This is a genomic window from Cupriavidus sp. 8B, assembly GCF_054589115.1.
The window spans coordinates 1-44,863 of the sequence record NZ_BAAILO010000245.1 but is presented as its reverse complement, the minus strand read 5'-3'; the positions used below and the strand labels follow the sequence as shown (position 1 = coordinate 44,863).

38 protein-coding genes and 4 pseudogenes are annotated in these 44,863 nt (G+C 62.6%); 23 read left to right on the top strand and 19 right to left on the bottom strand.

The genetic code is table 11. The features are described from left to right. Positions 1–386 precede the first annotated feature (386 nt). From ACYP5B_RS23660 to ACYP5B_RS23650, 3 genes and pseudogenes are all read right to left on the bottom strand, one after another. A pseudogene (locus ACYP5B_RS23660) lies at positions 387–875 on the bottom strand (tripartite tricarboxylate transporter substrate-binding protein); the annotation flags it as partial. Next, a pseudogene (locus ACYP5B_RS23655) lies at positions 876–1,220 on the bottom strand (ATP-binding cassette domain-containing protein); the annotation flags it as partial. Between the two features lie 196 nt (positions 1,221–1,416). Beyond that, entirely contained in the window at positions 1,417–2,484 is a 1,068-nt protein-coding gene (locus ACYP5B_RS23650; RefSeq protein ID WP_459571293.1) for an alkene reductase, read from the bottom strand. 365 nt (positions 2,485–2,849) lie between these two features. On the opposite strand from ACYP5B_RS23650, the gene ACYP5B_RS23645 reads away from it, so the two are divergent. From ACYP5B_RS23645 to ACYP5B_RS23635, 3 genes are all read left to right on the top strand, one after another. After that, entirely contained in the window at positions 2,850–3,299 is a 450-nt protein-coding gene (locus tag ACYP5B_RS23645; RefSeq protein WP_459571292.1) for an Rrf2 family transcriptional regulator, read from the top strand. A 593-nt stretch (positions 3,300–3,892) separates the two neighbouring features. Further along, a complete protein-coding gene (locus ACYP5B_RS23640; protein ID WP_459571291.1) occupies positions 3,893–4,378 on the top strand; it encodes a hypothetical protein in 486 nt (161 codons plus the stop codon). A gap of 13 nt (positions 4,379–4,391) precedes the next feature. Next, positions 4,392–4,802 (top strand): glycine zipper family protein, encoded by a 411-nt coding sequence (locus ACYP5B_RS23635; protein WP_459571290.1) that lies wholly within the window; start codon positions 4,392–4,394, stop codon positions 4,800–4,802. Positions 4,803–5,006: 204 nt separating this feature from the next. Here the strand turns inward: ACYP5B_RS23635 and ACYP5B_RS23630 are convergent, their stop codons facing one another. From ACYP5B_RS23630 to ACYP5B_RS23595, 8 genes are all read right to left on the bottom strand, one after another. Beyond that, entirely contained in the window at positions 5,007–6,407 is a 1,401-nt protein-coding gene (locus ACYP5B_RS23630; RefSeq protein ID WP_459571289.1) for an efflux transporter outer membrane subunit, read from the bottom strand. Continuing rightward, a complete protein-coding gene (locus tag ACYP5B_RS23625) occupies positions 6,404–7,426 on the bottom strand; it encodes an efflux RND transporter periplasmic adaptor subunit (protein ID WP_459571288.1) in 1,023 nt (340 codons plus the stop codon). The genes ACYP5B_RS23630 and ACYP5B_RS23625 overlap by 4 nt, the downstream gene beginning before the upstream one ends. Positions 7,427–7,437: 11 nt before the next feature. Beyond that, a complete protein-coding gene (locus tag ACYP5B_RS23620; protein WP_459571287.1) occupies positions 7,438–8,187 on the bottom strand; it encodes an ABC transporter ATP-binding protein in 750 nt (249 codons plus the stop codon). Positions 8,188–8,190: 3 nt separating this feature from the next. Next, positions 8,191–9,327 carry an ABC transporter permease gene (locus ACYP5B_RS23615; RefSeq protein WP_459571286.1) on the bottom strand — a complete coding sequence of 379 codons (1,137 nt, stop codon included), beginning with the start codon at positions 9,325–9,327 and terminating at the stop codon, positions 8,191–8,193. Between the two features lie 68 nt (positions 9,328–9,395). Beyond that, entirely contained in the window at positions 9,396–9,992 is a 597-nt protein-coding gene (locus tag ACYP5B_RS23610; protein WP_459571285.1) for a TetR/AcrR family transcriptional regulator, read from the bottom strand. 525 nt (positions 9,993–10,517) lie between these two features. Then, complete coding sequence (locus tag ACYP5B_RS23605; RefSeq protein WP_459571284.1) at positions 10,518–11,465, bottom strand: VOC family protein; 948 nt, start codon at positions 11,463–11,465, stop codon at positions 10,518–10,520. A 205-nt stretch (positions 11,466–11,670) separates the two neighbouring features. Further along, entirely contained in the window at positions 11,671–12,525 is an 855-nt protein-coding gene (locus ACYP5B_RS23600) for a fumarylacetoacetate hydrolase family protein (protein ID WP_459571283.1), read from the bottom strand. Between the two features lie 102 nt (positions 12,526–12,627). Beyond that, complete coding sequence (locus ACYP5B_RS23595) at positions 12,628–14,133, bottom strand: CoA-acylating methylmalonate-semialdehyde dehydrogenase (protein WP_459571282.1); 1,506 nt, start codon at positions 14,131–14,133, stop codon at positions 12,628–12,630. Positions 14,134–14,364: 231 nt separating this feature from the next. Here ACYP5B_RS23595 and ACYP5B_RS23590 point away from each other — a divergent pair, with 231 nt between their 5' ends. Beyond that, the gene (locus ACYP5B_RS23590) at positions 14,365–15,291 is read left to right on the top strand and encodes a LysR family transcriptional regulator (protein WP_459571281.1); all 927 of its coding nucleotides are present in this window, start codon (positions 14,365–14,367) and stop codon (positions 15,289–15,291) included. Positions 15,292–15,396: 105 nt separating this feature from the next. Here the strand turns inward: ACYP5B_RS23590 and ACYP5B_RS23585 are convergent, their stop codons facing one another. Continuing rightward, positions 15,397–15,540, bottom strand: coding sequence for a hypothetical protein (locus tag ACYP5B_RS23585; protein ID WP_459571280.1), 144 nt, complete (start codon positions 15,538–15,540; stop codon positions 15,397–15,399). Between the two features lie 1,454 nt (positions 15,541–16,994). On the opposite strand from ACYP5B_RS23585, the gene ACYP5B_RS23580 reads away from it, so the two are divergent. The 5 genes from ACYP5B_RS23580 to ACYP5B_RS23560 all read left to right on the top strand — a co-directional run bounded on the left by ACYP5B_RS23580 (position 16,995) and on the right by ACYP5B_RS23560 (position 21,774). Continuing rightward, the gene (locus ACYP5B_RS23580; RefSeq protein WP_459571279.1) at positions 16,995–17,510 is read left to right on the top strand and encodes a superoxide dismutase; all 516 of its coding nucleotides are present in this window, start codon (positions 16,995–16,997) and stop codon (positions 17,508–17,510) included. Positions 17,511–17,606: 96 nt separating this feature from the next. Further along, positions 17,607–18,233, top strand: coding sequence for a hypothetical protein (locus ACYP5B_RS23575; RefSeq protein WP_459571278.1), 627 nt, complete (start codon positions 17,607–17,609; stop codon positions 18,231–18,233). 39 nt (positions 18,234–18,272) lie between these two features. Further along, positions 18,273–19,529 carry an MFS transporter gene (locus tag ACYP5B_RS23570; protein WP_459571277.1) on the top strand — a complete coding sequence of 419 codons (1,257 nt, stop codon included), beginning with the start codon at positions 18,273–18,275 and terminating at the stop codon, positions 19,527–19,529. Between the two features lie 231 nt (positions 19,530–19,760). Then, positions 19,761–20,735: a quinone oxidoreductase family protein gene (locus tag ACYP5B_RS23565; protein ID WP_459571276.1), complete on the top strand. Its 975-nt coding sequence runs from the start codon at positions 19,761–19,763 to the stop codon at positions 20,733–20,735. Between the two features lie 100 nt (positions 20,736–20,835). Beyond that, positions 20,836–21,774 (top strand): LysR family transcriptional regulator, encoded by a 939-nt coding sequence (locus ACYP5B_RS23560; RefSeq protein ID WP_459571275.1) that lies wholly within the window; start codon positions 20,836–20,838, stop codon positions 21,772–21,774. A gap of 12 nt (positions 21,775–21,786) precedes the next feature. Here ACYP5B_RS23560 and ACYP5B_RS23555 read toward each other — a convergent pair whose 3' ends face one another. Continuing rightward, positions 21,787–23,094, bottom strand: coding sequence for an MFS transporter (locus ACYP5B_RS23555; protein WP_459571313.1), 1,308 nt, complete (start codon positions 23,092–23,094; stop codon positions 21,787–21,789). Positions 23,095–23,199: 105 nt separating this feature from the next. Beyond that, the gene (locus ACYP5B_RS23550; RefSeq protein WP_459571274.1) at positions 23,200–23,997 is read right to left on the bottom strand and encodes an IclR family transcriptional regulator; all 798 of its coding nucleotides are present in this window, start codon (positions 23,995–23,997) and stop codon (positions 23,200–23,202) included. A 169-nt stretch (positions 23,998–24,166) separates the two neighbouring features. Here ACYP5B_RS23550 and ACYP5B_RS23545 point away from each other — a divergent pair, with 169 nt between their 5' ends. The 14 genes and pseudogenes from ACYP5B_RS23545 (at position 24,167) to ACYP5B_RS23480 (ending at position 38,733) form a co-directional block, all read left to right on the top strand. Continuing rightward, a complete protein-coding gene (locus ACYP5B_RS23545) occupies positions 24,167–25,933 on the top strand; it encodes an FAD-dependent oxidoreductase (protein ID WP_459571273.1) in 1,767 nt (588 codons plus the stop codon). A 92-nt stretch (positions 25,934–26,025) separates the two neighbouring features. Next, positions 26,026–26,784, top strand: coding sequence for an SDR family NAD(P)-dependent oxidoreductase (locus ACYP5B_RS23540; RefSeq protein WP_459571312.1), 759 nt, complete (start codon positions 26,026–26,028; stop codon positions 26,782–26,784). Positions 26,785–26,839: 55 nt separating this feature from the next. Next, on the top strand, positions 26,840–28,195 hold the full coding sequence (locus ACYP5B_RS23535) for an MFS transporter (RefSeq protein WP_459571272.1): 1,356 nt from the start codon (positions 26,840–26,842) through the stop codon (positions 28,193–28,195). Then, a complete protein-coding gene (locus ACYP5B_RS23530; RefSeq protein ID WP_459571270.1) occupies positions 28,192–29,343 on the top strand; it encodes an MFS transporter in 1,152 nt (383 codons plus the stop codon). Before ACYP5B_RS23535 ends, ACYP5B_RS23530 begins: the two co-directional genes overlap by 4 nt. Positions 29,344–30,089: 746 nt before the next feature. Further along, positions 30,090–31,145 carry an SGNH/GDSL hydrolase family protein gene (locus ACYP5B_RS23525; protein WP_459571269.1) on the top strand — a complete coding sequence of 352 codons (1,056 nt, stop codon included), beginning with the start codon at positions 30,090–30,092 and terminating at the stop codon, positions 31,143–31,145. 535 nt (positions 31,146–31,680) lie between these two features. After that, positions 31,681–32,238, top strand: coding sequence for a PstS family phosphate ABC transporter substrate-binding protein (locus ACYP5B_RS23520; RefSeq protein WP_459571268.1), 558 nt, complete (start codon positions 31,681–31,683; stop codon positions 32,236–32,238). Positions 32,239–32,401: 163 nt separating this feature from the next. Further along, positions 32,402–33,121, top strand: a complete 720-nt coding sequence (locus ACYP5B_RS23515) for a FadR/GntR family transcriptional regulator (RefSeq protein WP_459571267.1) — start codon at positions 32,402–32,404, stop codon at positions 33,119–33,121. A 113-nt stretch (positions 33,122–33,234) separates the two neighbouring features. Then, a complete protein-coding gene (locus tag ACYP5B_RS23510) occupies positions 33,235–34,002 on the top strand; it encodes an SDR family oxidoreductase (RefSeq protein WP_459571266.1) in 768 nt (255 codons plus the stop codon). A gap of 82 nt (positions 34,003–34,084) precedes the next feature. Continuing rightward, positions 34,085–35,377 carry an MFS transporter gene (locus tag ACYP5B_RS23505; RefSeq protein ID WP_459571265.1) on the top strand — a complete coding sequence of 431 codons (1,293 nt, stop codon included), beginning with the start codon at positions 34,085–34,087 and terminating at the stop codon, positions 35,375–35,377. A gap of 124 nt (positions 35,378–35,501) precedes the next feature. Next, entirely contained in the window at positions 35,502–36,749 is a 1,248-nt protein-coding gene (locus ACYP5B_RS23500) for an enolase C-terminal domain-like protein (RefSeq protein WP_459571264.1), read from the top strand. A gap of 472 nt (positions 36,750–37,221) precedes the next feature. Continuing rightward, positions 37,222–37,473, top strand: coding sequence for an antitoxin (locus ACYP5B_RS23495; protein WP_459571263.1), 252 nt, complete (start codon positions 37,222–37,224; stop codon positions 37,471–37,473). An 8-nt stretch (positions 37,474–37,481) separates the two neighbouring features. Beyond that, entirely contained in the window at positions 37,482–37,892 is a 411-nt protein-coding gene (locus ACYP5B_RS23490) for a PIN domain-containing protein (RefSeq protein ID WP_459571262.1), read from the top strand. Positions 37,893–37,974: 82 nt separating this feature from the next. Continuing rightward, positions 37,975–38,157: pseudogene (locus tag ACYP5B_RS23485) on the top strand (DUF3622 domain-containing protein); the annotation flags it as partial. A gap of 84 nt (positions 38,158–38,241) precedes the next feature. Continuing rightward, positions 38,242–38,733 (top strand): hypothetical protein, encoded by a 492-nt coding sequence (locus ACYP5B_RS23480; RefSeq protein ID WP_459571315.1) that lies wholly within the window; start codon positions 38,242–38,244, stop codon positions 38,731–38,733. A 200-nt stretch (positions 38,734–38,933) separates the two neighbouring features. Here ACYP5B_RS23480 and ACYP5B_RS23475 read toward each other — a convergent pair. From ACYP5B_RS23475 to ACYP5B_RS23455, 5 genes and pseudogenes are all read right to left on the bottom strand, one after another. Further along, positions 38,934–39,131, bottom strand: a pseudogene (locus ACYP5B_RS23475) (IS91 family transposase); the annotation flags it as partial. A 418-nt stretch (positions 39,132–39,549) separates the two neighbouring features. Continuing rightward, positions 39,550–39,741, bottom strand: coding sequence for a hypothetical protein (locus tag ACYP5B_RS23470; RefSeq protein ID WP_459571261.1), 192 nt, complete (start codon positions 39,739–39,741; stop codon positions 39,550–39,552). A gap of 104 nt (positions 39,742–39,845) precedes the next feature. Beyond that, complete coding sequence (locus ACYP5B_RS23465; RefSeq protein ID WP_459571260.1) at positions 39,846–41,231, bottom strand: FAD-binding oxidoreductase; 1,386 nt, start codon at positions 41,229–41,231, stop codon at positions 39,846–39,848. A 121-nt stretch (positions 41,232–41,352) separates the two neighbouring features. After that, on the bottom strand, positions 41,353–44,520 hold the full coding sequence (locus ACYP5B_RS23460; protein ID WP_459571259.1) for an ATP-binding protein: 3,168 nt from the start codon (positions 44,518–44,520) through the stop codon (positions 41,353–41,355). 110 nt (positions 44,521–44,630) lie between these two features. Beyond that, positions 44,631–44,863, bottom strand: a 233-nt coding sequence (locus ACYP5B_RS23455; protein ID WP_459571258.1) for a hypothetical protein, incomplete at its 5' end; no start/stop codon positions are given.

The following is a 44,863-nucleotide window of genomic DNA, read 5'->3' as shown; positions in this document are numbered from 1 at the left end:
CGCTGCTAGGGTAAAGCCAAGTCATTGCGCTTGAAGTCTGGTCTGCACGCAATTGAAAATGCTTCAACCCTGAAACACCCCGCGCGTCCTGGCCAATTGCTGAATGGCCGCATCGAAATGCTGTCGTTGGGTCGTCCTAGACTGACCGACCGAGACTGGCCGGGAAGAGCCGTCCACCGCCGTGCCGGCCAACGGCGGCTCATCGGCCAAAGCAGTCGATGACGAGTAAAAGTCCGCTTCACTTGCAGGGCCGTGCATCTTCCTGGCACCAGATGCAAGAATGAACTCACCCGCCGCTCTGCTTGCTCGATTGCTGATCTGACGAAAAATGGCGCTTTGCCAACCAGCCACCCCACTGATCGGCAATCCTTGGGCTATTCCTTGGGCTATTCCTTGAGCTTGAGAACCGGCACCAACTTCTTGAAGTTATCGCTCTGCCTGACAATCGCCGCCGAGAACTCCGGCATATCCGCGTAGGCCATGGTGAGATTCTGTTTCTGAACCGTTGCCCGGAACGCCGGCGTATCAGCAATCTTGTGCGCCGTTTCACGTAGCCGCTGCACAACTTCAGGTGGCGCAGACTTGGGGAGGGCGATCCCACGCCATACGCTGTACTGCTGATCGTAGCCTCGCTCCTTGAACGTCGGAACTGTGTCCAGGCCAGCCACACGCTTCTCCGACATGACCGCCAGGGTCCGCAGCTTTCCCGCCTCGACATGTTGGCGCAATTCGGCATAGGCCACCGTGGTAGCGTCTACGTCGCCAGCCAGTAGGCCCATGATTGCGGGGGCAGAGCCCTGATAGGGAAGGTGATTGAAGGTGGTTCCGAGCTTCTCCCCGAGTGCTGCCGCGGCCATGTGAGGGATCGTGCCACTGCCGGCCTTGGCGCGCACGTGGCGGCCCACCATGACGTTTTCGAGCGCTCTTATGTCGCCGAACAGGCGGATGTTCTGGAAGGTGCGGGCGATGCCGGCCTTGGCTACCTCATGGACCGCGGTCGGCTGATATGGCTCGCCGCCCAGCTTGAAGTCGCCCGTGTCGGGTGTGTAGAGCCCGGTGACCACGTTGAAGAAGGTGGTCTTGCCAGCACTGTTCGGGCCAATCAGCCCGTAGATTTCGCCCGGCTTGATCTGCAAGTTCACATCGGACAGCGCTTGCAGGCCACCAAACCGCTTGTTGACCCCAGCGCTCGCTTTCTTCGTGTCGCCGGTTGATCGCAGTCTTGCGCTACGCGATTGTCAAACAGTCGGCGTGAGACTGGCGCGTCCGGAGTCGACGGCAGCGGAAGTCGCGCTACTCTCGCCGCACTGCGCTTCAGACTCGACCTGATCCGGGCTCTGGATCGGGCATCCTCCGAAACCCACGAGCAGCCGGATCCCTATCCGGTTGCTGCGGCGCCGGCAGCGCGCGTCGGCCTCAGACAGCTTCGTCGAGCAACGGATAGTCGTTGTAGCCGGTGTCATCGTCCGCGTAGATCGTTTCCGGATTGACCGCATTGAGCGGCGCACCGCGTCGAAAGCGCTCCACCAGGTCAGGATTGGCGATAAAAGGACGCCCAAACGCCGCCGCGTCCGCCTCGCCGCGTTCGATGGCCACCTCCGCGCTCTCCCTCGTCAGCCCTTCGTTGAGGATGTAGGCCCCTTTGAAGATGCGCCGCACGTCACGACCGATGCGATCGTCGCCGCGATCCAGCGCCTCGCGCGCAAAAATAAAAGCGATGTTGCGCGCGTTGAGTTGCTCGGCGACATACGTGAACAGCGCGCGCGGATTCGAATCGCGCATCGAGTATGAACTCGACATCAGGTTCAGATGCACGCCAATGCGGCCCGCCGGCCAAACCGTGAGCAACGCGTCGACTGCCTCCAGCAGGAAGCGCGCGCGATTCTCGATCGAACCGCCATAACGGTCGGTCCGCTGGTTGGATCCGTCGTGCAGAAACTGATCAAACAAGTAGCCATTTGCCGCGTGAAGCTCGACGCCATCAAAACCAGCGCGTTTTGCGTTTGCGGCGCCGACCCGGAAATCCTCGACGATGCCTGGAAGCTCTTCGGTCTCCAGCGCACGCGGTACGGTGTAGGGGCGCTGAGGCCGCACACGCGTGACATGGCCTGCCGGCGCAATGGCGCTGGGGGCGACCGGAAGCTGGCCGTCATGGTAGACCGGATCGGAAACTCGGCCGACGTGCCACAACTGGGAGACGATCAGGCCGCCCGCGTCGTGTACCGCGGAAGTCACCTCTTTCCAGCCGGCAATCTGCTTCTCGGTCCAGATGCCCGGCGTGTTGGGATAGCCAACGCCCTGAGGCGTGACCGAAGTGGCTTCGGTAATGACGAGTCCTGCGCTCGCACGCAGCACATAGTGCCGCGCGTTGAGAGGGCCCGGACTGCGCTCAGCGAACGCGCGCATGCGCGTGAGCGGTGCCATGACAATGCGGTTCGGCAACTTCAGCGCGCCGATCTGGATAGGATCGAAGAGTGTGGACATCTGCAGGCTTCTCGTTTCGGTATTGAAGATGAAAGGAACGGCTGCACCGTTTCCGCTGACTATGGAGCGTCGTAAAGCTTACGTGTATCGCCATAGCACCTACGATGTAACCATTGTGGTTACAACATAAATCATCCGGGCCATCAGCACAAGTCTCTCGTCATGAACGCTCGACGTCGACGAGACGAGAAGGGTATGAGCGGAGCGGGTTTGGCACGTCAACAGGACCCAGGCGTGTAGCCTGAAATCGCCCGTCTTGCGAGGCTGCGAACGCGTGAGGTCACCGGATTCATCAAGCCCGTCAGGTTGACAACCCATACTGTAATGAATATGGTTACAACTAAACTGACTATTAGAGGCTTTCCATGAGCGCCAACAGCCGCTTGACCGTGGCGACCCACATCCTTGCGTGGATGGCGCTCGTCACGCGGGAAAATCCTGACCCAGTCACGTCCGACAGGATCGCTGCGAGCGTCAACACCAATCCGGTGGTGATTCGTCGTACGCTCGGGTTGCTTGCAAAAGGCGGCCTTGTCGAAAGTTATCGCGGCGTCAACGCGGGATGGCGTCTGACCAGGAGTGCGGACGCCATCAGCCTGCTCGACGTCTTTGATGCACTTGAAGAGGGTGCGCACTTTGCGCTGCACCCTTCGAAGCCCAGCCAGGCGTGCCCCATCGGGCGTGGCATCGGATCGACGCTGAGCCACGTCTATGAGTCGATCGACGATGGCGTTCGAAAGACGCTTGCCGCCACGACGATCGAAGCGGTACTTGCAGACACCCTTGCATCGCGATCGTCGAAAAAACGCGGCTGAATCCGGGTCGGTTGTATCGGGGACATCGGTCCAAAAAATGATCGAACGAATCGTCGCTAAAGAAGCAACGGTGCGGGTTGTCGTCCAATTGAGCCAGCCGTCACCAGATCAAGCTGAGCGGGGCGAGGATAGTCGTAAGCCGCTGAATATGCGCCGGGTCTCCACGGCGAACCAAGCTCGATTGCCTTTGAGGCTCAGTTGTCGACCGGATTGGAGCGGCATCACGGCCGGAAACAAGCGTTCCGGAAGGATCGTTCGAGATACTTCTTCATCCGATGATATTTCATGAAAGCATGATAGGAAGTCGGGGGGGGGCAGATTGATGGAATAAATCCGACCCGTCAGCCGTTTACACGATAACGCGGCGCGGCGCCCCCTCAGGCCAGGCGCGGCCGGGTGTCGTGCCGGTAATAGCAGTGACGACGCCACATATTCCGGGGCTCCATGGCCGGCGCCGGATGCGTCAATTTGGTATTCAATATAAGCGGAGATACGTGCACGGGGTATCTAAGCAAACTAAACGATACAGAGGGGACGGTCCGGCGCGGGTCCCGAGTGACCCGGCCGTCGGGCAGCAAAGCAGGGGACACATCATGAACGGGCGCAGGCTTTGCAAGATCGCCCTGGCATTAGTGGCAGGGGTGGCGATGGCCGCCGGCGGTCCGACGCTGGCCGGCGGTCGCGGCGGCGGTCGTGGTGGCGGCGGTGGCGGCGGTGGCATGCACGGCGGCGGCATGCACGGCGGCGGCTTTCACGGCGGCGGCTTTCACGGTCACGATGGCTTCCACCATGACGGTTTTCGCCATGACGGTTTTCGCCACGGGCACGGGCACGTGGCCTTCGTGGTAGGCGGCGGCTGGCCGGGCTGGTGGGGATATCCATACGACCGCTGGCCATACCCCAATGCCTACCCCGGTTACTACGCGCCCGCGGCGCAATACATCGAGCAAGGCGATGGGTCGGACGGTGCGTCGGCGAACGCGTGGTGGTACCGCTGCGAGCAGCCCAGTGGCTATTACCCGTACATCAAGAACTGTCCGGGCGGCTGGCAAACGGTGCCGGCCCAGCCGTCGCCGTAATGCCGAGGCGTCAATGAAGCCGCGTTCCGTTCCCCTCCTGATGGCGGCCGCGCTCGTTGTGGGCGCCTGTACGGCAATACCGTCGGGCCCCAGCGTGATGGTGCTCCCGGGCAGTAACAAGACGCTCGACCAGTTTCTCGGTGATGACCACAACTGCCGCCAGTTCGCGCTGGGCCAGGTCGGCGGCGTGAGCTCGCATCAAGCCTCCAGCACGGCGGCGGTGAGCAGTTCGGCGGTCGGTGCCAGCAATGCAAGCGGCTCAGGATACGGTGGGCAGGACCAATACGACGCTGCCTACATTCAGTGCATGTACGCCAGCGGACACCGGGTCCCGGTCTACGGCCAGATGCTTGCGGCGCCGCCCGCGACGCCACCTGCCAACTACAAGCCCTACTCCCCGCCGCCGGCACCGCAAGCCCCCTGAGCGTTCTGGCAAATCTTCAAAGCCATTGACGCAGGGGACCGTTGCAAGATCGGCGCAACGGCGACTGCAGGGTTGGTCAGGCGGCAAACGGCAGATCCTCCTGATCTGTTGCCGCGTCGCACGCGCGTAATCTGAACCAAACGCGCCTACGCTTGCTTCGCTCTCTCTATTGTCACCAGAGTCACCAGAGCCTCGTTTTGCATTTCAGGGGGTGTCCTGCCAGCTACCGCCGAGCGCCCGGTAGAGCGAAACCGCGCTTACTGCGGCATCGGTCTGGGCCTGCACCAGCTCACTTTGTGTGTCCAGGACCTGGGTGTGGGCGTCGAGCACCGAGAGGAAATCAGCCTCGCCGGCGTTGTACAGCTCCTGCGCCAGAGTCGACGAGCGCTGCGCCGAATCAACCGCCAGGCTTAGGCGCGCGCCGCGCTCCCGCTGCGCGCGCACATCGGTGTACGCTACCTCGACATCCTGCAGCGCATTGAGCAAGGTCTGGTCAAATGCGTATCCCACCTGCTGCAGCGCTGCATCTTGGGCGTCGATGTTGGCGTGAATGCGGCCGGCATTGAACAGAGGCCAGAATATGCCCAGCCCGAGGGTAAACAGATTGTCAGTCACGGCCGGCATGCCGCGGTAGGCCAGGCGATCAATCGCGTCGCCGAAAGATAGCGTGAACTTCGGCAGCAAGTCTGTTTTCGCCACACCGAGGTTGGCCACGGCCACGTCGATGCGGCGTGCGGCCTGGCGCAGATCGGGGCGCCTCTCGAGCAACTCCGCCGGCGCCTGCCGAGGCAACGACGGCGGTGCTGGCGGGATCGGCGCGGCCGACAACAGCGCCCGGTCGATCGATTCGGGCGGGTCGCCGGTGAGCACGGCCAAGGTTCCCAATTCATTGTCGATCCGCCGCTGAACGTCGGGTACTGAAGCTTGGGCCCGCTGCAACTGCGTTTGCGCACGAGCCACGTCCAGGTCCGTGGCCAATCCGGCCTGGTACCGCACTTGCGTCAGATGGACCGTATCGGCCCGCACGGCAATGTTCTCCTCCACAATCGCGCGCTGGCGCTGGAGTCCCCGCAGTTGCATATAGGCAGTGGCGACGCTGGCAGTCAGCGCCACTTCGAAATCCCGGCGCGCCTCGTCCGTCGCCTGTGCCTGCGCGGCCGCGGCCAGTGCTGCAAGTTGGTTGCCGCCAAAAATGTCGATGACCCAGCTGCCGCTCACGCCAATCCCAGCATCGCTGGCGAGGTCGACCGGGGGCGGCACGTGTGACCGCTGCCGGGTCGCGCTCGCATTGAGGTTGAGTTCCGGAAACAGGCTGCTGCGTGCCACGGCGCTCTGCGCGCGCGCCTGGCGAGTGCGCTCGACCGCCGCTTTCAGGTCGTAGTTGCGCGCCAGCGCCTTGTCGATGAGCCCGCGCAACTGAGCATCAGCAAAACCATTCCACCATTGCGCCAGTTCAGCAGTTTCGTCGATGCCGCCGTTCGATGCGCGCCACGCGGACGGCAAATTCGATGCCGCTGCGGCAACGGTCTCGTTGCGCGGCAGGCTGACGCAGCCGCCCAGCATCGCGAGCGCAACCAGGAGGGCGATAGGCCTGAGGCCGGTCATGGCGCGCTCGCTTGTCGATTGTCCGCGGGGTTTGCGGCGACTGATGTGGACAGCCTGGCATTGGTCGACGAAACGGCCAGCGCCGGCGCCTCGATGAACACGTCCATCAGTTCGCCATCGTAGACCTGTTCACTTCCGGCCATGCGGTAGATCACCTGCAGCACGCGCGTGTCGACGCGTTCCGCGGTATCGCCAGACAGGTTGCGTTTGGGGATCAGCCGTGGCTCCACCCGCACGAACTCCAGCGGTATACGGCGGCTGGTGTCGCCACGCGGCGAGGCGTAGGCCTTGCGCTCGGGTACAAGGCGTGGCGCGTCTTCTTCGGACACATCCACGCGTACGTGCATGGCCGACGTATCGCCCATCACCACTAGCGGTGACTTCGCCGGAACCGTGGCGTATTCTCCGGGACGGACATCAACCTTGAGGATCTGGCCGTCGATCGGTGCGACCACAACGAGCCGGGACAGGTTGGTCCGGGTCTCCTGCAGTGCCGCCACGGCACGTGCCAGCGAGGCCCGATATGTCGCCAGCTGCGCCTTGGCGGTGTTGACCGCAATGCGGCGCCGCTGCAGGTCTTCGTCGCGGATGGCGCGGCGGTCGGTGACCTGTTCGATCATCGTCAACTGCACCTGGGCGTCCGCCAGCGCAGCCTCGCCGACCGCCATCGAGGCGCGGGCGGCTGACACGTCGGCCTCACGGACCGGGAGTTGTGCCGTGAGTTCGCGGCTGTCCTGCTCCCAAAGTACGTCGCCGGCGCGCACTTGCTGTTGTGCCTTGACCCGCACCGCGGTCACCAGTCCGGGCACGACCGGCGCCACTCCGATATCCTCCGACTTCGGCTCGACCAGACCGACGGCGCCGATGGAGCGGGCGAAGCCGCTCGCGGGTGGTGCGACAGGCGGCGCCTCGTGCTGCTCGGTGTGCGTGTTCTTTGCCACCAGGAACGTGCCGCCGATGAACGACACTACTGCAATCCCGGAGAGGAGAAGCTTAAGGCTCGGTTTACGTACGGACATGGCAGGTACCCTCAGGACGTCCGATGCGCTGGGTCGGGCACCGGCGCCGGCAGGGTGTCGGCGAAGCCGTTGCCATTGGCGCGGCGCACGATGTGACCGTCCTCCATGTAGGTGATCGAGTGGGCAAACTCGAAAATCCGGTTGTCGTGAGTGACGATCACCACGGCTCGATCGGGCGAGACGGCCACAGCGCGGAAGAGCTCCATGACGGCATGGCCGGATTCGGCGTCCAGGTTCGCGGTCGGTTCGTCGCACACGATCAGGCGCGGCTGGTTGATCAAGGCCCGTGCGATGGCGACCCGCTGCTGCTGGCCGCCCGACAGCTCCACCGGCCGTGCGTCCGCGCGTAGGCCAAGCCCAAGCTTTTGCAGCAACTCGCGTCCGCGCTCGGTGGCGGCACGGCGCGGCATGTTGGCGGCCAACAGGGGTACAGCCGCATTTTCGGCGGCCGTCAGCGCCGGCAGCAGGTTGAACTGCTGGAAAATGAAGCCAATGTTCTGCAGCCGGAAGCGGTTGGCACGTTCGCCGCGCAGGTCATGCAGCGCTTGACCCAGAATCTCCACGGTACCGCCGCTGGCCTCCAGCAGTCCGGTGATGACCGACAGCAGCGTAGTCTTGCCGCAGCCGCTCTGTCCCACCAGCATGCTGATCTCGCCAAGCGGCACATCCCAGTCCACGCCGCGCAGGGCCCGCACCGCGGTATCCCCGGCGCCAAACACTTTCTCAACCGTGCGACAACGCACCGCGTATTCTGTGCTCATGGCTTACCTGAACACGATGGCAGGCTCGAGCTGCAGCACTTTGCGGATGCTGAGCAGGCTAGCCAGGATGACGACCGCAAAAATGATCACGCCGACGCCTACTGCGCTCTGCCACATGAGGATGATTCCGCGCGTCGCGATCTGGTGCAGTGTCACTTCGAAAAACCCCGCGACCAGGCCAAGCCCCAGTGCGTACCCTATGGCCGCCACAATCAGCGCCTGCAATACGATCAGTCCGACCAGGCGCCGATTGGAAACGCCGATGGCCTTGAGCGCCCCGAACTGGCGCAAGTTTTCAATAGTGAAGATGTAGAACGTCTGGCCAGCGACGACCGTGCCCACGATTAACGCGATGCCAATCGTGATGCCGAAGTTGACCGGGATGCCGGTGTTCTTCAGGTAGTAGCGCATCGTCTGCCAGAAGAAGCCGTCTTGTGTCATCGCCCGCAGGCCCGTTGCCTGGCTGATGCGCTTGGCTAGCTGATCGGGCGTGACGCCCGGCTTGGGTGCGGCCAACACCACGGACAGTTGTCGGCTTTCGTGTCCGATCAACTGAATGGCCAGGCTGTAGCGCGCGTAAATGACCGGAAATGTGGTGAAGGGCGCCCCTGCGTCCGAAATTGCGCCTATTACAACGCGATGGTCATTCATCTCAAGCGTGCGCCCGAGCTGCAGCGGCTGCCCGGGAAAGAAGAAGCCATAGCCTGCCTTGTCCAGCACAATGGTGTCTGGCTGGCGCAGTGCTTCCATTGAGCCGAGCACGATCTTGCGCACGGCCCCGGTCAGGGTGGCGTCGTCCACACCCATCAGCACGCACTGCCGGAAAGTGCCGTCGACGGCCTTGGCTCGCCCAGAACCTTTGTAAAGCGGCACCGCCCAGCTCACGGCGTCGACGCCGCGTACACGGAACAGCTGGTTGTCGGTCATCGGCGCAATCTCGTCGGCGTAGGGTGTCTTCGGGTCCATCACCCAGACCGGTGCGTCTATGACGTCCAGGATCTGGCTGCCGGTGCGCGACATGATGCCGGCGAAGATCGAAGTCTGGTTCATCAGGAGGAACGAGGCGAAGGCGAGCGAAAAGATCAGGCCGAACAACTTGGCGCGGTCTCCGAACAGCATCTGAATGGCGACATATTTCACGACGCTTCATCCTCCTACAATATGACCAATGTAATAATCTGGCACCGCGAAAATTGATGTTCCCTGGGTCAGGCCTGGCAGAAATTCGCGCGGTAGAACTCGCGGGCCTTCGCGAGCAGCATGTCGCTCATGGCGCGATCGGCAAGGACGCGCGAAACCATCAGCACGCCGGCCATCGACGCGAGCATCAGCCCCGCCTTCTGCCGTCGCTCAACCGGGTTCTCGCCTGCAAGGTGGGGCGCAATACGGTCGAGCATGGCGAGGGCGCCGGCGGTGAACTCCTTGCGCAACTTCCGGTCACTGCGCGCGACGTCGCCCGCCAGGGCTGCCATCATGCAACCCGACTCCGGATGATCGCGATGGCGGGCGCTGAGGTAGGCGTCAATGAAGGCCGCTAGTTGCCTCTCGGAAGGAGAGGTGCCCGGATGGTCTAGCAGCCACTCGACGCTCCTCTCGAATCCTTCCACACTGGCCTCCCGGAACAGGGCGGCCTTGTCGGCAAAGTGGAAGTAGAACCCACCTTGCGTCAGGCCGGCGCGCATCATGATGTCGCGCACCCCGACCCCATCGATGCCACGCTCACGATAGGCAGCTGCCGCCGCCCTGACAATCTTGCGGCGTGTCCTTTGGCTTTTGGGGGCTTCGGCTTGGCGGGGGGGCTTCACGATAACCACAATGGGCAGGTGGATGCCTTCATACTAGAGCACGCGAAAAATATTACAAGTGACCGAATTTTGGTTGACCGGATCGGCTAACGGGCCGTCCGACGCGATCCCGGCAACCCCGCGCTTCCTTTACGTTGGGAGCGAATGGGACGAGCTCGCGCCGGCCGCAGAATGGACCGGAATGCGCGACCCGTTCATCGAAGCGATGACCGCGGAATCGCCTTGTGAGCCGCAGATCATGGTGACGGCAGGGGGACGGACTCTATGGAGACGGCCATTGATCGGACTGCCCGAACTCGGGGCTATCGCTGCGGCTTAAAGATGTCCGGGCAATCCGAATACGTCTACAGCTCGCAATGGATACTTGCGAACTGGCGATCGTCGATCTTGCCCTGGACAGCAAACTGCGCGGTTGCGGCCTTGTCAACCTGGTTCTGGCCGTTCAATTTTCCCTTGTCGGCTCTACGCAGCCTGCGCCGTGATTGACAGCTAACCACGAAGTGCCGGCCTTGGTGATGCCGCAGCCTAAGCCTCCCGGGTCTGCTGGAAGAACGCGCGAGGCACTTCCGGGCCCCATATCCACAACTGATCTTCCGTTCCCTCGACTGTCGTTGCCGGAACTGTGTTGTCGTAGAGGTCACCGTCGGCGTAATGCTCGACGCGGAACCCATCCGGATCCCACCAGTAATCGAATACCTGGCTGCCAAGGACATGGCGACCGACGCCCCAGTGGGCCTTGTAGCTCTTCGCCTTCAACCACTCATGACCCATATGAACCGCATCGAAATCCTGTACCTCGAAGGAGACATGATGGACGTTCGTAGCTTCCGCTTTTGCGATCAGAAGCGTGTGGTGATCGGTAGGCGTCGCGCCCTGATCACAACGCATGAAGAATCCGAGGTATTCGTATGCGGAGCCGGGTTGCAGCATCGAATCTGAAACAATCATGCCCAGGTTGCGAACAGCCCAGTCCCTTGCAGCCACGGGATCAGGTACGCCCAAGGCGATATGCCCCAATCGAAGCACCTGGCACGGTCCGCGACGGGGCCGTTGTGGTACGTTGAAGCGTGTCTTCCGGATGCCCTCATTAAGCACAGACGGCGGATGCACCGGCAACTCAGCGACGTCCTCGATGCCGTGAACCAATTCGAGCCTTACCCCGCCCGGCAATTCGACGTCAACACACAGGCCACCACCGGGACGGTCAAGTTCACGAATTCGCGACGCCCCCTCGAAACGCATCGCATGCGTTAGATCGGCCACACTGTCCACTTCGAGGCCGATCGCCTTGAGCGACGGCTCGGCGGACTGTTCCGCCACATAAAGATAAGGACTGGATAAAGCCCCTCTGAAATAGGAGGCGCTCCCAGACCAATCCACGGGAACAAGGCCAAAGTCAACCATGAAACTCCGGGTCTTAGCGAGGTCGCTAACCCCATAGACCACATACTTTCCACCACGAATCTTGATCACAACGTCTCCTTCCGGATGTTTTTGCTTTGGCCACGGCGGGCTGGAAATCGGGACAATCTCGTTCGGGCATTTGCGGGCTGTCCCCGGTCAGTCAACAAGCCAGGGGAACAGCTATCTGCGTATGGCAGATGCCTCTGTCGAACTCGGCAAGCCCGCGGCCGGGATGTTGTTCCCAGTTGCCAGCTTGCTGCCTTGGCTGTGTTCGCTAGTTCCTTGCAACGATGGGAGTTGTCACCGCTACGATACCCTGCGCAGCCACCTCGACGACCGATCCGGGTTTGGCGTAGATGCGCGGATTCCGGCCAAATCCGACACCCGCCGGCGTACCGGTGGCGATCAGGTCTCCGGGCTGCAAGCTGATTGTCCGCGTGATGAATTCGATGATCTGGGAGACAGAAAACACCATGTCCGCCGTAGTGCCGTCCTGCATGACCTCGCCGTCCACTCTGGTTGTCAACCGCGTGTTCGAGAGATCCACCGAGTCCGCGGTAGCGATGATCGAACCGACGGGGCCGCTGCTGTCGAGATTCTTGCCAAGACCCCACTGGCCCGTGCTGAGCGTCATGCTCTGAAGCTGGGAGGCCCGTCCGCTCAGATCATTGAAGACCGTGTAGCCCAGTACCCCGTCTAGCGCTTGCTCCTCATCCGCTTCAAGCAGCGGTTTCCCAATGATCGCCGCCAGTTCGACCTCCCAATCGACGCCGTCCGGCTCTGTCGATGGCACTGGTACAGCGGTGCCCGACGTCACCAGCGTCGAAGCCCAGCGCGCAAACAGATTTGGGAAAGGCGGTGTCGGCAGCCCGCCCTCCTTACCATGCTCAACATAGTTGATTGCCACACAGATGATCTTCGCGCTGGGCGGAACGGGTACCGCCAAGGTGACGTCAGTCAATGGCAGAGAGCCCTTGCGAAGTGTCCGTGCCTGCGTCAGCCAGCGATCCGTGTCCTTGTAGAAGCTGTCCAAGGACGTCAAGGGGGCAATGAGGCCATCGGCCAGGACACCGATGTTGGCCTCGAGTTCGACGCCGGCATTGGAGGGGCGATAGGCAATCAGGTGCATGTGAATTCTCCAAGGATTTTGGAATTGCCCTACTGCAATTCAGCAGGGGGTCACCGCAGGAGCGCGGCATCCGCCAATGGATGGCGGGATAAGCAAGGAGCCTCAGGCGCTGCCGCTGAAGGCAAGTGATACGGGCGACGCCTTCTGGTCGGGCTCGGGCCATCGCTGCGATACAGTCTTGAGCTTGGTGTAGAAACGCGCGGCGTCTGGCCCATAGAGATGGGATTCACCGAACTTCGAGCGGCGCAGGCCGCCGAAGTTGAAGTAGCCCACGGGGAGCGGCACCGGAACGTTAACCCCGACCATGCCGGACTCGATTTCGTTCGTGAAGCGATGCGCCGACTTTCCGTCGCGGGTGAAGATGACTGAGCCGTTCCCGTAGGCGTGCCGGTTGGTGATGGCGATGGCTTCGTCGAGTGTTGCCGCGCGCGTGATGCCGCGCGCCGGTCCGAATACCTCTTCCTTGTAGAACTCCATGTCCCACGTTACGTGGTCGATCAGGGTGGGGCCGAGGTAGTAGCCGCCTGCAAGGCCCGGTACGCTCAGTTCGCGCCCGTCTATGACGAGCTCTCCTCCCGCGTCCACGCAATCGCCAATGGCCCGCTCCACCGCCAGCTTAGACTGCGCCGAAATCACAGCCCCGAAATCGGCGGCGGGATCGTCATAGGCGCCCACCTTGAGCACCTGGATCTTTGGCACGACGAGTTCGCGCAGACGCTCCGCAGTTCCTGTCCCGACGGGAAGCAGCAACGACACGGCCATGCAGCGCTGGCTCGCCGAGCCATAGCCGGCGGAGACGAACGCATTGGCCGCGGCCTCAAGATCAGCGTCGGGCATCACCACCATGTGATTCTTGCCGCCGGCAAAGGCGGCCACGCGCTTGTTATGCGAGGTGCCCTTCTGATAGATATACTCGCCCACGGCCGTAGAACCCACGAAGCTGACGCCTGCAATCCCGGGATGTTCGAGCATCCCGTCGACCACCTCCTTGTCGCCCTGGACCACGTTGAAAACGCCATCGGGCAACCCCGCTTCCTGCCACAGGCGCGCAAACTCTAGCGCAGCGCTGGGCACCTTCTCCGATGGTTTCCAGACCACGCCATTGCCAACCGCCACGGCCATCGCAGTCATCACGGCAGGTACCATGATGGGGAAGTTGAATGGCGTTATGCAGCCGACCACGCCGATTGGCACGCGCATCGAGAACACGTCGATGTCGCCGCCGACATTGGTGGCGTACTCTCCTTTAGTCAGGTGCGGTGCATTGGTCGCGAACTCGATGGCCTCGATCGCGCGACCGATCTCTCCCTTTGCGTCGGCGATGGTCTTGCCGTGCTCGCGACCGATGGTCTCGGCGAGCAGGTCGATGTTGGCGATCATCAACTCGCGAAGCTTGAAGATGACGGCCTGGCGCGTCGCATGCGAGGCCCGGCCCCAGCGCCGGCCTGCCTCGGTGGCCGCCGTGACCGCGCGATCAAGCGTGGCTCGGTCCGCATAGGCGCAGCGCGCGATCTCCGCCCCCGTCGAGGGGTTGAAGACCGGGCCAGTCTGATCGCCACTGCCGGTCTCGTGCTTCCCCGCAATAAAGTGCCCGATGTGTTCTGCCATGATTTGTATGCCTCCGTGAGCCATGAGCCCGACTTGAATGGTTTGTATCGTTTGTATCGTTCAATGCACCTCGGGTGCTTGCTACTCTGCGACTTCGAGCGCACACCCTGTTGCCGCCAGATAGCGGCTTTGCTAGTGACACCGTAGGGCCGATGCTACATCGCCATTTATGCATTCTGTATGGCAAAATTCGCAATGTAGCTATGCGTTTTTGCATATTGGGGGGGCGCCTTGAATCAGTTCAATTGGGACAACTTGCGGGTATTTCTCGGTGTGGCGCGGGCACAATCCGCCCTGGAGGCGGCGCATGCACTCGACATGAATCAGTCCACCATTTCACGTCGACTGCAGCGGCTGGAAGAAGACATCGGATCGAAACTGTTTGACCGGAGCTCGCAAGGCCATCGCCTCACGAGCGCGGGTCACCGCCTGCTGGAGCATGTCGAGAAGCTGGAGAGCACACTCGCGACCGTCGAATCCGAAGTCTTTGGCGATACCCTGGCGCTGACTGGCGAGATCAGGTTGGGTGCCACGGAGGGGTTCGGCAGCTATTTTCTGGCGCCGCATCTGGCGCACTTCTGCACACGTCATCCCGGGATCACTGTCGACTTGCTCCCGATGCCGAGGAACGTAAATTTGTCCAAGCGCGAAGCCGATGCTTCCGTTACCGTCGATCGGCCTACCACTGACACCTTTGTCACCAGCAAGCTTGCTCAGTACCGCCTGCTTCCGTATGCCACAGAGGAGTATCTACGCCGCCACCTGCCGATCTGTGGCCTGGCAGATCTTCCCGGACATCGATGGATCGACTACGTTGACGATCTGGTCTTCGCAGAGCAGCAGTTCAGCCTGCGCAAGTGGCTGCCCGCGGCAAAGCCGTTCATGCGTAGCACTAGCGTTATTGCTCAACTCCAGGCCGTCCGCTCCGGGCTCGGCGTGGCCGTCTTGCCGTGTTTCCTAGGGTCCGTTACCGAAGGGCTCGTTCCCATCCTTCCTGCCGAAGTTGACATCACTAGAACCTTTTGGCTCGTCGCACCGCAGGAACGAAGAGAGCTCGCACGAATCAAGGCGTTGTGGGACTACCTCCGGCGAGTTGCCGACGCAAACGCCGATTTCCTCATGGGCAAGTCCGCAAGCATTGAATGGCTGCCACGCTAAGCGCTCAGGCCCGGTTTTTTGAAATGGGTTCTAAAGCGGATATCCGGAGCTCCAGCAGATATCGTCGGGAACACAGGCCGCAGCCTGTCGGCCGTTCCGGCTGCATCAGTCGAAGTGCCAGTCGATCGCTTGAAAATCGATTGACACCAGGAGCGGGTCGCTAATCGTTTGACCCGCATCGTCGTATGCAAAGACCCGCCGCGACATCGGGACAAGGATGCCGCCGACATTTTCGATAGTCGGATGCATAGTTGGCACCGGGTGTTCCGCCCATCACATCCACGGTGTAGTCGTGGCGACGCAGCAGCCCGTCGTCGCCGAAGTACGACACCTGTTCCCGGCTATGGCCGACGTGTCAAAACGAATGGCCGTTGCGGCCAGATAACTGCCATCGAAGCGTCAGTGGGGCGAGTGGCAGTTTTGGGTCAGAGGGGTTCGGCGTTCTTCAAAGCGGACACTCCCGATGGACCCAAAGCCAACTGCCCGCCGGCGGCTATGGCCGAGGAACGGTCATCCGGCCTCTGCCCGCCGAACGGCCGGTAAGAGGCGACGAGCGGTCATCCGAGCCGAGGGCGGTGATCATCTCTTCATCGGCGCCGAATCTCTGGCAGGGAAAAGGACGGCGTCCTAGAGTATTTGCATGATGCGGGGCTGCGCCGGGACATGCAGTCCCGATGGCGAACAGATGTGCAGTGGGATGCAGGCGCCGGGCGATAGCGGGAGGCTGACATCATGGTCAGGGCAATGGGAAAGGTGGCGGCGATATGCGCCAGCCTAGGCCTGGGCGCGAGCGTGGCCGCGCAGACCATGGCCAGCCGGACTTGGGCCACTGGAATGCCATGCGACCAGGTGGCTGTGCAGGCTGTGATCGACAACGTGCCACAGCAGGTGATCGGCATAGCATGCAGGCAGCCGGACGGTAGTTGGCAGTTCATGGACAGTGTGGGCGGAGTGGCCGATTTCTACCCCCAGTCGGCCTATTACGCCGAGCCCTGGAACGCAGAGTTGGCGGGGTTCGGGCTTGGCACAGTCTTCGTCGACCAGTTTCCTTGTGTGCATCCGATGCATGGTGTCTTTGTCCGCTGTGGCGGCATGAGCGGATTCCGGGGGGACGGGCGCGGACGCGGCTTTCGTGCCGTACCTCCGGGTGGCTTCCGCGCCGGCCCTTACCGAGACTCTCATGGCGCAGGGATGCATCATCCGTGAGGGAGGCGGAAGTCCGCCGACATGGGCCGGTATGGAATTTTGTGTGAAGGGCATATCGGTCGCCCCTCGCCATCGGGGGCAATTTGGCGCGTGGCACCCGTCGAAAATCGCCGGGCGGTGCGTTGTACGCGCTCAGGAACAACCGAGTGCGCCTGCTCGAAGACCACGAACATGCACGCCTGATCATCCCTGACCACGCCAAGGGGCTTCCCGTGTTGCGTGCGCTTTCCTTGTGTGCATGCTGTCGCCACTACCCCGGCGCAGCGGCTGGGCGTCCTGCCTGCTCATTCGCCCAACCGTATCAGCCTTCCCCGACATCGGACTCGGGTCGGCCTGCGCATCGCCCTTTTCGAGGCTTACTCAGCGTTCACTCGCGTTACGGCCTGCACGCTCGCGCTGTCACCAATTCGTGACACGCATCACCGAAGGCTTCGACCCCTTCATTACCTCCACGATTGCTCCGGTTGCTTCCGGCTGGAGCGGTTGCCGGGTGGGGCTTGCACCCACTGGAAAAGCGCCGCGCGGTAAAGCGATCGAACGCCATCACGGCGGAACTTGCCGCGCTGGATCTGGCGACCGCGCCCGTCTTTGTGCTCAATGGCCTGAAGCGTGAAGAACTGATCGCCACCAATTCGATGATCCTGCACGAGGTGTACTTCGACGGGCTCGGTGATGGCGGCAGCTTGGGCGGCGAGCTGGAGTTGGCGCTTGTTCGTGACTTCGGCAGCGTGGCGCGCTGGCAGGCCGAGTTCATCGCAATGGGCAAGGCGCTAGGCGGCGGCTCGGGATGGGTGCTGCTGACCTACTCGCCGCGCGACAAGCGGCTCGTCAACCAGTGGGCGCCCGATCACACACATACCCTCGCCGGGGCTACCCCGATCCTGGCGCTTGACATGTATGAGCATTCGTACCACATGGACTTCGGCGCAAAAGCTGCGGCTTATGTGGATGCCTTCATGCAGAACATCCATTGGGCCCAGGCAGCCGAGCGCTTCGCCGTGGCCCAAAAATAATTCTGGATACCAGATCATGCCCACCGCCATCTCTCCTCGCGAACTTGCCGAAGCTATCCGAACTTTCAGTCACATCATCGCCCCGGGAGGTGCCCCGTGAAGCCGATCCTGCTCATGGTATGGATGCTGCTGACAGCCATGCCGGCAACTGGAGAGACGATCATGTTCAACCAGGACAAACGAGGTGCACTGCCCGCGGGATGGGTGGCGGGTGTCACTGGCCGCGGCGCGCCGAAATGGACCGTCGAGGCAGACCCGACTGCGCAGACCGGCGCCAACGTGCTCAAGCAATCGGGCTTCGGAGACTTCCCCTGGTGTGTGAAGCCAGCCGTCTCCATCGCCGATGGCTTCGTTGAGGCGAAATTCAAGCCCATTTCCGGTCGCGAAGACCAGGCTGGCGGTGTCGTCTGGCGCTGGAAGGACGGCGACAACTACTACGTCGCGCGTGCGAACGCACTGGAGAACAATGTCTCGCTGTACCACACGACAGGCGGCCGCAGGCACACGATCCAGTATCAGGAGGCCCCTGTCGCTGCCCGGGTCTGGCACACGCTGCGCGTGGAATTCGTTGGGAACCATATCCAGGTCACGCTGGACGGCAGGCGCTACATCGATGTGGTGGACGATCACATCAGCGGCGCCGGCGCGGTGGGCGTATGGACCAAGGCGGACAGCGTTACCTTGTTCGACACCTTCTCATTTGGAACCGGCGTTACGAAATAGCACCGAGAATAGATGTGAAACCAATGATCGCGTACTGCAATGCAAACGCTTGAGGATCCGGCTGTGACTGCCGGCCAAGCTCGGCTCGCTCGCCTGGTACTGCCTGCAGGCGTCGATGCCAGCGCCTTGCCACTTCTCGTCGGCCGCGCGCTACGCGGCTTCTGTGACGGGTTCATTGCTGTCCTGCTGCCAGCGTACCTGCTAGCGCTCGGTTTCGCGCAACTGGCAGTGGGATTGATCAGCAGTGCCACCCTGATCGGCTCAGCACTGGCGACGATACTGGTGGGCATCCTCGGTCATCGCTACCCGCAGCGCCGCCTGCTGGTGTTGGCGGCTGCGTTGATGGCCGCGACCGGCATCGGATTTGCCGGACTCTCCTCACTATGGCCGCTGTTGCTCGTCGCCTTCGTCGGTACGCTCAACCCGAGCTCCGGAGACGTCAGCGTGTTCCTGCCACTGGAGCAGGCTCGTCTTGCCGACTCGGCTACCTCCGATGCCCGCACGGCACTATTTGCCCGCTACAGTCTGACGGGGGCCCTCTGCGCCGCCGTTGGCGCACTGGCTGCGGCGCTGCCGGCTTGGCTCGCCTCGCAACTTGGGATAGCGTTCCTCAGCGCCATGCGCGCGATGTTCGTCCTCTACGCCTTGACCGGTGTCGCGCTCTGGTTCCTCTATGCACGCATGCCCGAGCCACGGCCGCACATGGCAGCGGTAAGAGCGCCGCTTGGACCGTCTCGAATTATCGTGACTCGCCTTGCCCTGCTGTTCAGCGTGGACGCCTTTGCCGGCGGGCTGGTGGTGAACTCGCTGCTGGCACTGTGGCTGATGCAGCGATTCGGTATCTCACCCGCGGCTGCCGGCCAGTTCTTCTTCTTGTCGGGGTTGCTCTCCGCGGGCTCCCAGCTTGTTGCCGTGCCGCTGGCTCGCAGGTTCGGCTTGCTCAACACCATGGTGTTCACCCATATTCCGTCCAGCCTCTGCCTGATCGGGGCGGCATTTTCCCCTTCCCTGGTAGCGACCCTGGCTCTCTTGCTCGCGCGCAGCGCGCTGTCGCAGATGGACGTACCGACCAGGACCGCCTATGTGATGGCCGTCGTGACGCCGCCCGAGCGCCCGGCTGCCGCCAGCCTGACCGCGGTACCCAGGAGCCTGGCTTCCGCGCTGGGTCCGACCTTGGCGGGCGGCATGTTGGCGATGGGTTGGGTCGGCGCACCACTGGTCGCTTGCGGCCTGCTCAAGATTGCCTATGACCTCGCGCTGCTTGGTGCATTTCGGCGCATTAAACCAGTCGATTGACGTACCACGAGAGTTTCGTTCATGGGCCTGACACCGGGACCCGCTCTAGGCCGTCCATCCGTCGGCCTGCCGTCCGGCTCATGATGGCGTTCTCGCATGGCCAATCCAATTGCTGCACGACATGCAGCAATGTCGTGCAAAATGGCTGTATTGTTCGAAAATTATTGGAGACCGATAATTTCTGCTTGGCGTGCAGGATGGCTGCGCGCGGAATCAGCATAGGAGCAAGCCATGGTCTCTATCGTTCGCTTTAGCCAAACAGGTAGTCCTGACGTGATGAAGATCGAAGCGACGAACGAGCGCGAACCTGGGCCGGGCGAAGTGTGGCTCGACCAGGAAGCGATTGGCGTTAACTTCCTCGACGTGACGCAACGAAATGGCGCAGTGCCAGTTCCGATGCCATCCGGTCTCGGTCTTGAAGGGGCGGGTCGCGTGGCTGCCGTCGGGGCAGGCGTAGACAATGTCCGTGTAGGTGAGCGGGTGGCGTACGCGACTGGCCCCATCGGAGCGTACGCGAGCAGCCGGCTTTACCCTGCCAACAGACTCATTCACCTCCCCGAACGTTTGACCGCAGACGATGCCGCGGCCGTGCTTTTCAAAGGTATCACTGCCCAGTATCTTCTCAAGTCCACGTATTCGGTTGGTCCGGGTACGACCATGATTCTCTATGGCGCGGCTGGTGCCGTCGGACAAATCATGGTGCCTTGGGCCAAGCATCTTGGCGCGTTTGTAATCGGCATCGTGTCGAAGCCCGAGAGCGTTGCACCTGCCGAAGCGCAGGGCTGCGATGCAGTTCTGGTTTTCAATGCCGGCACCCTCGCAGCGGACATCACTGAAATCACCAAGGGCAAAAAGGCGGATGTCGTCTACGATCCGATCGGTGGTGCATCTTTCGAAGCGTCTCTTGATAGCCTGCGGCCACGAGGCCTGCTCGTATCGTTCGGGGCATCTTCGGGCGCACCGCCCGCGGTCGAAGTTGGCATGCTCAACGCGAAGGGATCTTTGTTCTTGACCCGTCCCTCACTGGGCGCGCACACCGCGGACATCAATGAGTATCACCAACGTGCCGATGATGTGCTGGCGGCTGTAGCGACCGGCATAATCAAGCCCAGGATCTGGGGAAAATACGCGCTGACGGACGTGGCCAGAGCGCATGCTGACCTCGAAGGAGGCAAGTCTGCCGGAGCAATCATCCTTAACCCGTGATGATTCCGCGGGGGCGGAGATGAGCAGCGCTCTGCCGGAAAATTGAAGACAGGCTCTGCTACCACAGCTCGTCGTGCGCACTTACCGTGAGCCTCTCACCATGAGTCAATTGGACAGCCGGCATATCGACGAAATTGCAGCACTCCTTGCTGTCGCGACGGAACGTTCTTTCGTGGCTGCTGGCAGGACACTGCAACGTCATCCGACTGTGGTCTCCAAGCGGCTTGCCGCCATGGAACGACGGCTTGGCATTCGGCTTATCGAGCGAACCACCCGCCAGGTGAGATTGACAGATGCGGGAGCGCGTCTCGTGGAGCGTCTCAGTTCGGCTGCGGGGTTGATCACCGAGGCAGAGCAGGAGGCATCGATGGGCGCTGCCGAGATTCGGGGCGTCCTTCGCCTGGCGCTTCCTGCGTCGCTGGGGCGGCTCTGGCTAGGTCCAATGTTGCCCGAGTTTCTTGCCGCCCATCCGCTGGTGAACATCGAAGCAGACTACAGCGAGCGCTTCGTCGACATTGTTGCCGAGGGCTTTGATGCCGTGATTCGCGTGGGGGAACTGGCTGACAGTAGGTTGATCGCAAAGAAACTGAGTGATCATCGTCGAATCTTGTGTGCCTCTCCGGTATATATAAATGAACATGGTGCACCAAAGAATCCTCGCGATCTTGCGTCGCACAATTGCCTCGGTTTCACTGGCCTTGCATCGTACCCGGAATGGCGACTATCGAAGGGAGAGCGTAGGGAGACCATCGTTACGAAGGGAACATTGACCGCCAACGATAGCGAAACACTGCTCGCTGCGGCGCGAGCGGGCGTGGGTATCCTAGGCGCAGGCGACTGGCTGATGAGTCGAGACATTGTCGCGGGTAGACTTGTCCGCGTCCTGCCGGACTGGGAGCTCGATGCAAAGGGAGGCGTCTATCTAGTGCGGCCCTCCGCAAAGTTTACGCCAGCGAAGACGATGGCGTTCAAAGCATGGATCGAAGCCAAGTTCGAGGACGGTGCGCCGTGGGGGCTCTCGCGCCGAACCCGTGCCTAGGTCCCACGAGCTTCAGGTTTCGAAGTGCTGTTCCTTGAACAGCATCAGCGCACAAAAACTCACCGCGCAGGCCGGCGCCACATACCAGGCAACAGACATTGGATCGCCGGTCCATCTGATCAATCCCGTCACGATGAATTGAGCGGTGCCGCCAAACAAGGCAACATGCAGCGCATGCGAAATCGCGATGCCGCTGGCGCGCACCCGCGCAGGAAGCGCTTCAAGTACAAGCAGGGCGACTACGCCGGCGCCGAGCGCCACCAGTGCACTGATGAGCCCGACGCCAACCAGAATAGGCAGTGCGCTTTTCGCATGGGTGATCATGAGAAAGACCGGATACACCAGAAGCGCCGTGCATCCCGAAGTGACGAGGACGAGTGGCTTGCGGCGAGGCCGACGGTCTGTGATGAGGCCGGAAAGCGGCGGAATGGCTACCATCAACAGCGCAGACAACGCAGATGCCAGATATCCGGTGACGGCAGGCATGTGCATCACTCGAGTCACATAGCTCGGCATGTAGTAGACGATGGCGTACACCGGTATGGTCTGCCCCATCATCATCAACATCGCCAGCAGGATCGTCTTGCCGTGCTCGCGAGACAGTTCGGCGAGGGGCGTGCGGGCACCACTGCCGGTAGTGGCGGGGATCGGGTTCTCGCGGAGTCCACGCCTAACGTAGAGGCCGACTGGCAAGATCAGCAGACCGACCAGAAACGGAATGCGCCAGCCCCACGAAGCAAGAGCGGCCGATGGCAACGCGTGGCTGAGCAGCACGCCCAGGGATGCGCCGAGCAATGCGGCCGCGCCCTGGCTGGCGACCTGCCAACTGACCAGATAGCCGCGACGTGACACAGGCCCCGCTTCCATGACGAAGGTCGCGGCAGTGCCGATGTCACCGCCAAGAGCAAAACCTTGCAGCGATCGAGCGGCGACGATTACGATCGGCGCACTTACGCCGATCGTGGCAAACGACGGGCAAAGGCCGATCGCCGCCGTCCCGAGCCCCATCATCCAGGTTGTCCTCGTCATCGCTGCGCGGCGTCCCACGCGGTCCGCGTAAGCGCCGATCGTCATCGCGCCAAGAGGACGCATGAGAAAGCCGACACCGAATGTGCCGACTGCCAGCAGTAACGAAGTCAGCGGATCTTTCGATGGGAAGAACTGGTCTCCGATCATCACCGCGAAGAATCCGAAAACGGTGAAATCGAACATTTCGAGGCCAGTGACGAGCGATGTTGCGACAATGATTTTTAGAAGCGCACCGTGATCTTCTTGATTGCCGGCAGGCCGGGCGCATGTCCCGGTCGCAGGCGTGCACATTCTTTGTATGGTCATCAATAGTGGCGTATGAGCTTCAAGTTGAAGACGCAACCCTCACTGCAACGGCACATGGCAATGCCGAGCGAGCTCACCACACGACGGCTGCTACGCGCCCCGGTGGCCCAGGCGTTTCGAAACTGCCTGCGCACAACTACGCAGTGCTTGCGCGACCGGGCCGTCCCATTCGGTGTCCACCGTGCCGGTCGGCCCCATGATGGTGACCGCCAGCGCAATATTTCCCGAATAGTCGAAGACAGGCGCCGAGAAGGCGACGATACCGGGCGTCGGATGGTTGATGCTGCGGGACATGTGGCGGGTCCGCGTTTCCTCGATCATGTCTTCCACCACGGCCGCTTCGAGCGGGTGCGCGATGTCGGAGCCGAGCCGGATGCGGTCGTCGAGCAACAGCTTGTCGGTGAACTGGCGCGGCAGAAAAGCCGAGAAGACCCTGCCGGTCGCCGTATTGGCGAGTGACATGACTGTCCCGGTACGGATGTTCGTGTGGATCGGATAGGACGCATCGATGAGCCGCACGATGACCGGGCCCAAGTTTCCCCATACGGCGAGCGCGACAGCATGCGATGTCTCTTCGGACAGCGCTTCCGCGAATGGCGTGGCCTCACGGATCGGGTTCAGCGTCTGCAGGCTGGTCAGCCCCAATTGGATCGCCATCGGGCCGAGCAGGTAGTGGCCGGTGACCGGGTCCTGGGCGACCAGGCCAATCTTTCCGAAGCTCACCAGATACGGGTGAATCTTGCCAGACGGCATGTTGGCCGCCTTCACGAGATCGCGTAGCGCCATCGGCCTGGCCTCGGATGCCAGCACCTTGAGGATTTCTCCCCCGACTTCAATCGACTGTATGCCACGGCGCTCCCGTGCGGGTGCCGGCTCGGTGTGATCCACGTATGTCCCTGCCATGAGATGGATGGTGCGCGCAGTATAGCATTAGGCATTATCTAATGAACAAGCGTAGGGTTAACAGGTAGATAACTTCAAGCGCGTTAGTACTAATCTAGTGTTTATGGCGGAGCCGCCCGCATCGGCCGCCGCCCGCACTTGAACGGAGAAGTCGATGTCTACACTGCAAGAGGAAAAATGTGACGTCCTGATCATTGGATCGGGCGTTGCCGGCATGTCGGCGGCTATTACCGCCGCCAGCCGCGGATTGAAGGTGCTCGTGGCCGAGAAGGCGAGCTACTACGGCGGGACGACCGCACGCTCGGGTGGCTGGCTATGGGTTCCCAACACCCATCTGGCCAAGGCCTACGGCCACCACGAGCTGCCGGATCAGGCCCTCACCTACATTCGAAACCAGGCCGGCGCCGCGTTCGACGAAGCGCGTGTGGGTGCCTTCCTGGTGAACGGCCCGAAGGCCATCGCGTTCTTCATGTCGAAGACCGCTGTCCAGTTCGACATGCCGCTCACGTTCCCGGACTACCACGCGGAGGCGCCCGGCGCCGCGCAAGGCGGCCGCTCGATGGTGACGCGCCCGTATGACGCGCGCGAGCTGGGCCCGCTGCTCAAAACGCTCGGCCCGGTGCTGCCGGAACTGACCGTCTTCGGCGTGACGATCGGCTCGGGCAAGGAGATCGTCCACTTCATGCGGGTCACGCGGTCGCTGGAATCGGCCTGGTATGTCACCAAACGCCTCACCAAGCATTTCCTCGAGGTGATGAGGTACGGACGGGGGATGACGCTGACCAACGGCAACGCGCTGGCCGCGCGCCTGGCGAAATCCGCGGCGGACCTGTCGATTCCGGTCTGGCTGTCGTCGCCGGCCGTCCGGCTGCTGCACGAGGGCGACCGGGTCACGGGCGCCGTGTTGGAACGTGACGGGCAGCGGATCAGCGTGAAGGCGCGCCACGGTGTCGTCCTGGCCAGCGGCGGATTCCCACACAACCTCGAGCGCCGCAAGGACACCTACCCGCACGTGAAGGCCGGTCACGGCCACTACTCGCCCACGCCGCAAACGAATGTGGGCGATGGCGTGCGCATGGCCGAAGAGGTAGGCGGCGTTTTCGACAAGGGCCTGTCGAATGCCGCGGCATGGACGCCCATGTCGCTGGTGCCGCGCAAGGACGGCACGACGGGCATCATGCCGCATTTCATCGACCGGGCGAAACCGGGCGTGATCGCTGTCAGCCTGGACGGCCGGCGCTTTGCCAACGAGGCCAACTCCTACCACGACCTCGTGCAGGCGATGATCGCTGCCTCGAGGGGCAAGTCCGAGACGGCATGCTGGCTGGTTGCTGACCATGCCGCCATCCGGCGCTATGGCCTCGGCTTCGTGAAACCTTTCCCGATGCCGCTGGGCACCCACCTGCGCAATGGCTACCTCAAGCGCGGCAAGACGATCGAGGACCTGGCGATGCAGATTGGCGTCGATCCGGCGACGCTCGCGACTACCGTTCGCCAGTACAACGAGACCGCGCGATACGGGCGCGACCCCGAGTTCGGCCGCGGCAGCAAGGCCTACAACCGCTACCAGGGCGATGCGCTGCATACGCCCAACCCTTGCGTCGCGCCGCTGGTCACCGGCCCGTTCTATGCGCTCAAGCTCGTGCCGGGCGACCTCGGGACATTCGTGGGAATCCGGACGAACGAGCACGCCCAGGTCGTCTCCGGACAAGGAGAGCCGATCCCCGGGCTGTACGCCGCTGGCAACGATGCCGCGAGCATCATGGGTGGCGAGTACTGCGGCGCCGGTATCACGCTGGGTCCTGGCCTGACCTTCGGCTATGTCGCGGGCAACCACATCGCCGATCACATCCACGCTTCGCGCCCGAAGGCGACCGCGGCGACCGCGGCGCCCGCGCGCGAGCCGCTGGCGATGCACTGATCGCCGACCCCATCCTGCCGTCCCGCGACTGCCTTGCGGTGGTCGCGGCCCACCTGATTCTCCTTGCCGAATCTCCTTCCGAATCCATCATGATGATTCCCAAACTACTGACCGGGAAGGTCGCTTTCATTACCGGCGCAGGCCAGGGCAATGGCCGGGCCCTCGCCATCGGACTCGCCGAAGCGGGGGCGACCGTCGTCGTCACCGACATGAACGAAGCCAATGCCCACGAGACCGCGGCGATGATCGACGCCCGCGGACACGCGGCCCGCTCCTGCGCGCTGGACGTGACTGACGCCGCGCAATGCCGGGCCGTTGCCGAGGACATCACGGCCAAAGTCGGCCCCATCGACGTGCTGGTGAACAACGCCGGCATCCTCATCCGCGAGGGCATCGACAGCCCCTACGCTCTGCACAACCTTCAGCAGGTGATGAAGGTCAACCACGAAGGGACGTTCAACGTCTGTCACGCGTGGCTGCCGGCTCTGCGCAAGACCAGGGGGGCCATCGTCAACGTCGCTTCCATTGCGTCCTTCTCAGGCCAGGCAAATACCCTCGGCTACTCGCCCTCCAAGGGCGCGGTGAAGATGCTGACCCAGTCGCTGGCAGCCGACCTTGCGCGCGACGGCGTGCGCGTCAATGCCATCGCGCCGGGCGTCATCGAAACCCCGATGACCGTCTCGACGCGCTCTGACCCGGCCAAGCTCGAACGCTTCATGACCCGCATTCCCATGAACCGCGTGGGCAAGCCGGAAGAGCTGGTGGGGGCGGTGCTGTTCCTTGCCTCGTCGATGTCCACCTACGTAACAGGGGTGACCCTGCCCGTGGATGGCGGATACCTGGCTGCCTAAGGCCCATAAAGGATGCAAGCGCGAACAGCGCTTGCCCACATATAGGAGACAACCGATGAAACAGGCATCCCGCACGATCGACGTGCAGTCATTCATCGACGCCGAACGCTTTTCCCCTTGCCAGTGGCTGGTCCTCATATTCTGCTTCCTCGTCGTGGCGGCAGACGGATACGACACCGCGGCGATCGGCTTCATCGCGCCGTCGCTTGCCCAGGAGTGGGGGATCACCCGCGGCGAACTCGGCATCGTCATGAGCGCGGCGCTGGCCGGTCTCAGCCTCGGCGCGATCTTCGCGGGGCCTGTGGCGGATCGCATTGGCCGCAAGACCGTGCTCGTCGCGGCAGTGACGGCCTTCGGCGCGTGGACGCTCGTCACGGCACACGCGCAGTCGATCACCGCCTTGACGGCGCTGCGCTTTCTGACGGGACTAGGACTCGGCGCGGCGATGCCCACGACCATCACCATGATGTCGGAGTACGCGCCGGAGCGGCTTCGCGCCTTCACGGTCAACGCAATGTACTGTGGATTTTCCAGCGGCCTGGTGGCGGGCGGCGCGGCATCTGCGTGGTTGATTCCGCATTTCGGCTGGCGCAGCGTCTTAACGGCCGGCGGCATCGGGCCACTGGCGCTGGCCGTGCTGCTTCTCGTGCTGCTGCCGGAGTCCGCCCAATTCCTTGCAGTACGCCCGGGCACGCGCGAAAAGATTGCACGGATCCTGCACCGCATCGCCCCCGACCAGCGACTGGACGGCTGCACGTTCGTCGCACGGACGGCCCAGGTCGGGACGCGGCAAAAGGCATCGGCGCTGGGGCTCATCCTGTCGGACGTGTATCGGCGGCGCACGCTCCTGCTCTGGCTGTCGTGCTTCATGGGGCTGGTGATCTACTACCTCATGACGAACTGGATGCCGACGCTGTTCCGCGAGGCGGGACTCAGCGTCGAACACGGCGCGTTGCTGGCCTCCGTGTTTCCGCTTGGCGGCTTGCTCGGCAACCTGGTGGCAGGCTGGCTGATGGATCGCTTCGATGCCAATCGCATCATCGTCGTCGCGTACATGCTGGCAGCCCTGCTTGTCACTGTCGTGGGGCGCAGCCTCGACCATCCGGCGTTCCTTGGCGTCTCGCTCTTCCTGTGCGGCACCCTTGTCACGAGCGCGGCGACGTCAATGTCCACTTATGCCGCGACTCTCTATCCGACCGAGGCCCGTACTACTGGCGTCGCCTGGATGCAGGGCATCGGACGGATCGGTGGCATTGCCGGATCATTCATCGGCGCGGCGCTGCTTGGCATCGGCTGGGGCTTCGGCGATGTCTTCGGCTTGCTGGTGGTGCCGGCACTGGCTGCCGCAGGTGCCGTCTTCATGATTGCGAAGCCGCAGCGCGCCTATTCGGTGACCAGGGCTGCCAAGTGAGACTGTCGCTGTCGATCGCGGCGGCCCTGAGCATGGCCTCGATGCGCGCCTGCGATGTCCTGCTTCCGGCGCTGTCGGCGGACTTCAGGGTGCCTGTCGGCGTCGCGGGGTGGTCCATATCGGCCTTTGTACTGGCCTATGGCCTCCTGCAACTCGTCTATGGACCACTTGGCGACAACTTTGGCAAGCTGCGGGTCATCTGCGCCGCGCTGGCGGCGTGCTCCGTGGCAAATGTTCTGGCGGCGCTGGCGCCGACAATGACCGCTCTTGCTATCGCCCGGGGCCTTTCCGGCGCCGCCGCAGCCGGCATCATTCCGATGAGCATGGCGAGGATAGGCGATACGGTGCCCATCGAGAATCGGCAGCAGGCGCTCGCCCGCCTGCTCTTGGCGACCGTCGGCGGGCTGATCGTCGGCCAGTGGATCTCGGGACTGATCGCGGATGCACTGCACTGGCGCGTCGTGTTCATGGTGCTGGCGGCGGGTTTTGGCATTGTCGCCTTTCGAATCCGTACGCAGGCATCTGGCGCGGCACCGGACTTGCCGCCTCGACGCTCCTTTGGCGGGCAGGTCAGGACCGTCCTGGATCAGCCATGGGCGCGACGGATTCTCCTGGTGACGGCGCTGGAAGGCTTGTTCGCGCTCTCCGGCTTTGCGTTCGTGCCCGCCTATCTGCACAGGCAATTCGGGCTCGGTCTCAGTGCTTCCGGCGCCGTAATGACGATGTATGGGGTTGGAGGACTGGCCTATGTGGCGCTGTCTGGCGTACTGATCCGGCATTTCTCGCGTGCGAGCCTTGCAAGCCTGGGGGGTGTTCTCCTGGGCTCAGGCTTTGCCATCGTGGCCAGCGGCTCGCGCTGGGAGTGGAGCGTGCTCGGCTGCTTTCTTGGCGGATTTGGCTTCTATACGCTTCACAACACGCTGCAGACCGAGGCCACGCAGATGTCGCCGGAGGCGCGCGGTACGGCGATCGGACTCTTTGCGGCGACGCTTTTCTTCGGCCAGGCGATTGGAACGGGCCTGGCGGCGGTGGCGGTTGACTCCGTGGGAGAGACATTCTTGTTCTACATTGCTGCTCTGGCCCTTCCGGCAGTGGCGCTTGCCTTCGGCAAGGGCGCTCCGCGCAGGGCGCTTACGGGCCGGCTCTAGGTAGGTGGTGGATTCGTGAATGACCGCACAGCGGCGCTTTGCCGACCTTCATCAGCAGAGAACGGGTGCCCGCTCATCGGCCGAAACGGCACTTGCGCGTCGTTGGGAATTTCGGTCGAATGACTGCTTCGTGGGCCGCTGGGCAGCGAACTGCGGATCCCAGTCACTTGTGAGCACAACGTCATCACGACGTGATGCGATACAACAATACGATGACCAACGGCCTTCTCTTATATCGTCGTGTCAACAATGACCCGTCCTGAACTCGGCTGGCTCGATCGCCCTCATCTGCGCCGCAGCCGCGACCGCTCCGGCCAGCAGTTCCTCGATGCCGGCTTCACCTCGCGCTTGGCGGAATCTCGCAAGTCGGCGAGCACGGCGTGCTGGCATGAAAGTCCCCCTTGCCGCAGAAATGCTGACTGGATATACACGTCGCCCCGCGTCCAGACATAGGAGGGCCACTCTGGGACTGTTTCAGTTTTGAAATTAAGTGGTGTGCACCTTGGATGTGCAATTTCTTTTCTGAAGGCTTCATTGATACTCACGTGGCCATAATCTAAGCTAACTTTCAACAATCAGAACTGAAGCAGCCTTTCGCCCCCGCGTGAGCGCAGCGCCTGCGGCGTTTGAAACGATATCGTAGCCGGGGACCGGCCTGCACCACCAGATGCTGGATCAGGTGTTGCAGCTTTTCGAGATCGTCCCCGATTTCGATCTGGATTTCATTCGCACATGGAGGTCAGTCCATGAACACGCCACTTCATAGCGTCGTCCGCTCGCTACGTTTCGGCATCTTGGGCGTAGTGGTGGCGATGCTCGCTGCCTGCAATTTTGGGAACGACAACAAGCCTGCGAGCAATCCACCACCCGCGACCAGCGTGAGCTTCCAAGTGGTGTCGTTCGGCGACAGCGTGTCTGATGTAGGCACGTACGCACCGGTAGCGCAGGTAGTAGGCGGGGGGCGCTTCACTACCAACCCCGGCCAGGTGTGGACGCAGGATGTCGCGAATTTCTTTGGTGGCACGCTGACAGCCGCTTTTACCGGTGGCTACGGATTTCCGCTCACTGCACATCCGGAGGGTCTTGGCTATGCACAAGGCGGCGCGCGTGTGACGGATCCGAATGGCATCCATTTTCAGGCCAATGGGCTTGGCGCGACTACCGTCCCGATTGCAAAGCAGGTACAGAACTACCTCGCCGCACACACGAGCTTCAACGCTGGCCAGCTTGTGCTTGTCCAGGGCGGCGGAAGCGACATCCTGATTCACGCGCAGCTCACCGCAGCCGGTAGCGAATCAAGAGCGCAAGCGGAGCAGGCGGTGAGCCTTGCCGCACAGCAATTGACAACTATCGTCGGGCAGATCCTGCAAGGCGGGGCCAAGCACGTGGTCGTGTCGAACGTCGGGAATATCGGCGCTACGCCCTTTGGCTTTAGCAGCGCTGACGGCGGGGCATTGCTGACCGGGCTATCACTGACATTCAATTCAGCCTTGACGAGCGCGCTGCAGGCGGCGGGCATCCAGAACCTGGTGGTCAATATCGATCAGTTCACCTTCATCAATACCGTCCTCGCCAATTTCAAGGCGAATGGCTTCCTGATCAGCAACACCGGTACCGGGTGCAATCTGCAACTGCTCGCGAAAGAGATCGAGATCAGTGCCCTGTTCTGTTCGCCAAAGACTTATACGGTACCCGATGCGGACCAAACCTATATGTTTGCGGATGATGTCCACCCGACGACGCATTTGCACGCTCTGTTTGCGACCCTCGTTGAACAGGCGGTACAGGCCGCGAGCAAGTGACCTGTTGGCGATTCTGACCATCGGCGCCGATTGAATTCTGACCAGGGATGGAGCGCCGTCGGCGCAGCCGACGGCTGTGGATAAGCCGCTCGAAAGAGATTCGCGACCCGGATGCGCTCCAGCATGGCCTCGATGCGCGCCTGCGATGTCCTGCTTCCGGCGCTGTCTGCTCCACGCGCCAGGCTAGTCGGCGAAATCGCTAAAGGAAGGAGTGTTGTACCCGCGCTTTATCGCCAGTGGTGAGCGGATCGTGGCGTCATAGGTCTCTGTTTAGGCAACTCGCTGCTCCTGTCATAAGGATGATCTGTGTAAATAGAAATTGGAGGCGGAGGCCTGACCCGCACGGTGAAACGGGGGCTGGCGCCATACACGACGCGCCTTGATTCACTGTCTACCTGGCTGCGATCTTTCTGTTCGATCCCTGGCTCGGCCCGCTCCCCGGCCAACGGGTTGAGCGGACTGAAAGCGCCGAAGGAGATCATCTCCCCGCTGGTGCAGCATTTGCCAAACCTGTGGGATCTGTTCTACGACTACGGTGCGCACCTGGGGCGACCTGGGCGTGGCCGCGTGGGCAGACAAGCCGGTGCGCGTGGCAGGGGCCGCCGCATGGCGCGGGGCCGAAGCCTCAGCGCGGGCCATCGTCATGCACGAGCGAATCCTGAGTGTCGGGGAAACACAGGGGCAATGGCGTGACGACATCCCTGGGAAGGGGGCCGAGGCGGATGTGCCCGATCAGGTGGCGGCCGACCCGTACGCGATCGGGTTCACCGGCATGGGGCATCTGATCGCGGGTATAAGGACGGTGGCCCTGGCCGAGTCCGCTGGCGCCCCCGCAGTTGACGCGACCTATGAGGATGTTGCGCTCGCGCGCTACCCACTCGGCCGCGCCGCCTATATCGTGCTGTCCAGCTCGCCGGACCGCCCGGTGGCGCCGACGCTGCGGGAATTTGCCCGCTTCATCCTGAGCCGGGAGGGCCAGCAGGTGGTGCTGGACCAGGGCGTGATGCTGCCACTGCGCGCCGCTTCAGCCGTCCGACGAGAAGTGTCTGATGAGTATCTTTGTGAGCCGATCTCGCGCAATGAAGAGTCGTGACCATTCCCTCTGATCCAATATGCATGTCTGTGCCAGCGGGCCACATGCCGGCGGCAGCGCACAGTTCGGGCGCCTGTTTTGACCTCCGGGTCAACCCGGATTGCGACAAGACTTCCACGCGCCTATCTTTCTACATCATACGTATGATGTAAGGAAGGGTGTCATGGTGACGTTGCACAGGCAGGTTCTGAATCAGATGGGGGAGCAAATTTGTTCGGGCAAATTCCTGCCGGGCGAAATTCTTCCGGCCGAGCCTATTCTCGCTGAGCAGCTGCAAGTTAGCCGCATCACGATCCGCGAGACGATGAAGTCGCTCTCCGCGAAGGGCATGCTCGAAGTGCGCCGCCGGTACGGCACGGTCGTGCTGCCGCGTTCGCAATGGCAATTATTCGATCCGGACGTGATCACATGGCGCGCGCGAGCGGGCGCCATCGACCAGGGGCTCATCGACGATCTGATGGAATTGCGCCTGATCATCGAACCTAACGCTGCCAAGCTTGCCGCGAAGCGCGCGACAGAGGAGGACCGCGTCGCGGTGCGGCGTGCTTTCAAGGCGATGGAGCGCGCGGTTGCCGGCCACGGCGACTACGTTGCCGCCGACCTGGCGTTTCACGGCGCAATCCTCACCGCCTGCCACAACCAGTTCGTCCAGCAGATGCAGAACGCGTTGTCGGCAATCTTGCGCACAAGCTTCGAACTCAGCTCCGAAGTCGCTGGTGGTCCGGCTCGTTCGCTGCCGATGCATGAAGCACTTTGCTTTGCCATCGAGAACGGCGATCCGGCAGCGGCTGAAGAGGCGGTGCTGACGCTCATCAAGCGTGCCGAGAAGGATTTCGAGGACCGCGCCGCCCTGCACCGTACCGCCAACGACCAACCCGTTTAACGAATCGCCCGGCAGCCTCGCCAGCAGACCTGATACCAACGTTATCGCGACCGTGAAAGCGGTCTCGAGGGGCGCACTTGCGCCTCGTTCCTGAACATCGAGAGGACAAGCACATGACACAGTTATTCGATCTGAGCGGCCGTACGGCCCTCGTAACCGGCTCGACACGAGGCATCGGCTTCGCGCTCGCCGAGGGACTGGCGGCCGCAGGCGCCAGCGTGGTCCTGAACGGCACGCGGGCCGATACGGTCGCGGAAGCGGTCACTCGGCTCAAAGGCAAAGGATTCAATGCGCAAGGCCGCGCGTTCGACGTGACCGACGAACAGGCTGTCACCGACGCGTTCGCGCAATGGGACAGGGACGGCGTGCAGATCGACATTGTCGTCAACAACGCTGGCATCCAGTTCCGCAAGCCCCTCGTCGAACTCGAACTGGGCGACTGGCAGCGCGTGATCGACACTAACCTGACAAGCGCGTTCATTGTCGCGAAGCAGGCGGCGCGACGCATGATCGCGCGCGGCACGGGCGGCAAGATCATCAATATCGGCTCGCTCACGAGCGAAGCCGGGCGCGCGACAGTCGGTGCCTATACGGCGGCGAAGGGCGGCATCAAGATGCTGACCCGTGCTATGAGCGCCGAGTGGGCGGCGTCGGACATACAGGCAAATGCAATCGGTCCGGGCTATATCCTGACTGACATGAACAAGGCGCTTATCGAAAACCCTGCTTTCGACGCCTGGGTCAAGAGCAGCAATCCATCGCAACGCTGGGGAAAACCGGAGGAGCTCGTCGGAACGGCGGTGTACCTAGCCTCGCCCGCATCGAGCTATGTGAACGGCCAGATCATCTACGTCGACGGAGGCTGGCTGGCTGTACTTTGAACGCGAGTCCGCATGGCGAACATCAAAACAAAGCACTCGCGCGAAGCAACCCGTCTGTGCGCCGCACCGATCAGGAGACATCATGGAAAGCGTCAAACCCGTGGCAACCCAAAGATGGTGGTATCTGATGCCCATCATCTTCATCACCTACAGCCTTGCTTATCTGGATCGCGCGAACTACGGTTTCGCAGCAGCAGCCGGGATCGACAAGGATCTCGGCATCACGTCCGGCACGTCGTCGCTGATCGGCTCGCTGTTCTTTCTCGGCTACTGTCTGTTTCAGGTGCCCGGCGCGATCTATGCGCAGCGTAACAGCGTGAAGAAGCTCATCTTCTTCAGCCTGATCTTGTGGGGACTGTGCGCTGCAGCGACCGGCATTGTCAGCAACATCCCGATGCTGATGGTGTTGCGTTTCGTGCTTGGCGTGGTGGAAGCGGCCGTGATGCCGTCGATGCTGATGTACATCAGCCGATGGTTCACGCGCAGCGAACGCTCGCGCGCCAATACGTTCCTGATTCTCGGCAATCCGGTCACGGTGCTGTGGATGTCGGTGGTATCGGGCTATCTGATCCGCAGCGTTGGCTGGCGCCAGATGTTCATCCTGGAAGGGTTGCCGGCGCTCGCATGGGCGGTGGTCTGGTGGTTCACGGTGAAGGATCGCCCGGCCGATGCGCCCTGGCTGACCGACGCCGAAAAGACTGAACTCGATGCGCGTCTGAAGGCCGAGCAGGCGCACATCCCTCCAGTGCGCGACTACAAGGCGGCGTTCCGTTCGTCGATCGTGCTGAAGTGCTGCGCGATTCATGCGCTTTGGAGCATCGGCGTGTATGGCTTCATCATGTGGCTGCCGTCGATTCTCAAGGCCGCTTCGACGATCGATATCGTGTCGGTTGGCTGGCTCTCCGCCGTTCCGTATCTCGCCGCGATCATCCTGATGCTGCTTGCGTCGTGGCTCTCGGACAAGACGCGCAATCGCAAACTGTTCGTCTGGCCGCTACTACTCATCGGAACCATTGCACTCGTCGCTTCATACATGATCGGCGGCTCGCATTTCTGGATCTCGTTTGCACTTCTGGTCGTGGCGGGCGCGACGATGTATGCACCGTATGGCCCATTCTTCGCTCTCGTGCCGGAGTTGATTCCGAGCAACGTGCTGGGCGGCGCGATCGGGCTCATCAATGCATGCGGCGCGCTGGGCGCGTTCCTTGGATCGTGGGTGGTTGGGTATCTGAACGGTGTGACCGGCAGCCCCGCGGCTTCGTACATCTTCATGGCGGGCGGTCTGCTGCTGTCGGTCATCCTGATGATCACCGTGCCTGCGCATTCCGACCTGCGCGCGACGCGTGAACGGTCGCTCTCACTGCGCCGCACGTGAGGAACCGCGCGGTCTGGCGAGGATCCAGGCCGGGTACTTTTTCAAAGCTAGAGCGGGTGTTGGATGTGCAGTCACTCCAATGTTGATGCATAGCAATTTCAATTCACTCCACTCAAGGAATCAAATGTCCACGCCGATTACCGACGTCAAAGTCATCTTGACCGCGCCAGAGGGTATCAATCTCGTCGTCGTCAAGGTCGAAACCAACCAGCCGGGCCTCTATGGTCTCGGTTGTGCCACCTTCGCGTACCGCCATCTCGTGGTGAAGTGCCTTGTCGAGGAATACTTGCGTCCGTTGCTCATCGGCCGCGATGCCGAGGCCATTGAGGAACTCTGGCAGCTCATGCATCAGAACGCCTATTGGCGCAATGGCCCGATCGAGAACAATGCCATTTCGGGCATCGACATGGCGTTGTGGGATATCAAGGGCAAACTCGCCAACATGCCCCTGTACCAGCTGTTCGGTGGAAAGTGCCGCGAGGGCGTGCCCATCTACCGCCACGCGGACGGTAAGGACATCGAGGAACTCTGCGACAACATCCTCAAGTACCGTGAGCAAGGCATCACGCATATCCGCTGCCAGAGCGGCGGCTACGGCGGTGGGCACTTCGGGCCAGCGCCGTCGACGGCGCCGAATGGCGCGCCGGACGGGATCTATCTGGACAGCCGACAGTACATGCGCGAGACGGTCAAGATGTTCGATGCCTTGCGCAGTCGCCTCGGCCTCGATGTTGAACTGTGCCACGACGTGCACGAGCGTCTGCGCCCCATCGATGCCATCCGCCTCGCATGCGAGTTGGAGCCTTACGCACTCTTCTTCCTGGAGGACGCAATTCCGCTGGAAGAAGGTGAATGGCTGCGCCAGTTGCGCGCCAAAACCACCACGCCGCTGGCGCAGGGAGAGCTGTTCAACCATCCGTTTGAATGGCGCTCGCTGATCGCCGAGCGCCTGATTGACTACATCCGGGTACACCTGAGTCAGGTGGGCGGCATCACTCCGGGACGCAAACTGCAACTCTTCGCCGAACAGTACGGCGTACGCACAGCCTGGCACGGCCCCGGCGACATGTCACCACTGGCGCACGCGGCTAACATTCACATCGACCTGGCGGCGCGTAATTTCGGTGTGCAGGAATGGTCGGGCACCGAGCCGCCCAACTTCGTGATCCAGGAGCTCAAGGGGCCGAAGGAGGCGCTGCTCGACGTGTTCCCGGGCATGCCGGAGTTTCGCCGGGGCTATGTCTATGCGAACGACAAGCCAGGCCTGGGAGTGGAGGTCGACGAGGTCGAGGCGGCCAAGTATCCCTGCGACAACACTGTCACGACCTGGACTCAGACGCGCCTCGTCGACGGCACGCTGCAAACGCCGTGAGGAGGCACGCGAATGGACCGGCGATCTGGCTGCAGGCCGGTTGGGAAGGGAGGAGGGTGCTGATCGGATGCATTGAGCCTAGGCCATGCACAGCCGCCTTCAGAATCGGCATATTTCCGAAGACGCAGCGGATGCTGACGAGGCGCCGCGTGCCCGATGTATGGAGTCCTGAGCTCGCAGCAATCCTGACCGGTCCGCAGTTCACCCCCTGCATGACGGTAGCGGGCGGTCCCACGCGCCAGCCTGGAGCCATTTGAGGGACGTACTCGCCTAGGCTGGCGCGTCGCCAGCGTCACGCAGGTCTTAACAAACGCCGCAGGGCAAAATGCTCGAAGAAGCATATAGCGGCATGTTGGTGTTGCGGAGAGCATTTTTTTGCATCTCGTATGGCGCCGCAGGTGCAGGCAATGGTAGATATCTTGATATCTCTCGCATGGTGGTATATCTTTTGATATCTACCAAAGGAAACGTCGTGAGCACCACTGCCAAAATTTTTACGACCGGTCGCAGCCAGGCGGTGCGGCTGCCGCAGGAATTCCGCTTCGCTGAGCGCGAGGTCTATATTCGCCGTGATCCGTCCACCGGCGACGTGATCCTGTCGCGCCGGCCGGAGAGTTGGGACGGCTTCCTGGCTGCTATCAATGGCAGCGCCGTGCCGGCAGACTTCCTAGCAGACCGCGCGCAGGGCGAACAAGCCCGGGATCCGTTGGCGGGTCTCGAATGACGCGCTACATGCTCGACACCAATATCGTGAGCCATCTGCTGCGAGGACACCCGGCAGTCGTGGCGCGCGTGACGGCCGCGCCAATGGTGGCGCTGTGCCTGTCAGTCATCACCGGCGCGGAACTTATGTACGGGCTCGCCAAACGCCCCGGCGCAGAGCGCCTCGCGCGCGCAGTCGACGAGCTGCTGCGCCGGGTCGAGGTGTTGCCCTGGACCCCTTCGGTGATGGCTGGCCATGGTGAGACCCGCGCTGCGCTGGAATCCCAAGGGCAGCCGATGGGGGCATTGGACTTACTGATTGCCGCGCACGCGCTGGAGACTGGCGCGGTGCTGGTGACCAATGACAAGGCGTTCCGGCGCATCCCTCGCCTAGTGGTGGAGGACTGGTCGGTGCCGACCGGAAATTCAAACAAGCGCTGACGCTCCGCTCAGCGGCTATTGATCAGCGATTCCCTAGTTGCTGATAGCATTTGGATTCACAACGAGTCTATATCGCACGGCAATGAAGTACTGCACTACGGTAACCGTGGTCGATGGCCAGTTCTGTGCGCGCGTAGTTCGCCGCAGAACCTCCAGGGGCACCACAGTCGAACGAGAGCGGAAAGGTTTCGCCTCGCGCCAGGAAGCACACGAATGGGCGGAGAAGGAGTTAGTCGAATACCTACACCAGCGTGAAGTTCTGAGGGCTCGGCGCCGCGAGAGCAAGAGCCGGCGGCGGACATTCGCGCACGATCGTGAACAGCGGCGCGACACCCAAATGCAAGGCGGCATGGTTCGTGACGAGGTATTGCTGGCACTTTTCCCCGATCCTTTCCAGCCAAACTCGCCGGATACTGCCCGATTGTTGCGTGCCATTCGTTCTCTGCTGGGCGATAAGATTGTTACAGTCGCCACGCTCCAAGGTACGACGGCCTACGACATCGCCGAGAATGGGGCTGTCGGATATGCACCAGGTCACGAAGCGGCATTGCTGAAACTGCTAGATCATTGTCTTTGTGGCTACGCAAGTGCGGGCCTAATGATTCGCCAATTCATTCCCGGTACCAGTGCAACTGTGAAAAACATCCGCGGCAAGGATGTGTCGATTCCTTGGAAGGCTCTCTATGGGGTGCACATCACCGGCGACGGCATCCGCCCATTGCCGGCAGAAGAGGTCGAGCATTCCGCAACCCACGCTGCCGATGGATCGCCGACGGAACCTGAGAACTACGTGGTCTTCGAAGATTTCTCGGTGATCCTGGCCAGATTCCCAGCTCTATAAGGCCTGTTGACCAAGCCCGAGAGGAGGAATGCCTGGAATTGCATGACATTGGCAGGCGGCTGCGGGTCCGGAGCAGACGGACGGAGGCGTTGCCATGGTAAGTCGATAACATCGCGCCCGATGGCGAGCACTGGAGCGCCTGTCGTCCCGGCTTCTTCCTGCCCGTTCGGGTGCTCTCGCGGCTGTTCCGGCGCCTGTTCCATGTGACCTTTGCCGCAGACAGGGCGCTCGCGCAGCGACTTGCCCGCGAGCCGCTGGTAATGGTCGCGATAGTCTTCCGTTGAGATGGGTGGTTCGACAGTGGGAGTGTGGAACCCGAGTAGCCGTCGACAGAGGGTCAGTTTCACGGCCCGGCAACGATTGGCGAGCCAGCCGTAACTGCGGTTGTGCTTGAAACCGTGGCACGTGCATCCGCAGAGGGTCGATCAGGGACGACCGAGCTTGGCGGCTGGTATCCGACCGAGATCGGCAAACAGCGCACCGAATAGAAGCCTTCCGCAAGGCAGAAGCGATAGGTCCAATCGCAGACGGGATCTCGCCGTCCACGTGGATGATGTCGATCGCGGCGTCCGCGGTAGCAGCGGCCAGTCGCGCGATCGCTTGCACCCGATGGCCACTCTCTCAGGTCGCGGTCGGCAAGGCCGGCGTACACAAGGCGCCGGTTGGCCAGCAGGCGCCCCATCACTTGCGCAAGCAGGCGGCCGCCGAAATTGTGGCGGTCGAAGGCGCCGAACAGGATGGCGGGACAATCGGGATTCATCGACGCGTAACCGGTGGTCGGTCCGCCTTCTTTGTAGATCTCCCGCAGGGCCAGGCCTATCGCAACAGATAGAGCGAAAACTGCCCACCGTTCATCGGGAAAGCTGCGCCAGCCATTTCATCCAGCGCTTCCCTTGCACCCAACCCACCCATCGATATGCCGCCGGCACAGTCCACGCTCCTCCCGGCGTCAGTGCAGGCAGTGAAAAGCACCAGGGCTGCGAGCCCGGCGCAAACCAGCTTGCTCATGAACTTCTCCTCGCGATTCCGGCAGGCAAGGGGCGTGGGAGTCGCCGGGAATCAGGGCGGCGAGTCCCACGATGATTTCAGCAGTCGCAACCTTCGGTCCACCCTCAGGCGGGCCTGATGTTCTGGTTCACGCGGAACAGGTTTGCAGGGTCGTACTTGCGCTTGATCTGCGCCAGCCGCGCATAGTTGTCGCGATAGGCAGCCTTCACGTTGTCGTTGCCTTCGTCCATCATCATGTTGATGTAGCCGCCGCCAGCCGAGTGCGGATGCAGCGCCAGCCAGTAGTCCTTGGCCCACTGCACGATGCGGTCGTTGTTGGCCGGGTCGGGATCGACGCCGACAATCACGCTGGCGAAGCTCGCATCGCGGTAGCTGAATGCGGTGTCATTGGGGCCCGCGCGATGCGCTGCGCCGTTGATGGGATACAGGTGCATGGTCGAGTGCATGGATGGCAACTGGTGCCCATACTTGATGTGCAGATCGATGGCCTTGTCGCTTAGGTCGCTCACGAAGTCGGCTTTCCAGTACCACTGCAGGCCAGGCGGATACAGCGCGTCGAACAGGCTCTGCAAGACCGGCCAAGGAATGGAGCCGGCAAAGTCCACCGCTGGCGGCATGGCGTCGCGAATCGGCTTGAAGCGCGCCTCGGCCTGATCGAGTGGACCCGTGTAGCACCACACCACGGCGCACATCTTCTGCAGGTGGACAGACTCGGGGAACGGCGGCCCGGGCGGCACCGTCACAAAGCCGAACCAGCCATTGATGTCCTGCGGCGCAGTCAGGATGAAATCGCGCCACCACTTCATCAACTCGCGCGCCTGGTCCATCGGCCACAGCATCGGGCCGCCGTAGACCGTGCCGACGGGATGGGCCTTGAACTCGAATGAGGTGACCACACCGAAGTTGCCGCCACCGCCGCGCAGCGCCCAGAACAGGTCCGCGTTCTCGTCGCTGCTGGCATTGACCAGTCGCCCGTCGGCCAGAACGACCTCGGCGCTGAGCAGGTTATCGATCGTCAGGCCGTAGGCGCGGCTAAGGTAGCCAATGCCCCCGCCAAGCGTCAGCCCACCCACGCCCGTGGTCGAGATGAAACCGCTCGGCGTCGCCAGTCCATAGGCGCTGGCGGCGTGGTCCACATCGCCCCAGGTGCAGCCGCCACCAACCCGAATGGTGCTGCGCTTCGGATCGACAAACACGCCTTTCATCGGCGACAGGTCGACCACCAGTCCGCCATCGCATGTGCCGAGCCCCGCGCCATTGTGCGCACCGCCACGTACGGCCAGCAGCATTCCGCTGTCTCGCGCGGCGTTCACCCCCGCAATGATGTCCGCGACATCCGTGCAGCGCGCGATCAGTGCCGGGCGCTTGTCAATCATGCCGTTGTACACCGCGCGTGCCTGGTCATAGGCCGCATCGCCAGGCTGAATCAATTGCCCCCGAAAATGCGGCTTCAGCGCGGTGGCGACGGTTTCACTCAGAGCACCTTCCATGGTTGCCTCCTGTCCGGTTGGTATGCAGGAGTTTTATCAACCTCGGCGTTTGAAAGGCGTTAGGCGCGCCGTTATATGCGCCAATCTCCGACGCGGCTGGCCCAGAGCGGCCAAACCATGACTAACGCGCCAGTAACGCGCGCGCCCGGACGATGTCGGGCTGGTCGAAGCCCTCGGCGAATTGGGCGAGCGGCGGCTCGACCACCCGGCGCGCGCCGATGCCCTCCCGTGGCTCGCGCAACGCCGCCAGCGACAGCGCGGCGCGCAGCTCGAGAGGGCGAGCCCGTTGGCCGGCAGCGATCTCGATCGCCTTGATCAGCGACGATTCGGCTTCGGCCAGGTTGGCGCTGCGTTGCAGCAGAAGCTCGCCGCGCAGGCGATAGAGCTCCGCGTCCAGCCAATGCTCGCCAGTGTGCTCCGCATGGTGGAGCGCCTGATCCAGCGCCGCAAGCGCGGCCTCGGTCTCGCCCACGTCACCCAGGCATTCCGCCAGCATGCCGAGATACAGCGGCAGCCGCAGGCGCGCGCCGGTGCGATGAAAGCCCTCGATCGCCGCCCGCATTGCCGCCACGGCGTCGGCGCCGGGCGACTGCTTTGCATTGGCCCAGGCGAGCAGCACGTCAGCCCAGGCAAGGTAGTAGCCGACGTGGTACTGATCGGCGATCGAACGTGCCTGTCGGGCGTAGTGAAGCGTCAGACCGTGCTGCCGGCGCAGGGCATGCTGCATTGCAAGATAAGACAGCGCCAGCGCCTGGGAGAACGGGTGTGCCAGCCGGTTTGCCACCTCCAGCGCTTCGCGTCCACGCCGGAGGGCCTGATCGGCGAGCCCGGTGAACCAGAATGCATGGGCCGACCACGCCGAGGCCAGCACGCCGAAGTTTCCGCCCATCAACGACACATGCTCGGCGTGCTGGGATTCGTCATAAGCGCCGATCGCGCGTTGATACGCTGGCTCCGCCGCCACCCAGTCACCCTGCTGGACCAGGCTCCCCATGATGTTGGTCCATGCCATCGAGGCGTAGGTACCCGACCCGGAAGTGCCCAATCCCGCGATGAGTTCCTCGCTCAGGCTCCGCGCCTGGGCAAACTCCGCACTGACGACGAGAAAGAAGGCAAGGCTGACCTGGGCGCGCGCCTGCTGACCGAAGTCGCCCGTCTGTCTGCTGAGCTCCACGGCGCGCCGCAGTGGCGTGTCGAGCTCCGGTGCCGCCCACCCACGGGAAATGCGAATCGGCGGCGCAAGGTCGAGTTGCAATGCCAGCGACTGCCGGGCGCGCTCTTGCGGATCGACGATCTGATCGGCTTGCGCCAGCCCGCGCCGCAGCAGGGCGATGGCATCGTCATAGGCGTACACACTCTGCGCAACGCCGGCCGCGCGCCGATAGAACGCGGCTGAATCGGTTGGCAGGCCCGCCTGTTCGTAGTGCGCGGCAATCTGCGCGCTGGCAGCGTCGAGATCATCGTCTGGCGCCTGTTCAAGTGCGCGTGCCACGCGTTGATGCAGGCGGCGGCGTTGCAGCGGACTGACCTCGGCGTACGCCACGTCCCGGATCTTGTCGTGGCTGAAGTCAAAGGCAATGCCCCCGCTGTCTGGCTGGCGCACGATGCCTCGTTGCCAGAGTTCGTCCAGCGCATTCGTGAGGGCGTCCTCGCGCACGTCGCTCGCCTGGGCCAGCACATCGGCAGTGAATGCTCGTCCGATGATCGCCGCGACGCCGACGATATCGCGCGCGGCAGGCGACAGTTGCGCAAGACGGCTCGAGATCACCGTGTACACCTTGGGTGGCAACTTCGGGACCGTGCCGTGCGGCGTGCCGCCGGCCGTCGTGGTGTCGGACCGGGCGCGCATCATCTCGACCGTGAACAGGGGATTGCCTTCGCTTTCCTCGAATAGCCGGGTTGCCTCCGCATCGGCCAGCGGCCGATTGATGATCTGCGCCGCGATCTTCGCAGTTTCGGCGGCATCCAGCGCGCCCAGCAACATCTCCGTGAGCTGGTCGTCGCGCCGCAAGGCGTCAAGCAGCCGGCTCACGGCGTGCAAGGGGGTGATGTCTTCATGCCGCGCCGTGGCGACCACGAGGAGCTTCGCGCTCACGTCGAAGCGCATCAGGAAGCGTAGCCATTCAAGCGTCTCCGCGTCGCACCATTGCAAATCGTCGAGCAACAGCAGCAGCGGCCCGTCTGTCGCCAGCACGGCGCGCGCCAGCGCTTCGAAAAACCGCTGGCGCTGCCAGTATTCGGTGAGTGGGGAGGGTGGAGGCAGGCCGGGTTGTTGCGTCAGCAGCTCTGGCAACAGGCGCGCGACTTCGGTCAGCCACAGTCTGTCGAGTCCGCTCATCGCTTCGTGCAAGGCGGGGCTGCGCAGCCAGCCGGTGACCGGCGCAAACGCGACCTGCCCCTCGGCCGCGTACGCGCGTGAGTGCGTCGTGGTGAAGCCTTGCCCGGAAAGGTGCACGAGCAATTCCTCCGCCAGGCGCGACTTGCCGATGCCCGCCTCGCCCGAGATCAGGGCGAACTGCTTGTCGCCAAGCTGACTACGCTGCCACACTTCGAGAAGCCGCCGCCATTCGTTGTGGCGTCCGATCATTGGCAGCATGGGGTCCCGTGGGCGTCGACGCTGTGTTGGCGCAGCCTGGGCAGCAAGGCGCGCATAGGCCTCGCGCAAGGCTTCACTGGGCACGATGCCCAGCTCGCGCGTGAACGTTTCAACGCAGTTGCGATAGGCGCGCAGCGCGGATGCATGATCGTGATTCAGGGCATGCAGGCGCATCAACGCCATATAGGTGGGCTCGCGCAATGGGTCGAGCCGCTGCAACTGCTGCGAGTGTTTCAACGCCTTTGCGTAGTCGCGTCTGTCCTCGCTCAACAGGCTGAGGCGCACGAGCGCCGCGATGCACGCTTCGCGCAACTGATCGCGCTGCGGGGCGATCCATTCATCGTAACAGCTGGCCAGCAGGTCGCCCCGATACAGTTCCGCTGCCTGCGTCAGGAGTTCTTCCTCGGTGGCCGCGTCGTTGTTGCTTGCGGCCCGCGCCGCGGTGGCCAGGGCCGACTGAAACTGCGCGACATCGAGATCGAACGCGGAATCGGGCAACCAGCGCACCATTTGCGCGTCGGCGTGGACGAAACTGGCTGCGTGCGGCCATGACTTGCGTAGATGAAACAGGAGCTGACGCAATGCATTGCGTGCCTGCGCTTGCGTCGAATCGGGCCAGAACAGGAAGGCCAGTTGCTGGCGCGACTGCGGCACGTCCCGATGCAAAATCAGATAGGCAAGCAGCGCCTGCAAGCGGGGAGAATTCGCGTCAGGCATCGGCGCGTCGGCGCCGTCGAGATGAAACTCGCCGAACAGGCGGACGGAGTAGCGAGCTTCAGGCGCCATGCGGGGTCACCGGCGATCTAGGCGACTTCGGCGGCGTCGTGGAGGCCGGCCCACGTCCTGGTACGCTGGACTGCCGATGGCGGTGCGGACGCACTCGACAAACGTGCGTAATCGCGCAGGCACGCATCGGACTTCAGCATGGGCGATGTCGATGGACTGTTCCATAAAATCTGCTCAAAGTTGAGCATTGGATTTATCCGCACTTCGTTGACGCGGCTTGCGCCGCCCAACTGAAGCCCCTTGACGCTCA

Coding starts and splice junctions, on each gene's coding strand:
- ACYP5B_RS23540 (WP_459571312.1), top strand. CDS start 26,026: ATGATTCCCAAACTACTGACCGGGAAGGTCGCTTTCATTACCGGCGCA.
- ACYP5B_RS23570 (WP_459571277.1), top strand. CDS start 18,273: ATGCAAACGCTTGAGGATCCGGCTGTGACTGCCGGCCAAGCTCGGCTC.
- ACYP5B_RS23595 (WP_459571282.1), bottom strand. CDS start 14,133: ATGGCAGAACACATCGGGCACTTTATTGCGGGGAAGCACGAGACCGGC.
- ACYP5B_RS23500 (WP_459571264.1), top strand. CDS start 35,502: ATGTCCACGCCGATTACCGACGTCAAAGTCATCTTGACCGCGCCAGAG.
- ACYP5B_RS23630 (WP_459571289.1), bottom strand. CDS start 6,407: ATGACCGGCCTCAGGCCTATCGCCCTCCTGGTTGCGCTCGCGATGCTG.
- ACYP5B_RS23505 (WP_459571265.1), top strand. CDS start 34,085: ATGGAAAGCGTCAAACCCGTGGCAACCCAAAGATGGTGGTATCTGATG.
- ACYP5B_RS23635 (WP_459571290.1), top strand. CDS start 4,392: ATGAAGCCGCGTTCCGTTCCCCTCCTGATGGCGGCCGCGCTCGTTGTG.
- ACYP5B_RS23465 (WP_459571260.1), bottom strand. CDS start 41,231: ATGGAAGGTGCTCTGAGTGAAACCGTCGCCACCGCGCTGAAGCCGCAT.
- ACYP5B_RS23535 (WP_459571272.1), top strand. CDS start 26,840: ATGAAACAGGCATCCCGCACGATCGACGTGCAGTCATTCATCGACGCC.
- ACYP5B_RS23555 (WP_459571313.1), bottom strand. CDS start 23,094: ATGTGCACGCCTGCGACCGGGACATGCGCCCGGCCTGCCGGCAATCAA.
- ACYP5B_RS23645 (WP_459571292.1), top strand. CDS start 2,850: ATGAGCGCCAACAGCCGCTTGACCGTGGCGACCCACATCCTTGCGTGG.
- ACYP5B_RS23625 (WP_459571288.1), bottom strand. CDS start 7,426: ATGTCCGTACGTAAACCGAGCCTTAAGCTTCTCCTCTCCGGGATTGCA.
- ACYP5B_RS23480 (WP_459571315.1), top strand. CDS start 38,242: ATGGTTCGTGACGAGGTATTGCTGGCACTTTTCCCCGATCCTTTCCAG.
- ACYP5B_RS23585 (WP_459571280.1), bottom strand. CDS start 15,540: ATGCATCCGACTATCGAAAATGTCGGCGGCATCCTTGTCCCGATGTCG.
- ACYP5B_RS23525 (WP_459571269.1), top strand. CDS start 30,090: ATGAACACGCCACTTCATAGCGTCGTCCGCTCGCTACGTTTCGGCATC.
- ACYP5B_RS23640 (WP_459571291.1), top strand. CDS start 3,893: ATGAACGGGCGCAGGCTTTGCAAGATCGCCCTGGCATTAGTGGCAGGG.
- ACYP5B_RS23470 (WP_459571261.1), bottom strand. CDS start 39,741: ATGAGCAAGCTGGTTTGCGCCGGGCTCGCAGCCCTGGTGCTTTTCACT.
- ACYP5B_RS23620 (WP_459571287.1), bottom strand. CDS start 8,187: ATGAGCACAGAATACGCGGTGCGTTGTCGCACGGTTGAGAAAGTGTTT.
- ACYP5B_RS23560 (WP_459571275.1), top strand. CDS start 20,836: ATGAGTCAATTGGACAGCCGGCATATCGACGAAATTGCAGCACTCCTT.
- ACYP5B_RS23490 (WP_459571262.1), top strand. CDS start 37,482: ATGCTCGACACCAATATCGTGAGCCATCTGCTGCGAGGACACCCGGCA.
- ACYP5B_RS23510 (WP_459571266.1), top strand. CDS start 33,235: ATGACACAGTTATTCGATCTGAGCGGCCGTACGGCCCTCGTAACCGGC.
- ACYP5B_RS23565 (WP_459571276.1), top strand. CDS start 19,761: ATGGTCTCTATCGTTCGCTTTAGCCAAACAGGTAGTCCTGACGTGATG.
- ACYP5B_RS23600 (WP_459571283.1), bottom strand. CDS start 12,525: ATGCACCTGATTGCCTATCGCCCCTCCAATGCCGGCGTCGAACTCGAG.
- ACYP5B_RS23650 (WP_459571293.1), bottom strand. CDS start 2,484: ATGTCCACACTCTTCGATCCTATCCAGATCGGCGCGCTGAAGTTGCCG.
- ACYP5B_RS23515 (WP_459571267.1), top strand. CDS start 32,402: ATGGTGACGTTGCACAGGCAGGTTCTGAATCAGATGGGGGAGCAAATT.
- ACYP5B_RS23545 (WP_459571273.1), top strand. CDS start 24,167: ATGTCTACACTGCAAGAGGAAAAATGTGACGTCCTGATCATTGGATCG.